This window comes from Bartonella sp. AA83SXKL (genome assembly GCF_042196965.1).
In the GTDB taxonomy this organism is placed as follows: Bacteria; Pseudomonadota; Alphaproteobacteria; order Rhizobiales; family Rhizobiaceae; genus Bartonella.
Window position 1 is genome coordinate 1 of record NZ_JBHIRG010000011.1, and the last position, 54177, is coordinate 54177.

Genomic DNA, 54177 nt, shown 5'->3' on the forward strand with positions numbered 1-54177 from the left:
AAGATGTTCCTGCCTTTTATCAGTCACTCTGCAAAACAACAACAATGACACAACTGGCTTTGCGTTTGCTTATTCTTGCATTAAGCATAAAGATGGTAATGTCCACTAATTTTTACATTATATTATTCATGGGTAGCACCATAAAATAAAATCAAGCACATTGAAAAATATTTCCTAAAAAATAACACTTAATATTCTGTTGAAAACATTATGATACACCAATAAACTGGAAGAGTTTTGCAAAAATTAAAAACATTTTATATGGTATTTGAAAAAATAGAGATACAAAAACAAGGAATAATAACTATTTCCATTTACTTTTTATTCAAAAGATAATGATATTTATTACCCACTCATAGATGTAAAAAAATCTTCAGAAGCAATCTTTATGTAGACCAATACCCTTTTTGATTGATGAATATACATTTCCTAAAAGCTTCTTTTACAAAAAGAGAAACATTAAAACTATTTCATACAAACTAGGTATTCAACATTTGCTTTTAAATGCGGTAAATGGCAAATTAGGCTTATGAAATAAGCTTAACAATTAGAATCGAGGAGATTTTTAAATGGCTTTTGAATTGCCCCCGTTGCCTTATGATTACGATGCCCTTTCGCCTTATATGTCACGCGAAACGCTTGAATATCATCATGATAAGCATCACCTTGCTTATCTTACCAACACCAATAATTTTGTGAAAGAGTTAGGCTTAGAAAATGAAAGCCTTGAAGATATTGTTAAAAAAAGTTTTGGAAAAAATATTGGTTTGTTTAATAATGCAGCGCAGTATTACAATCATAACCACTTTTGGCTTTGGATGAAAAAAAATGGTGGTGGCCAAAAACTTCCTGAAAAGTTAGCAAAAGCTATTGACGCTGATCTAGGTGGTTACGACAAATTCCGCGCTGATTTTATTGCTGCTGCTAGTGCCCAATTTGGTTCTGGATGGACATGGGTTGCTATTAAAGATGGCAAGCTTGAAATTATGAAAACGCCTAATGGTGAAAATCCCTTAGTGCACAATGCTCGCCCTATTTTGGGTGTCGATGTGTGGGAACATTCCTATTACATTGATTATCGCAATGCTCGACCGAAGTACCTCGAATCCTTTGTAGACCATTTAATTAATTGGGACTATGTTTTGGAACTTTATGAAGCATGTGAATTTTAAACTATCTAGATAATTTTTTAGTGTATGAAAGTCTCTATAATCCAATAAATTATCGGAGACTTTCATACAGAAGTATTATGGATTAGCAAAAGTCTTTTCCTGCTATCTTTAGAATATATGCATAGATATAGGCAACTTCTTCTAGCTTTGAAAAACGTCCAGCTGCACCAGCGTGCCCTGAATCCATATTAATACGTAATAAAACTGCATTATCGTCTGTTTTTAGGTCTCGTAATTTTGCCACCCATTTTGCAGGCTCCCAGTAAGTTACACGAGGATCTGTTAATCCTGCCATCACAAGTATAGGGGGATAGTTTTGAGCTTTGACATTATCGTAAGGGGAATAGGAAGCAATAAGCTTATAATCTTCTTCTGATTCAAGAGGATTCCCCCATTCGGCCCATTCTGGAGGTGTGAGTGGCAATGAAGCATCTAACATTGTCGCTAAGACATCAACAAAAGGCACATTCGCTACGATCCCAGCAAAATCCTGGGGAGCTATATTGGCAATGGCTCCCATCAACATCCCCCCTGCTGAACCACCATGAGCAATCAGCCGGTCGTGAGAAGTGAATTTATTGTTTACAAGGTAACGCCCACAAGCAATAAAATCTGTAAATGTATTGTGCTTAAAGAGATGCTTTCCTTTCTCATACCACTCTACTCCCTTTTCTTTTCCTCCACGAATATGAGCAATCGCGTAAATAAAACCTCTGTTTACTAAAGAAAGTACATTACTATTGAAACTGGCAGGAATAGAGATCCCATAAGCACCATAACCGTAAAGCAGACAAGGCGCACCACCATCAAGGAGAGTGTTTTTGTGGTAAAAAAGTGAAATAGGAATCTTCTCACCATCGTCTGCTATTGCTGTAATCCGTCGTGTTACATATGCATCTTTATTATGCCCAGAGGGAATTATTTGCGTTTTTAAAAGCATTCGTTTACAATTTTTCATCTCATAATCAAACACTTGATCAGGTGTTGTCATAGATGAATAGGAAAAACGAATAGTTGGACTGTTATATTCTGCAACTCCTTGCAAACTTAAAGAATAAGCCTCTTCAGTAAAAGCAATGGAATTCACTTGTTTAGTGGTACGTTCCATCATTTTTATACGTGGAAGCCCCTCAAAACGTTCGATCCAGACAAGAAAATCTTGATAAGCATCATGGGATAATATTAGGCACCCAAGCTGATGTGGGACAAACTCAGACCAATTTTCTGATTGTGGAGATGTATATGGCGCTACCATAATTTTGAAATCTTTTGCATTATCTAAATTGGTCAGAATATAAAAGACATCACCACCCTCTGTAAGTGAATATTCAATACCTTTTTGTCGTTTCCGTACACATTGGGGAACAGTAAAAGGCGCCTCAGCAGGAATTAACCAGATCTCGGATGTTTCATGATCATGAATATTAATATAAATAACATCATTAAGCTTAGAACCGCTTACATCTAAGAAAAAACCTGGATTGTCTTCACGAAAAATAAGCTTATCTTGTGATTGATCTGTGTTTAATTGGTGATAATAGAGCTCTGAAGGTCGGTGGTTTTTATCCATCTTAGTATAGAAAAAACCTTCAGACCTAGCATCCCATACAATTTGACCAGATGTATCAGTAATTGTGTCCGTACAGTCAGACAATGTCTCAAAATTACGAATTTTAGCTGTATAGAATTCTGATCCTTTGTCATCATAGGTCCATACCACATGTGTATGGTCAGGAGATTCTTGAACTGAACCAAATTTGAAATATTCTTTGCCTTCTGCCAAGACATCACCATTAAGGTACACGTTTTTTTCTCCGCCATTCCTTGGTGTCTGAAAATAATGTGGTTGTTGGCCTCCGGTAACATAAGAGAATCCGTAAGCAAAAGGACCATGTTTTATAGGAACAGAACTATCATTCTCTTGGATCCTGTTTTTCATTTCGGTAAAAAGCAAATCTCGTAATGGTTTTGTATCAGCCATTTGAGCTGATTGATAAGCATTTTCTTTTTCAAGATAATGTCGAATATTGGGATCAAGACAGTTAGGATCTTTAAAAACATCTTGCCAGTTAGACGCACGTAGCCAATGATAGGGATCATCACGAAAAATACCATGATATATTTCCTTATGAGTGATTCTAGATGCTTTGGGAGGAATTGCAAAAGTGCGAGTCATACACAATCCTATATTAAAATATGTTAATAGCTTCGTTTATATGTTAGAATCACAGTGATTGATGCAAGTGTAAAAGTCTATAAGTTCTATTCACTTGCAAAAATAGCACCATGATAATTTTTAAAACTAATACCTTTCTGTTCATTACATATCACAGCTATTGTTTTCTAGGGATATAACACCACTTTTATAATGAAAGTGACTGGTAAAACAATTAAACTATGAGAAAAAGAAGTGATTTTTTTTGAAACAGTATAATCGCATAATTTTACAGAAAGGAATAAATATATCTAAAATATTATTATTACTGTATAAAAATAAAAATGTCATATCTCCTTTTAATGAATAGTTTTATATTATAAATAAATATTATTATGTCATATTTATAATATATAATGTTTTTTATTATTAAATTTTATAAATATAAATAATAAAAATTAATTTAAAACTTATTAAACATAAACTTACTAAACTATAAGTATTCAAAACAAAATATAATAATTTATATATTATATTTTTATAATTAGTAATTTTATTTTTACGTTCTCAAAAAAAATAAATAAATTTTATCATATATTTTTTTATATTTGTGATGTATTATATATTATGTATGATATGTTATAGGGTAAAAATATATTTTAGCATGTAATAATTTCGTTTTTCTTATTGTATATTATGACAAAAAATGGGTATTTATTTGATTTTTTTGTGTTTTGGCAATTTTATAGAATAATTGAATTGACAAAAAAGATTTTTGTACAATATGAAGCTCATGTGCATGAGATCTTTATATCATGAGTATATGCACTATATCTCGATTTTGAATTACTCAATTTTAAATTAAAGGAAACAAGAATGGAACATCGTGCAGTCTTAGAGACTGAAAGCAATTTAGTTATTACATTGGTTGCTGATATTGTTGCTGCCTACGTGAGTAATAATTCTATTCGACCGACTGAAGTGCCAAGTTTAATTGCTGATGTCCATGCTGCTTTTCGTAAAGCAGGGAATCTAGAGTTAACAGAAGTCGAAGTTGAAAAACAAAGGCCTGCCGTTAATCCGAAGCGTTCAGTATTTCCTGATTATCTCATTTGCCTTGAAGATGGAAAGAAGTTTAAATCTCTAAAGCGTCATCTCATGACACATTATGGAATGTTGCCAGAGGAATATCGTGAAAAATGGCAGTTAGATAGTTCTTATCCTATGGTGGCGCCTAATTATGCAAAAACACGATCAGCTTTGGCCAAAGAAATGGGGCTTGGACGCAAAAGCAAACGGAAAAAAACTAAATAATCTTATTTTGCGAAAAAATGGTTTCATGTATAAAGTTGATTTTAGTATACATGTTTTGTGTGAAGCTTTTGTATATATAGCAATTTCTACCAAGGGGATTACATATAGCTTTCGTTACGAATCCGTTTAATCATTGATTTCAGACCATTTGATCGTTGTGGTGTAAGATTTTCATTTAAACCAAGTTTTTCAAAGAGCTCTTGAGCATCAGAATTGCGAATTTCAGAAGCTTTTTTGCCTGAATAAAAAGCAAGAAGTATGTAAATGAGTCCACGCACAATATGAGCATCGGAATCACCTTGAAACGTCAATATTGGATCTTTTGAGTTATTACGTGAAGATAAAAGCCACACTTGGCTAACACAACCAGGAACTTTGTGAGCATCGTTTCGAGCGCTTTCTGGAAAAGGTGGCAATTCATAGCCAAGCTCGATGACATAACGATAACGATCTTCCCAATTATCCAAAAGCGAAAAGTTTTCTATAATATTACCGATTGTTTCCGCCATTATTTTAGTCCTGTTTCGTTTGAATAATCATTCTTGAATACACTTATAAAAAATAAATATTTATTCTTCCTAACATAAATAACACGAAGAACGTTAAAAATCCTTATTTCAAGATAACATTGCATGGTTTTGTAAGAACTCTTGTATTTCGATTTTGTAAGAAACATTAGGGGAAGTCTCTGATATCATTTTTGTTTCCTAATATGTTCCCTAAATATTCATAAGCAGCTCTTGCACCGTAATATGCGCGCTCGCCAAGTGAACTTAAAAAGGATTTTCCTACTTTGCAGGTTTTTATATTACGGTCACAAAATGCGCCTAAGTCATTTAAGGCTTCCTTAAAAGCAATAATCACATCGCTCGTTGTTGTCTCATTATTTTGAGGGCTAGAAGAATGGTTACTGCTTGGATCTGCTACAAAAAATGAAATAATGACAAAAATAAAAAATAAAAAAAATGATAATTTGATTAAAAAACGTATCATGGATAATCAATGTACCGCAGTGGTAAATACAATAAAAGAAACATTTTATACACTGTTGCTTTATAAACAATTTATAAAATGTGCTTTTTATAAAATTGAGTATTCATGTATTGGATCTATATCATTGGCTTTTTTATAAATATGGCACAATTCCGCTGTATAAAATGGGATACATTGTCTATTCAGTAAAAAATTAACATCAAAATTATACACTTACAAGCTGGTCATGTTAATGAACATACTATGATAAAAAATGAGAGAGATAATCATGTTGTGTACATAATTATTTTAAATAATAGTCCACCATATTAGCTTAGTTGAAAAGGCTAAAAAGAGTAAAATTCTGTTATTCTGACTCTAGTGTCGATAAAATATTTATATTATCTATAAAATTTTTACTGGAATGTTATGAAAATGGTCAACATGTCGATAAAAACATCAAAAAAATAACTGCATCTCTTATGATTACATCTCAAGCCAGTTTTTTTTCTATAACATTGTAAACATCAATTTAATTGATAATTATGAAAATTATTTAATAGAAGGAATTTATACCAAAATATAATAATATTAAGAGATAATTATTCTTACCAAACCGTTTATGGATCAGTAACCATCTATATGTAAATTATAAAGAATAGATAACGATTGTCATCTTTTTAGCGTTATAGGCAAATATTTTCAATTTTATTTTAAATAATAGGCAAACATATGCCACAAAATGAAGAATAACGTGGCATTATTGTTTAGATAATTATATGTGATAATGCAGTTTGCAAACACCAAAATGATCTTGAATGCTAATCATTTGGTACTCTCTTTATACACATTAAAGATTTGTAAAAAAATGAAATGAATAAAAGTTGGTAAGAACTCTTGTTGATTTATCAACTTATAAATTGATATAATGAAGCTGCTCATTCTAGGAGTTTGAAAGGAAAAATCAATAATGTCAATGCACTTCTCTCTGGCTGGAAGTAAGAACTGATTCATATTCGTTTCCTAATTTATATTTGTTTCTTTGTAAAAAATAAACGCAACTGAAAATAAAAGTAATGGCAACAAAACGAAAGACATACCGAAAAAAAACTGTAAAACACCGTAAATACTACAGTAGTATTGTTATAACACTTCTTCTTATAACTTTTCATTTTATTTTTTGGAGTGCAAAAACTCTTTATTTCTATACACGAAAAAATACTTTATTTTTTGTTGGATTTCTTCTTTTTAGCATTAGTTTTTTATTTATTTCATTTAATGCTTTATTTTCGCAAATGACAACGCATCAAAATATTTTAACTCAAATGAAATTTTCCTCTGTTCAAAGTATAGGTAAGAGCTCTACTTTATCGGAAAAAGAAGAAAAATCACAAGAACTCTTCCGTGTAGCTTCTGTACATTCTCAAAGTCATAACCACACAAATTCACCTTTACCCTCTCAATCAGCAAGCATGCTGGAAAAGCAAAAAGAACTAGCAAAATTAGGATTTTATGATGGTCCATTAGATGGACTGGAAGGACCTAAAACACGCCGAGCCATCACTTTATGGAAACAGCAAACTGCTCAGAGAATGCAAAAGAATGTTCTATCTAATCCCGCAGCAGATGAAATCGCGATATTAATTAAGCAAAGCGAAATAGAAACAAACAATACAAAAAATATGACACACTTAAAAGAAGCTATTTTAGAGCCTTCTGTTGAAGATATTATACAAGTGCAAAAAGCTTTACATATTTTTGGGAATGAGGAGGTTATTGTCACAGGAATAGAAGATCAAAAGACGATAGAAGCCTTAAAACAGTTTCAAAAAATATTTGATCTTCCTGTAACAGGTAAAATTAATCACACAATTTTAATGAAAATGCGTGAAATTGGTTTATTAAATTGAAGCTAATCATAATAATCTCTTAATTTATAATGATAATTCATCTTTCGTTTGTTTAATGCTCCCCTCAAACATTCCTTCATCTCAAGCCCTCTTATATTCAATCAATCAGAATGGTTTTCTTACACATTACATATTGAGCCGTATAATTTGCTTCAAAAAAACCACAACCGATTGCAGAAAAAAGAATATTGCAAAATAGCAAACGCGCTTGTTCTAGCATTTTTATTGCCTCTGATGATAAAAGGACACGAAATTTTTGTAGTATCACGTAAACCTTTCATATTATCGAACCACGAATTGTCCATATATTATCGTCAATTTGATCTTTATAAATATGATGCAAAGAATTTGTGCAAACACCTGTAAGGATAAGTAGACATAAAGCTAGTTGTGTTATGGTTGTTGTTTTGCAAAGTGTCTGATAAAAAACCGGCACTTCTCTCTAATCTACTGCTGGAAAGTTATGTGTTTTATGACATTGTCTTCTTAAGAGAGCGTGTGCGTTTAGTATTGCCTATAAATCAACATCCAAACCTAACGCAGCAGTATGTTTGAAACAAATGTTAAGACAGTTTAGTACTTCTCTCAGCTGTTATAGCTTTTGTATGCCAAATGGAAGCAAGAATATTGCGCATCTCTGTTTGTATAATCTCTTAAAACAGGAAAACAGCCTAATTTGGGAAGAATATGAAAATTTAAGGTAAAAACCAGTTTTCATCTTTGCCATTTCCTTTTAATTCAGCTTTACGCCTTTCAAAGACATCTAAAGCAATATCTTTAAAATAACGGAGATTACCTATTGCCTCATGCTCTTATTTATCACATGTCTTTTTAGTCTCACTCCCCCTCACCTAAAACAAAATGTCCCAAACGGAATATACTTGGATTGCCATTCACGGGCTTTCTTAAAAAACATCTCTAAAGCACCCAAAACCACTTCGCAACAACGCCCGTGAATAATAATAGCAGCCCCCCCACAACAACTGCGCGACAGCGCACATCATCTTTACGCTTGTGAAGAAGCAAGCCGGCACCATTACACACTGTACCTACCTTCAATTTGTGATAGCTCTCACTTGAGATGATTCATAAGAGGCATATCCTTGCTTTATTTTTTTATCCACAGACGCTCATCCCGCCTGTAACATACAAAAAACATGGTTTTGATTGATTCATTATAAAAGAAGTCGAAATAAGAAGATCTTATGATATTTACAGCTTTCATTCAATATGAGAAATAAAAAATTATCTTTATAAATCAATAGATTGTGTAACTTTGATATTCCTTTATAAATGTAAAGATGGGAGTGCATAATGGAGTTTATAAATTTTGGGAAGATTTTTATAAACTTACGGGGAGTTTTACATAATCCCCATTCCACGAATATCAATGTGAAATGGAGCATCCACTGAGAAATGTCTATCTCAAACAGCATGATGTGCAAAAAAAAATGCATTTGTTTGGAGCATTCTATTTTGCGTGAGGAGCTCATTCCCCTATAAAAAAGCAAACGCATAAATTGACTGCACAATAACACGTTTCTCTCTATCAAGAGGTTCGCCAATAGAAAGTAGTATTAATAATACATCTTTGTCTATCCTGCTTTATATTTTCTCTCATAAACCTCTAAAAAAAAACACTTTCTCGCGTAACACAACTTATCGTACATTTTAGAAGCATTTTTATTCCCTTTATTAAAGAAAATAAAAGAATATATAAAAATTTATTTCAGTAATAACGATACAACAAAAAATATTAACCCATTACATCCTTTTTGCTATTGCGGCCTGAGCTGCTGCTAAACGAGCAATTGGCACTCGAAAAGGAGAACACGAAACATAATCTAGGTTATTTTCTTCGCATAAAGCAATAGAGGCAGGATCGCCTCCATGTTCACCGCAAATTCCCAATTTTATTTTTGCACGCTTTGAGCGTCCACGCTGTGCAGCAATGGTAATAAGTTCCCCTACTCCATCACGGTCAATAGACACAAAAGGATCTTGCTCTAAAAGACCTTTTTGAAAATAGGTTGCCAAAAAAGGAGCAGCATCATCACGGGAAATCCCAAAAGTAGTTTGTGTCAAATCGTTTGTTCCAAATGAAAAAAATTCAGCAGTTTCAGCAATTTCATCTGCTCGAAGTGCCGCTCTTGGAAGTTCAATCATCGTCCCAACCATATATTGAATAGTGCTTCCCTTTTCTTTCATCACTTCCTCAGCAACCTGATCAATACGCGCTTTCACAAAATCGAGTTCAGATTTAAGCGCAACCAGTGGCACCATAATTTCAAGCATAACAGGAGATCCAGATTTTTGGGCAGCTTCTTCTGCTGCTTCAAAAATCGCCCGCGCTTGCATTTCTGCAATTTCAGGATAAGTAATAGCTAAACGGCATCCTCGTAATCCAAGCATAGGATTAAATTCGTGCAACTGCTGAGTGCGTTCAGCAAGCACTTCAGCAGAAACCCCCATAGCTGTTGCAACATCAAGAATTTCTGCTTTCGTTTTAGGCAAAAATTCATGTAATGGTGGATCTAGCAAGCGGATAGTAACAGGTAAACCACACATAATTTCAAATAATTCACTAAAATCTGAACGCTGCATTGGCAAAAGCTTATCTAGTGCTTTACGACGACCACTTTCATCATGACTTAAAATCATTTCACGCATGGCAACGATACGTTCATCAGAAAAAAACATATGCTCCGTACGGCAAAGACCTATACCTTCAGCCCCAAAAGATCGCCCCATACGGGCATCAGATGGTGTATCAGCATTAGCGCGAACTCTTATACGTCGCATCCCATCAGCCCATTCCATTAATTTTGCAAAGTCTCCGCAAAGCTGAGGCTGCAACATTGCAACTTTCCCTTTGAAAATTTCTCCACTTCCACCATCAATTGTGATAACATCACCTTTTTTTAGGCTTTCTCCTGAGGCAAACAACGTATTTGTGTTATAATCAATCCGCACACTGCCAGCACCAGAAATACATGGTTTTCCCATCCCCCGCGCAACAACAGCAGCGTGACTTGTCATACCGCCACGCGTTGTTAAAATTCCTTCTGCAGCATGCATACCATGAATATCTTCTGGGCTTGTTTCTACCCGGACCAAAATAACTTTGCGACCTTCCGCCGACACAGTTTCTGCCTCTTCTGAAGTAAAAACAATTTCACCAGTTGCGGCTCCAGGAGAAGCAGGTAAACCACGTCCTATAACAAAACGTTCTGCTTTGGGATCAAGTGTTGGATGCAAAAGTTGGTCAAGCGACTTTGCATCAATACGCATCACAGCCTCTTCACGGTTTATTAACCCCTCCTCAACCATTTCAATTGCCATCTTGAGAGCCGCACGAGCCGTGCGTTTTCCTGAACGAGTCTGAAGCATCCATAATTTACCTTTTTCAATGGTAAATTCGAGATCTTGCATATCCCGATAATGCTGCTCAAGATTCTGCGCAATCTGACATAATTTCAAAAAAGCCTCAGGCATAATTTTTTCTAACGACGGTCTATTTGAACCAGAAACAATACGCGCATTTTCTGTAATATTTTGAGGCGTTCGAATGCCCGCCACAACATCTTCCCCTTGCGCATTAACTAAAAACTCACCATAAAGTTCTTTTTTCCCTGTCGATGGATTGCGTGTAAAAGCAACGCCCGTTGCCGAATCTTCTCCCATGTTACCAAAAACCATAGCTTGCACATTAACTGCCGTTCCCCAACTTTCAGGAATGCTATGTAAACGGCGATAAGTAACTGCACGTGCTGTCATCCAACTTGAAAAAACGGCTCCAATCGCCCCCCATAACTGTTGTTCAGGATCTTGTGGAAAAGGGGTTCCTAATTTTTCTTCAACATAGGCTTTATAAGAAATAATAACATTCTTCCAATCATCTGCTGTCATTTCTGTATCAATAGTGTAACCATTGCATGCTTTTACTTCATCAAGAATCTCTTCAAAATACGAATGGTCTAGCCCCAAAACAACGTTAGAATACATTTGGATAAAACGCCGATAACTATCATAAGCAAAACGTTCATTATTGGCTTGTAAAGCAATTGCTTTTACAGTTTTATCATTCATGCCAAGGTTCAGCACTGTATCCATCATCCCTGGCATAGAAGCCCTAGCCCCTGAACGAACAGACAGCAAAAGTGGTCTTTGTTCATTCCCAAATTCACGTCCTGTTTGTTCAGCAACGTATCTTAGTGCTTGCTTAACAGATTCCTGTAGCTCTTCTGGATATGATTTGTCATGGGCATAATAAAAATTACAAACTTCTGTTGTCAGCGTAAATCCGGGTGGTACGGGCAAACCAAGATTACTCATTTCTGCCAAATTAGCCCCTTTACCTCCGAGAAGGTTACGCTCACTTGCACTTCCTTCTGCCTTTCCATCTCCAAAACTATAAACCCATTTTTTCACTGTACAAATCCTCCCATATCAGCTTCAAAACATCATTCAACCCAGGCTCACTTAAAAGCAATGATTTGATTCAAAATTGGCTCAACGATATCGCTTCATAAATGCATAATATTAATCCTTCCAAAAGAGATAATGACCAAAAGTATCACTATCCATCTTCTGGAAGATTAAGATTCAGTTTTTTAGAAAACTATCAATCACCGAAAAAAACTCTTCTACTTTCATGGCACCTTCATATTTACTACCATTAATAAAGAAAGTAGGTGTTGCTGTGACACCAAGCTCTTTACCGCGTTCAAAAGATGCATTTACTTCATCTAAAATGGACTGATTTTTCAAACACGCAGTAAAACTTTCATCTGTAAAACCAGCCATTAAGCCAATTTTCTTCAATGGTGTTAGAGCATTTTTTCCGAAAGCCCATTCATTTTGTTTTTGAAATAAAACTTCTATCAAAGGAAAATAGCGATCTTCCGGTGCACACCGTGCCAACATAAAACCTGCTGTTGCCCGAGGATCAAAAGCATATTCTCGGAAAATAAGTTTTACTTTTCCTGTTTTGATATATTTTTTACGAATTTGGGGAAGTATATCATTATAAAAATGCGCACAATGGGTACATGTCAACGAAGCATACTCAACAATGACGACTGGTGCATCCGCCTCTCCCTCAAAGCGATCCTTTACTTTACCCGATTGGAGAAGCTCTGCCATATCAACAGTTGCCACTGATTTGGGATCACGCGCTAAAGCAACTGTTACACTGTTTTGTACAATCGTTATGAAGAGAAAAATTATCCCGAAAGATAAAAAAGAACGATATTTTACCATAAATAATACTTTTCTGTTGTTATTAACGAATAGGAATCCAATGCTTTCTCATATATTAAAGAAAAATATATAAAATATCTTTCTATTTATTATTTTTTTCCAAAAAAATGCAACAGCCAAGTTGATAAAGTGCTTGGTGCAAACTTTTATCTTCAATTCCTTCAAGCATTTTTTCCACGCATTTTTTGTCTTGTTCACTCAAAGGCGGTTTTAGAGGCAAGTGATTCATAAAAACCGACATACTCCTTTGCTCAATCTTGATGCGATCAATAGCAATATAGCCAAAAAATCCGTTAATTCTATGAAGTAATTCCTCTGTTTCATGCATCAATTTTAACGCAGCAAATCCTTCACATGCGACAACAAGTGTTGCTGGCTGAAAAACTTCATCTTGATCTGCACGACGTTTCCAAATAATTTTAAGCGGCATTGTATGTTCACTGATATCATAGCCCGCAATTTGTGGCCAATGTTCTATAAGCGCTACATTAAGCCCTGTCCGTTTGCGTAAAACTGGATCAAGTATTTTGTATACCGTCTCAGAAAGAGAATAAAAGATACGTTTTTTAAGTTGTTTTCTCATTTTTAGATCATTGTTCAACCGCTTACTAAATTAAAATCATTTGTTTCATCTAAAAATTGTTGCCTCCTCAATTTATGAAATATCAACAAAATAAATAATTTTTTCTTTTGCATTTTATATCTCCCTATGCTTGAAAGCAATCATGTATGAAATTTCTTCGCACCTCCTTGCTTGGTACGATCAAAATCACAGACATCTTCCGTGGCGGATTACCCCAGAAAAGCAAAAACAAGGTATCCGTCCTGATCCTTATCAAGTTTGGCTTTCTGAAATCATGCTTCAACAAACAACCGTTGAAACAGTTAAGCCTTATTTTAAAAAGTTTCTAAAACTATGGCCTGATCTTTCCTCTTTAGCAAAAGCCTCACAAGATGATATCATGAAAGCATGGGCTGGACTTGGTTATTATTCACGCGCACGTAATCTTAAAAAATGTGCGCGACAGCTTGTTGAAAACTACGCGGGACAATTTCCACAATCTGTAAAAGAATTGCGAACTCTAGCCGGTATTGGAGATTATACTGCCGCAGCCATTGCTGCGATTGCTTTTAACCACCCTGTAGCAGTGGTTGATGGTAATGTCGAACGTGTGGTAGCGCGACTTTTTGCTATCACTTCAATATTGCAAAAAGCAAAAGTTGAAATTAAAGAAAAAACACAAAAAATTACTGCTTTAAATCGTCCTGGTGACTTTGCTCAAGCAATGATGGATTTGGGAGCAACAATTTGTACTCCACGCAAACCATCTTGTTATACCTGCCCTCTTCAATGTTTATGCAAAGCAGAAAAGATGCAACAAACGGAGTCTTTTCCAGTTAAAGCCCCTAAAAAAGAACGCCCTTCAAAAACAGGTATTGCTTTTGTGGTCCTTAATAAAAAGAAACAAATTTATTTGGAAAAACGACAGACGCAAAAGCTCCTTGGTGGAATGACCCAAATTCCTAACAATATTGGCATAAACAACGAAAATGGGCTCCAAAATGCACCCTTTACTGCCAATTGGCAATTCAAAGGACAAATTACGCATGTTTTTACTCACTTTTCTCTAAAACTCGATGTTTACTATACTGAGAATGTTCATGAAATGAATTATGAAAATGGTTGGTGGTGTAACATTCAACATCTTGCCGAAGAAGCACTACCTACTGTTATGAAAAAAGCCATTTCCGTAGCACTGCCCAATTCTTTCAGATTTAAATAACCTTCCCTATTCATAAAAATGTTTTCTAATGGAGACTTTTGTATCTCTAGCGATCATTTATTAATCTGTAAAAGAAAAATTTTAAAAAATGAAATAACCAATTTTTTCTACAGACAAAAATTAAGGAGGGATAGAAACGCTTAGAAGCTTTAGATTTAAATTTCAGGATCTATCCTTTTTTGCTTATGAAGGAGCAAGTCAGCACCATCATTATATTTACCAGCCTCCTACAACAACCCTTGGCACTTGAAACGGTTCATAAAAGGTACTTTTTAATTCTTTCTTTAACAATTTTATTCACACGCCACCCCCGCTTATGACATGCAAGCAAGTAAATTTTATTGATTCAATATGAAACAGGTCTGAAATAAGAAAATTTGACGATATTCGGGGAGGACGTCAATATGAATAACGCTAAATTAGCTTGATAAACCAATACATCTTACGCACTTTACAGATGTACGTATTCAAAAACGCACTTAATTTTGAACTTCTGAATGAACCTTTTAATTCTGATATTTCATTTTTATAAGCTTATATTGAAATTTTACTGTTTTGGAACTAAAATCAGAACATAGAGTGAAAATTTCTCATTTTAATTTCTTCTAAAAGAAGCATAAAAATACTCGCTTGCCGCTTATAAGCGAGATTAGTGTTTTAATAAAAAACATCTAAGAAAGGCAAAAACACCCTCCCGTCCATCTCAATCAAGATCAGGTACATTGATGATCACTCTAGAATGAAGCGATCAGCTTAGTTCATAAAACACCCGTTTTTAACATTTGTGAACGTATGATCATTCTTAAATGATCTATGGACTTCAACCGTCCATTTTCCTCATAATACCAAAAGGTCCAACCATTACAACTCTGCGAATCTTGAGCCTTTCTTCCCATTGCGTGAATTGAGCCCGCTTCACCACCATGCATAATCGTACCATCAGCTCTTACAATAGCAGATACTTGCTTCTTACGATCATACAGAACTTCTCCAGGATAGAGTAAACCTGCTTCAAGCAAACTGTTGAATGCTACGCGTGGTTCTGCTTTTTTTCTATCCAAAATCGCTAGTTCTGGTTGCGCTAAAGGTTGAACCGCTGCAATTCTCTCACATGCTGCATCGATGTAATCTTGCTCGCGTTCAATCCCAACAAAATCACGCCCTAAAAGCTTGGCAACAGCACCTGTTGTTCCCGAACCAAAAAACGGATCGAGAATAACATCTCCAGGTTTACTAGAAGCCATAATAATACGCGCTAATAACGCTTGCGGTTTTTGTGTTGGATGTAATTTACGCCCTGAATCATCTTTTAAACGTTCAGCTCCAGTGCAGAGAGGGAAAAGCCAATCTGAACGCATTTGTAGATCTTCATTTGCCGCTTTTAAGGCATCATAATTAAATGTGTACTTTTTATCTTTTTGATCTCGCACAGCCCAAATAAGCGTCTCATGAGCATTTTGAAAACGGCGCCCTCGAAAATTAGGCATCGGATTATTCTTGCGCCAAATAATATCATTAAGCATCCAAAAACCTAAATCTTGTAATGCCGTCCCAACTCGAAAAATATTATGGTAAGATCCGATAACCCAAAGTGTTCCGTTGGGTTTTAATACACGACGACAAGCAAGCAACCATGCACGAGTAAAAGCATCATAAGCAGCAAAACTCTCAAACTGATCCCATGCATCATCAACCGCATCAACAAGCGAATAATCTGGACGATATAAAGCTCCGTCCAATTGCAAATTATAGGGTGGATCCGCAAAAATCATATCAACGGAATGTTTTGGAAGTTTTTCTAGAACGGAAACACAATCTCCTTTAAAAATTTTATTGCGCCATGGCATCTGTGAGGGAGTACGAAGAAAATCTTTTTGAAGCTGAATAACTGTCATGAAAAACCCAACAAAATTAACTGAATTTGCCCTATAATCAACCAAAATAGTTTATAGGCCCGCATTACCAATCCATATTTACAAAATAGCGTAAACGTATCGTTAAAGTTCTACAAAATTGATAATTGTTTTTGTTTTTTTAAGTAAAAAAACTTTCATATGAATGAAACCTTATTTTTCTTTTTTTCAATGTACTGTTCCCATATCTTTTATTTCGTAAAAGAATTAAGAATCATTTTCAAAGCGTATTTTTATGAAATAAGATCCTCTCAATATCGTTTTCATGAAAGTTGTCCATCTCGTAACATGTAAAGGAATATCTTATGCCTCAGATAGATCTTATTATTTTTGATTGTGACGGAGTTCTCGTCGACTCTGAATATCTTGCAGCAAAAATTGGATCTCAATTGCTCAAACAAACAGGATATGAAATATCACCCGAAGAATTGAGTGAGCGTTTTGCAGGGCTTATTTTTCGCGATATTCTTAAACACGTTGAACAGGAAACAGAAAAACCTATTTCCGCTCATCTCATAGATCAGATGACTAATATTTTTCGTACACAAATAAAAACTAAATTACGGGCTATTGATGATGTAAGAGAAGCCATAGAAATTATTCAAACACGCTATCCCTACTGTATCTGCTCTAATGCAAAAAGCGTAGATATAAAAGAGATGCTCACCACGGTTGATCTCTATGACCTTTTTGAAGGTAAAATATTTTCAGCACCTGAAGTTGGAACAAAAAGAACGAAACCGGCCCCTGATGTTTTCCTTTTTGCCGCACAACAATTACAGGCAGAGCCCCAAAACACTATCGTTATAGAAGATTCCCTTCATGGTGTACACGCAGCGACAGCAGCAGGCATGCGTGTCATCGGCTTTACGGGAGGATCACATAGCTATCTTGGCCACTCTAATGCACTTGCAGAAGCTGGTGCAGAAACAGTTATCGCAAAACATGCTCATTTAGGAGAAGTCTTAGAAGCAATGGCAGTATGGAGGGATCTATTATAAAAAATCTCTTGAATATATTAGTTTGTAAACTCTTATGTAAGAAGCATTTTTACTCAAATTCCCTTCTCTTCTCGTTGCTTCTTTTATAATAACTTCAATAAATGCGTAATTCACGATACGGGTGAATTGCATTTCAATGTGAAGGAAAAAATATAGCACCTCGTTGAGCAATCAATAAGTCAGTTAACCATTGCACGCGCTTTAAAAAAGCAAACAACAGGGAGGAAAACTCATAAAAATCAAACCCTGCTTATCTATCTCAAATCCGATATCTCACTCCCAACCTCAGCAGCCCATCCTGATAAGTTATTATATTTTTCAAAAAAGGAATATGACGATGCCCTGCTCGATAAGATGTGAAAATTGCTAGCCTCTTCCATCTGATCAAAAAAATCACACACTATGGTAAAATTTTAGAGTATGTGCGTATTGGTCATGGAAAGCATATTAAAATTCGCGGAATCTATGGAATACAAGAGTTTATTGAAAACAACAAAAGCGTCCTTGTTGAGTTAGAAGGACTTATATTTACTCAATCCAAATCTCATAAACTTGTTGAAGGCTTATTTACTTTGCTGCTTAAACAGTATTTTAACAGCTTCAATCGGTACAACCTTCCTAAGATTACAAAAAACAAAAAGAATACATTCTTATAAAGATTTGCGTTTTATAAAAAACATTTCATACCAAGTAATTTACAGACAATATATTGATTTATAATCATAATTTATCATTATTCAAATTAAGCAAAAAAACCGAATATTGTAAGATTCTCTCATTTCAAATCTGGATATGCTGAATTAAATAAATAAAGAAATAAAAATGCCTTTTAATGAATCATCTTAAAAGGCAAAAATTATAGCAACATTAGGAGCGAGAAAAGTGTATGGCAATGCCATCTTTCTTCTTTATAAACGTCAAAAATTCTGATGCCCTAAGAATTTTATATTATGAGGGCTTTATCATCATATCTATCATTGCAAAATAGGCTTGAGTACCTTGAGAACGGTTTCTTTAAAAAAGCACATAAATATGAAACATATAATCATGTTAAACAAGCTACAGAGATACCAATAGTTGCTTAAAATTTTCCGAAAGCACTTAATAGCCTTTTTAAATAAGCAATGAAATCAGATCTTTTCAAAAGTAATCCACTTTCTAAAAATAAAAGCGGCTTTTCAGTTTGGAAAAAAGAAAGTGTTGAAAATATTATCTAATGCTGATCTTTCGGCACTCATAAATATGTCTAAATTATATTCTTCTATACACCGCCTTCCATCATAGTAATATGCTGTTCACATTGGCGAGAAAAAGATAATATCATTTATCTCTATCCAATTCGAGCTCTACTTTATACTATGAGAAAATTGTACATTTTTTAGTATCTATAACATATTATTATCTATAAGATAAATGTATATATTTAATAGTAAATTAAGAATTATTATTCTTCTATCACGATGCAATTAAATAACAATTGAATAATAACTTAAATAATATCTATATAACACACATTATACAATAATGACTATCTATAATAAATACTATAAATAATAAAATTTTATCGTGTCTTTTCATATTTTAATTGTTAATAATATTTTTATAGCTACATCATAATTTTCATGTTTTCTATTATACTATCGATAATAAATAAATTTTTATATATTTAATATGTAAAAATTTTGATCAATTTTATTATCTATAAATGTATTTAAAAAATATATTAATATCGTTTTATAAAAATTATACGATAACCATATGTTGTTTTATATATAACACATAATAAAATATTGTATAAAGTTTTTAAAAATATAATTTTTAATTATTACTGTTACTTTTTTACAATAATGTTTATAAAAAAATTATAGGTATATTTTTATATGTATTTTTATTATTGACTAAAAATACATATTGAACTATATGGATTGTATATAGTGTGAGATACATAAACATTATGTATATTTCTTACATATATAAATTAAAAATATTTGAGGTAAAGTTATGGTAAAAGTATTTAAAAATTATATCTTAAGCATTTTTATAGCGAGCACTTTTTTTATTTCACAAACTGTAAATGTTAATGCAAACTATTTGAAAAACGATACTCCAAAAGAGGAACTTTCTGTTTTCCCAATGGAACAAGTAAAATATGCGAAATCCGATGTAGTTTCTACGACTGCTTTCTATGCTCCGTCTGTAAATTATCAAACAGAACATGGAACAATAGGTGAAGGAAAATTTGAAAAGGTCGTTGGGCCTATGACTATAGGAATGGGACTATTGTACGCTGGATATGCAATAAGTTTTATAGGATCGATAATAAGTTGGATAAAGGACATAGTATTGATGTTCAAGTAATTCAACATATTGTAGAAATATAGAATATATAGCTTCATTATTTTATTATTAATTATTATAAATTTATTACATAATGAAGATTCTATTTCTCTTATTATAACTATAAGTTATGTAAATTACATACAAAAATCTAAAATATAATTTTACACATATATATATATATATATATACTGAATACTATAAAGTATTTGAGGTAAATGATGATTAAATTTTTTAACAATCATATGTTAATTATTTCTATGATATCTGTTTTTTACATTTCACAGACTGTAAGTGTACATGCCAACTACTTGCAAAACAATATTCATCGTGAGAATAGTTTTATTTCTTTAACAGAACAGAACAGAAAGGATGCAATCAGTACGGTTTCTCTCTATACACAAAATCTAAATCGTGGTATGAAAAATGAAATTACCATCGAAGGAAAATTTGAAAAAATCGTTGAACCTCTTACACTCGGGACTTTCGGTATTGGGATGGTTCTTGGTTATGCATCAAGTACGGTAGGTATGTTTTTAGGATGGATAATAAGTAAAATAATATTGTATTTTAAATCTCGTTAAAATTGAAATTTCATCAGAATAAGACCTTCTCATATGAAATATAAACTATGAACATATTCTGTGTTTATCCATTGTTGATGACAAAAACTAATGAATTACCACACTAAGAGTGAAAAAAGCTTTAAATGCTTCTGTTTCTCTCAATGTGCACTAATTCTGCCGATGCATCTATTCAATTCAGATTAAAATAAAAGTATTGGTGGTAAACTATGATTAAAGTATTGAAAACTTACGTATTAAATATTTTTATAGCAGTTGCTTTTTTGCTTTCACAAGTTATAAATGTTCATGCCAATCATTTGAAAAATGATACTCAATGGGAAACTGTCTCTCTAATAGAACAAGGAAAGAAAAAAACTATCGATATAGCTGCTCTTTATGTCCCAAGTTTCACTCATAGAGCAAAAAGTGAATCTGCCTTTGAAGGAAAATTTGAGAAAGTATTTGAACCCATTACGCTAGGAGTTTTTTCTACAATGGGAGCTTTGGGTTTTGGATTTTTAACCGGATCTGTTATGGCCATATTTAGTGCGATAATCGGATGGGCAATAGGAAAAATTAAAGGCAAATAATTCAAAGATACTTAGTTATTTTTTTCTATTTAAAATGAAAATACTTTACAGCCTGCTTCCCATCATTTAGCAGGCTGTTGTATGTTTTCTATGGATAAACTTTAGGTTACCATACTGTATAGCACAAATATAATATCTATTATTATACAAAGTGATAAATTAAGCTAAAAAAGATTATTCAAAGTATAGATTTGCGCACGAAATGCCATAAATTTACCTTATAAATCTTCCAATGTGAGTTCTGAGGTGTATCATTTTAACATTCAGTTCAGCAGATTTAATTGTTACAAAGTATTAAGAGCATAAAATAACTATAAATGATTGAGTTTTATACAAAAGTTCTTCAGTAAATGCCATTCTATCTATTTAATTGTATTATTTAAGAAGGTGTACAAATGAAGATACGTTGTAAAATTTAAGTGAATGAATAATAGAGAGAAAATTTTCGACTGTAAAAGATTTTCTGTGAACATTTGGCGTTTATATCTCAAAAATAAAAATGCTTAAGGCTATTTCCTTTCATTATTGAGTTAAAAAGAAGAAAAGAAGCTCTATCCATTTAATAATTTAAATATTATGAAAAACGTGAAATAAATAACTTCACCAATTTGCCAGAAATAAAAAAAGGATAAGACTTATGGAATATATCAGCACGAGAGGTGAAGCTCCTGCTTTAAGCTTTACGGAAACAATCATGACAGGGTTGGCGAGTGATGGTGGACTTTATCTTCCAGATAAATTTCCGCAATTATCATTTGATGCGTTACGAGCACTTCGTGGTCAGTCCTATACAACAATTGCTAAAACTATTCTGTGGCCCTTTGTGAATAACGAAATCGAATATACAGCTTTTGAAAATATGATCGCTGAATCTTATGCAACCTTTCACCATCCAGCAATCTGTCCGTTACGACAAACTGGAGCAGATGAATTTATCCTTGAACTCTTTCATGGTCCTACTTTAGCTTTTAAAGATGTAGCAATGCAGTTTCTTTCTCGACTGATGGATTATGTTTTGACTAAAAAAAATAGATGTGCAACGATTATTGCTGCAACATCAGGTGATACAGGAGGAGCTGCCATACAAGCTTTTGCTGGAAAAGAACACTCAGATATTTTTATTTTATTTCCTAAAGGACGTGTATCACCTGTTCAACAACGGCAAATGACAACCAATCAATGTTCCAATGTTCATGCCATTGCCATTGAAGGAAATTTTGATGATTGCCAAGCTCTTGTCAAAGCAATGTTTAATGATCATAATTTTCGTAAAAAAACAGCGCTTTCAGGTGTTAATTCTATAAATTGGGCGCGTATCATGGCGCAAATTGTTTACTATTTTTCATCAGCTCTTTCCTTAGGAGCACCTGATAGAGCTGTTTCATTTACTGTTCCTACTGGAAATTTTGGTGATATTTTTGCAGGTTATGTCGCAGCCCGTATGGGATTACCCATTGCTCAACTGGTCATCGCAACGAATGATAACGACATCCTTGTACGTACATTGACCAGTGGTACTTACAAAACAAAACCAATAGTCCATACAACATCACCTTCTATGGATATTCAGGTCTCTTCTAATTTTGAACGTTTGCTCTTTGAAAGTGGCAATCGTGATCCAATGTGGATTCGCAATGCAATGGAAAACTTGAAAAAAACGGGTCTCTTTACTCTTGATGAAAAGCAACTCAAAAATATTCGTTCCCTATTTTCCGCTGGGAAAAGCAACATGGCTGCAACAGCTCAAAAAATTGATAGTGTCTATAAGGAAAGTGGCTATCTTGTTGATCCACATACAGCGGTCGCTCTTCAAGTAGCGCGTGAAAACAAAAAACCGCATATTCCAATGATCGTTCTTGCCACGGCTCATCCAGCTAAATTTCCTGATACTATTAAAAGCGCTTGTGGCCTTCATGCTCCATGGCCATCTCATCTCAATGATGTAATGAAACACGAAGAGCATTTTATAAATCTTGCTAATGATGAAAAAATAGTAAAAGATTATATTTCTTTAAAATCGCGTGCATCTTATTAAAGTTAGCTGCATTAATTTAAATCAAGAAGATTCTGATACCCTTACAATGAGGTATTTAGCTTATTTAATGGAGTTGTAAATACATGGATGTAGATATCTGTCGCCTAAATAATGGTTTGACTATCGCCACACATACAATGCAACAAATTGATAGTGTTGCCCTCGGAATATGGGTTAAAGTGGGCTCACGCAATGAAACCTCCACACAGCATGGTATTGCTCATCTTCTTGAGCATATGGCTTTTAAAGGAACCGAAAACCGTACTGCTTTTCAAATTGCAACCGATATTGAAGATGTTGGCGGTGAAATCAATGCTACAACCAGTATTGAAACAACAGCTTACTTTGCACGTGTACTTAAAAGCGATATCCCACTTGCTATAGACATTTTAGCCGATATTTTAATGCATTCAAAATTTGACGACGATGAACTAGAACGAGAAAAACAAGTAATCTTTCAGGAAATTGGTGCTGCCCATGACACTCCTGATGATATTGTTTTTGATCACTTTACAGAAACAGCCTTTCGTCATCAATCCCTTGGACGCTCTATTTTAGGAACAGCTAAAACTATTCAATCATTTACATCTACTGATCTCCATGATTTCATCAATAAACAATATAGTGCAGATCGTATGATTGTCGTTGCTGCAGGAGCTGTAAAGCACGAAAGTTTCTTGCGAGAAGTTGAAAGTCGTCTTGGTACTTTTCGCTCCCATTCAACCGCACCTCTTACTAATCTTGCAAATTATGTCGGTGGCGACTTTCGTGAATATCGCGATTTAATGGATACACAAGTTGTTCTAGGGTTTGAAGGGCGTGCTTATCACGCGCGTGATTTTTATGCGGCCCAAATTCTTTCAATCATTCTTGGTGGTGGTATGTCTTCACGTCTTTTTCAAGAGGTAAGAGAGAAACGTGGATTATGCTATTCTATTTATGCTTTTCATTGGGGATTTTCAGATACTGGGCTTTTTGGTGTTCACGCAGCTACCGGACAAGAAGGGCTCAAAGAACTTATTCCTGTGATTCTTGATGAACTTTCCAAGGTCAGCAAAAATATTCACGCTAACGAACTGCAACGAGCACAAACGCAATATCGTGCAAATCTAACAATGTCACAAGAAAATCCCTCTAGTCAAGCACATCTCATTGCTCGCCAAATACTCCTTTATGGTCGACCAATTCCAATATCGGAAACAATTGAACGCCTCAATCTCATCACTCCTAAAAGATTAACTGATTTAGCACATCGTCTTTTTACAAACTCCACTCCAACACTAACTGCTGTCGGACCTGTAGGCCCCCTCATAAATTTTGATGATTTAACGTCAACTCTTTCATACAAGCTAAAGTAAAAACTTCTTTTTAAAGCAGCATCACAATAACGTCACATATTTTATCATAAAATTTACCACAAAAGCTCTCCTCATTAAATAAGTTTTGGAAATATTGGGCAAAGAGGTGTACAAAACTACCCAATTCATACTTCATGTGATAAAGATTCTAATAAGTGAAGGTATATCCGTGAAATCTGAAAATTCATGGTTTAACTTTGCCCTTTTAAAATATAAAACTTCATTCGCTTCAGGTTCCATTGAAGCAAATGGGTGTGTGGTCTATTTGTATATAAAATCACATAACTTAAGAAAAAGTGATAACAATTTATTATGTAAATAAATTATAAAAGGTGGACGTTTTTTCTCAAAAGTCGAAATGAAAATTAAACATCCTAAAATATTGAGAGTGGGACATTGTGAAGAGTTTGCGTAAAATAATTGACATCATTTTCATTGTAGTCGTTAGTTCTCTTGTCCATCTTACATCAGCACAAGCAATTGAACCAGTTAAAATTTCTTCTCAAGATGCTGCTCTTGATCTCTCAAAAGCAATTGAAATTCACCATACAAACAACTCTATTTTTCAAACAAGTACAGCACCAGGACCAGATGGTATTGTATGGCGTATTGAAGTGCAGGCAAAAAATGAAAAATTTTCCGGAAATTGGGCAGTTTTTTCTCTTGCAAATCCAACAGATGAACAAGTTGATCGTCTCATCGTTGCCCCCCATTACCGCATGGCACGTTCTGGATTTTTTTGGCCAGACCTTGGATCATCAAGGATTCAATCCATAACGCCAAGCGAAGGTTTTTCCCTCGATCGTCAACTTAGTGCAAACTCTGATATCTTTCGTATTACCCTTAACCCTGGTGCTGTTATTACATTTGTTGCCGAACTTAACTCTGCAAATCTACCGCAAATCTATTTATGGCAACCTGAAGCTTATAAAGATGCAATTAATTCTTATACGCTTTATCATGGTATTCTTCTTGGGATATCAGGTCTCTTAGCGCTTTTGTTAACTGTTCTCTTCGTCGTCCGTGGAACAGGGCTGTTTCCTGCAACAGCGGCAGTTGCTTGGGCAGTGCTTTTTTATATTGGTATTGACTTCAACTTTTTAAATAAATTCTTTGCAGTTACACTCACAACCCAACCAATCTGGCGTGCTGGTACAGAAGTAGCACTTACTGCTACACTCTTCATTTTTCTTTTTACCTATCTCAGCCTTAACCGCTGGCATTATCATTTTAGTTACGGTGCTATCGCTTGGACCATTGCGTTTTGCAGTCTAGGAGCCTTTGCTATTTATGATCCCATCAGAGCAGCTGGAATTGCGCGTTTGTCTTTTGGCCTTACCGCTGTGCTTGGTATAATATTAATCATCTATTTCTCAATCAGAAGCTATGACCGCGCCATTATGCTTATTCCAACATGGTTGCTCGTTAGCTTTTGGTGCGTTGGAGCCTATGCCTGCATAGCTGGACATTTAAACAATGATATTATCCAGCCAGCATTAGCGGGGGGATTAGTGCTCATTGTTCTTCTCATAAGCTTTACTGTCCTGCAACAAACTTTTTCTAATGATGCTTTCCATGAAGGAATATTTTCCGACCTTGAACAACAAGTACTCGCAGCAAAGGGAGCTGGAAATATTATTTGGGATTGGAATATTGAGCGTGACCGTATTGTTGTACATCCAAACATGGCAACCCTTTTTGGTACTGAAATTCATAACCTCAATGGACCTATGCGCAACTGGATTTCAGCCTTGCACCATGATGATCGTGAACGCTTTCAAGCCGTATTGGATATCATTCTTAAAAATAAAAAAGGGCGCATTGATCAAATTTTTCGGCTTTCTTCCGGTGGTGGTTATTATCATTGGTTTTCTCTTCGTGCACGTCCGGCTATGCAAAAAGATGGAAAAATCACACGTGTTATTGGAACCATTGTCAATATTACTAACCATAAAAAATCCGAAGAACGCTTATTGCATGATGCAATCCACGACAGCTTAACTGGACTTCCTAACCAACAAATTTTCTTTGATAGACTACAAAATTATACCTCTTTAGCGAAAGCAAATATCAAAATTAGACCGACTGTCTTTATGATTGATTTTGACAATTTTCGCCAAATTAATCGTAAATTAGGCATAGCAGTTGGGGATACTGTACTGCTTATAATCGCACGTCGTTTAAATCGTCTCATTAACTTTCAAGACACCTTATCGCGTCTTTCAGCAGACCGCTTTGCAATTATTTTACTCAGTGAAACCGAACCACAAAAAATTGCAGCATTTGCAGATCATTTGCACAAAACAATTTCAGCACCTATTTCACTTTCAGAAAATAAAATAATCCTTTCAACCTCTATCGGATTGGTTACATGGAGTGAAAGCCGATCGACGGCTAAAGATATTTTTAATGATAGTGAGTTAGCGATGATTCGCGCAAAACAAATGGGTGGGAACCATATTGAACCTTTTCGTCCTAATTTTCGCACTTTGGGTCTCGAACATAATACTCTGGAGAAAGATGTTCATTATGCCATAAAACGTAATGAGATGAAAATCCTCTACCATCCTATTCTTAATTTATCAGACGGACATATTATTGGTTTTGAAACAATTGTAGAATGGCATCATCCCACTTATGGAAATTTAAATGTCTCTGATTTCATAAAAATCGTAGAAAATGAACAAATTGTTATGGATTTGTCACAATTTATCATCGATAATGCCATTATTGATCTTATAAATGTACAAGAAAAGTTTTCCCAACAATCTTTCTTTATTTCAATTAATTTACCAAGCGCAGAAATGATTCATCCTCGTTTTATCAGTCAATTGCGTGCCGCTTTGCTTCGCCATCCGCTCCACAAAGGGCGTCTGATGATTGAAATATCTGAATTTGTCTTAAGAAATAATCCTGAACAATCAGCGCACTTTCTTGAACAAATTAAAACACTTGGAATGAATCTCGCACTCGATAATTTTGGAACAGGTTATTCGTCTCTGACCTATCTCGTACGTTATCCATTTGATATGGTTAAACTTGATCGTTCACTTATCTCAATCGACTCTCTTAAGAAGAAAATTGTTCTAAAGTCTATCATTAATATGGCAACAGATCTTAATTTGCAAATTATCGCAGAAGGTGTTGAAAATGAAAAAGAAGCAATCTTCCTCCGTCAAGAAGGCTGTAAATATGTTCAAAGTACACTTGTGACAAAACCGATTGCCATAGAAGAATTAATTACGCTCGTTCAGAGCCATTTCCCTTATAAAATAAAAACATAAGGGATAAAATAAAGTTAAAAAGCTTAGAAAAAACTCTACGCGTGTCCCATTTCAGAAGCAAGATAAGTTGGATCGATACCCATGCGTGTTAAACTTTTATCATATTTGCAGCTTAAATCGCTTTCAAAAAGAAAACTAGGTGATGTAGAACTGATTAGCCACCCATTTGTAGAAATTTCTGCCTCAAGTTGCCCCGCTTTCCATCCAGCATAGCCTAATGCGACCAGTGCATGTTGCGGACCTTGTTCGCAACTGATCGCTTTTAATATATCAATTGTCGCAGTAAAACAGATCTTATCTGCAATAAAAACAGTTTCTTCACAAGCATAATCATCTGAATGAAGAACAAAACCACGCGAAGGATCAACAGGACCACCATAGCGAACTGGAAACTGTTTTATTGGTTCAGAAAGACTTTTTTTTTGGCCACTGTCTATGATTCCTAAGTGAAGCAAAAGCTCCGGAAAATCAATATGATGCAATTGATTGAGAATGATGCCCATCGCACCGGCATCAGAATGCGCACAAATATAAATAACAGAACGAATAAAGCGTTTGTCATTCATCCCAGGCATTGCTATGAGTAATTGTCCACCTAAAAAGCCATTACACCGCTTCATTAATCTGTTATTCTCCATAATTTACATGATAAAAGTTTGTTCATTTAGCACACTAGGAAAATAAAACTCCAATGAAAAAAAGTTATATATTTACAAATTTACAAAATATCACAACTTTCTTTTATAAAAAGCTTTTAGTTACTTTAAGCTTAACATTCATAGTTTTAGAATTACTTAACATTCCTGTAAATGCTCAAACAGAACAAAAACTCCAGCTTTTCGCAACATCTTGGTATGAATCAGATGGTGGTCGTATCCGATTAGCGATCACTGAACCTTCTCTTTCTGGAATAAGAGAAGGCATTATTGAAATTGAGCTTAAACCAGGATGGAAAACTTACTGGCGTAATCCAGGTAATTCTGGCATGGCACCATTTTTTAATTTCAACCAACAGATTTCTTATGAAATCTTTTATCCTACTCCACAGCTTTTTGAAACAGAAAATGATTGGTCATTAGGTTATAAAGATAAAGTAATATTGCCCTTCAATCTTTCTAGTTCAAGCAAAAATTTAAGTGGTGCTTTCACTCTTGGATTATGTCACAAAATCTGTCTTCCATTTACTGTTAACTTTGATTTTTCGCCATCTGCTCTTAAAAATAAACAGCTTCCTGCTTCCTTCTTAAAAAAGGCGCAAGATTCTTTGCCACGCATGGCGCAGAATGCACTAAAAATAAGTGCCGAAAAAAATAACAGTACCCTTCTTATAAAAATACAAAATAATAACAAAACCACTCCTTCCTCTCTCTTTTTAGATGGAGGAGAAATGCAAATTGGAGCAGCAAGAAAAGTCAGTGATAACGCAGAATATACACTCTTTAATGCTCCACTCTATTTCGCACCAGAAGAAATAAACCAAAAAATTTTTTATACAGTTTCTTTTAAAGATCACGCCTTAAGTGGAACATTCATATTCCATACGCAGCCAACCCCTCTTGCGTCTCCGTGATAAAAGAAAAATCTCTCAAACAGCAATTATGCTGGAAAACGTCCATTTTCACGATATTGAGTAATTGCTTTGCGAGCAAGGGCATCTGCGCGTTCATTTTCTGGATGTCCCGCATGCCCTTTTACCCAGTGCCATCTAACTGTATGACAAGAACTAGCATCCTCAAGAGCTTGCCATAGCTCCATATTTTTAACAGGATTTTTTGATGCGGTGCGCCAATTATTCTTTTTCCAATCTTCAATCCACTTAGATATACCGTTACGTACATAAACTGAGTCTGTATAAAGATCGACCAAACAGGGCTCTTTAAGCACCTTTAATGCACAAATTGCCGCCATGAGTTCCATTTGATTGTTTGTCGTATGGACCTTACCGCCATAAAGCTCCCGTTCATGACCATTCCAGCGTAAAATTGCCCCCCACCCTCCAATTCCAGGATTCCCTGAGCAAGCACCATCTGTATAAATTTCAACGACTTTTTGTTGAGTTGCCATAAAATTTAAAAACCTAATTCACTTAGCGAATTTACATTACTGAAAAAACAAAGCTTGTGCCAATACTCCCATGGATCTTTCTTAATAACAAAGCTATTAGGCGGTGTATTAAACCAATCATATAGACGTGTGAGTAAGAAACGTAGAGACGCACCACGAGCTAATAAAACCATCTTGTCCAATTCTAAAGGGATCAATGGTCTTATTTTTTGATAATTTTCCAATAACTTACGTGCTTTGGTAAGATTATAGGAATGATCAGGCTCAAAGCACCAAGCATTTAAACAGATCGCTAAATCATAAGCAAAAAAGTCATTACAAGCAAAATAGAAATCTATCATCCCAGAAAGACGATGATTCACAAAAAAAACGTTATCATTAAATAAATCTGCATGAATAATGCCTATTGGTAAATTGAACGGCCAATTTTCCTGTAAAAAAGCCAATTCCAACTCAATTTTTTGTCCAAATTCTTTTAACAATGCATCTTCTTTGGTTTGACAACGTTGCCACAATACCTTCCAATCCATAACAGAAAGAGTATTTTTACGACTGAGTGTAAAATCCTGTCCTGCTAAATGTAATTGTGCTAACCCCGTCCCCACTTCGCCACAATGATCTATATTGGGCTGGCGGATCCACTCTCCTTCCAGAAAAGTAATAATAGCAGCAGGACGTCCTGCTAGTTCACAGATCATCATTCCATCATTTTGAATAACAGGTTGAGGACAAGGAATTCCACGCTGTCTTAAATGCTGCATCAAGCGACAAAAAAAAGGTAAATCATCTTTTGAAATACGCTTTTCATAAAGTGTTAAAATAAATCGCCCTTGTGTTGTCTCTAACATAAAATTAGAATTTTCAATCCCCTCTTCTATACCTTGATAAGACAAAAGTGATCCTATTGCATAACGTGTTAAAAACACTTTTAAATCATTTGGGTGAATATCTGTATAAACGGCCATTATTCTGCTTTCGTTGTAGACATGTCTGTATTCTGATTTTCATTTTTTGCATTATTTGCTTGACCATTGACGAAAGCCATATCTTGAGACGTTAAAATGACGTCACGTAATTCGCGACTCACTAAAAATTTTTCCGTTTCTACCGCTGTTTCAGCTAATTCTATTGTGACATCATAACGCTCACGAAACGCTGAAATAATTTCATCAATAATAATTTCAGGAGCCGAAGCCCCTGCTGAAAGACTGACAATAGAAAGAGATTTTAGGTTTTCAAAATTAATTTCATCAGCGCGCTGAACTAAAATAGCTTGTCGCGCACCAGACTTTTCGGCAACCTCTACTAAACGTCGTGAATTAGAAGAGTTTGGTGCTCCAACAATCAAAAACAAATCACTCCCCTTTGCCGCTGCTTTAACCGCATCTTGTCGATTCGTTGTAGCATAGCAAATTGATTCAGCCGCTGGGGCTGCTAATGTAGGAAAACGTTGTTGTAATATATCGATAATTCCTGCAGTATCTTCAACAGAAAGCGTTGTTTGTGTAACAAATCCTAATTTATCTGGATCATTGGGTTGATAATGCAAAGCATCTTCTATCGTTTCAATAAGCGTCACAACCCCTTCTTCAAGCTGTCCCATTGTCCCTATCACTTCAGGATGACCAGCATGACCAATCAATATAACATGACGACCATGACGTTGATGTCGTATCGCTTGTTTATGAACTTTCGAGACCAACGGACATGTTGCGTCGAGATAAAACAAATTATAGCATCGTGCTTCTTCTGAAACAGATTTTGGTACACCATGAGCAGAAAAAACAACTGGTTGATTGCGATGTTCTTCTGGAATCTCATTAAGTTCTTCGACAAAAACAGCACCCCGTTGCTGTAATCCCTCAACCACGTAGCGGTTGTGTACAATTTCATGACGGACATATACTGGAACACCATATTTTTTTAATGCAAGCAGAACAATCTGGATAGCACGATCAACCCCTGCACAAAATCCACGTGGACCACAAAGACGTATCGTTAAAGGGGGAAGTCCAGACATAAATCATCCTTAATCTCTATAGTTTTAGCTATATATTCAAACAACCTATTATTATACATGAATAAGCAATGTAAAAAAACGTGCAATATCATCTTTTGCATAAGAACACACTCTATCGTGTTTTCTTACAGCATTTTCTTGAAGAAAAGCTCTTTTAAAATTTGCTCTTTCATTTTACGCAACTAAAGAGCGATAAAATACCAAACAAGAGATTCAATCAAAAGAATTCCAAAGATAGCTGCCAAATAAAGTAACGAAAAGAAAAACGTTTTTTTGGCCATCAAAATAGTTTCATTATGTGTATCAGCTTTCCATAAACGATAGGCAAAATAAATAAAGATAATGCTTAAAATTGTTGAAAAAATACCATAAAAAATTCCGCCAAGACCAGTAAAGCAAGGAGCAGCAGCACACAATGTCATCAAAATAGTATAAAATAAAATCTGTTTTTTTGTTGAATTTTCACCTCGTACATTAGGCATCATAGGGATACCTGCTGCCTCATAATCAAGAGATGAAAATAAAGAAAGAGCCCAAAAGTGAGGGGGGGTCCACATAAAAATGATTAAAAATAATAAAAAGCTATCAATACTCACTGTCCCTGTTGTCACGGCCCATCCAATCATTGGCGGAAAAGCCCCAGAAGCACCACCAATAACAATATTTTGTGGTGTGATACGCTTTAACCAAATTGTATAGATAACGACATAAAAGAAAATCGTAAACGCAAGAAAAAATGCCGCAAACCAATTAATGAAGCTCCCCATAACCAATACCGAGAGCATAGAAAGAACCATGCCAAAAATAAAAGCCTTTTGGGAGCTGATTTTACCCATGGGAATAGGACGCTTTTTAGTCCGTTCCATCACAGCATCAATGTCAGCATCATACCACATGTTCAGTGCTCCCGCACCACCGCCACCAGCAGCAATACATAAAATTGCTAAAAAACCATACCACGGATTGATAGGAACAGGCGATACAAGCAAACCAACCAGAGCCGTAAAGACCACAAGAGACATAACACGTGGCTTTAATAATGTAATATAATCACCAATACCGGATTTTGGTGGCGTTGATTTACCATTCACAACCAATAACTCTTCTGAAACTGACATTCCACTCAAAGCCCTTTTCCATTTTTGTCATTCACAAACCCAATATTACCTGACAAATATTATCTAGCGTATGGAAATGACCAATTAAGACCAATCGTATTTTTGAGAAAATATGAAATATCTCTTTCGCACGTCTCCCCTAAAAGTAAATGGAAATATTGGCAATAAAAATACATTTTTTCAATCAACGTTCTATCCACATTACAAATGTATCATAAAAACATATCATATGAATTAATATATTTGGGTAAATACTGATTTTGTGTTATAGTTTTTTATGGGGAATTCATTTTCTTATGTAAATCTATGCATGGTTGTGGGTATTGAGTCGGATAGGATTTTCTGTGATACTTTATAAATTACTCAAAAAAACTTTTTTTATTGGTGCTGTTCTTTACACACTTTATAGTAGTTTTATCAGTCATGCATTTGCACAAACACCCTATGCACAAGATGTCCCTGCTCCGCAAACCTATGGTGCATGGACAAAAGTGTGTTCTCTACCACCAGGTACACCTAACATGCAGTGTGAAGTTGTACAAAACGTTCACACACAAGGGCGTCAAGATATTACCTTGCGCGTTACATTTTATAAACTTCCTCAAAAGCAAGGTGCTTTGATGCGTGTTTTTGTTCCGATTCGCGTTGAATTACGTCCTGGCGTTGGAATTAAAATTGACGATAAAAATATGGGCAGAATGGAATATCGTCGTTGTCTTGGTGATAATTGTGTTGCTGAAGCCTTTCTTAAAGAAGACATATTGCAGCTCTTTTTAAAAGGAAAAATGGCAACCTATTTTATCTTTACAACTCCTGAACAAGGGATTGGAGGTTTTGTTGACCTTCATGGTCTTGGTGACGCCTATGCAACCTTACCGACATGAATGAAATCAATACATTTTAAACAATCAAAATCTCATCGTATATTTTGAAAGATTCTTAAAATTAGATTGATAAAAATCTTCGAAGCACCCATAAAAATAGGATAATTCTTATGAAATCGCTGATTGATCATTTTGATATTGCTTCCTCTAAAGTGCAATCACTTATACAGGAAACACTTCATCATGCTGATGATGGTGAGCTTTACCTTGAGTATATAGAAAGCGAAGCTCTTTTATTTGATAATGGACAGCTTAAAAACGGCTCATTTCATCAAGATATGGGATTTGGACTACGCGTTGTTGCTGGAGAGGCTACTGGATATGCTCACTCTAGTGAGTTATCAGCTGCTGCACTCAAACGTGCCAGTGAAGCTGCTAAAGCTGTTACCTATAATAATCATGCAGGGACTTATAGCATAGCACCTCAACAAACAAACAAAAGGCTTTATCAACCGCATAATCCCCTTGATGCTCCATCATTTGAAGAAAAAAGTGCTCTTTTGCAAAAAATTGATGCCTATTTACGTGCTAAAAATGATAAATTGCATCAGGTGACTGTTTCTCTTTCCGGCTCGCTACAACATGTTGAAATTTTACGTGCAGATGGTTATTTTGTTCGTGATATTCGTCCCCTTGTGCGACTTTCTATATCTGTGGTCGCAGCTGAAGGCAATCGTCGTGAAAATGGTTTTTATGGATGTGGAGGGAGACAAGCATTTAACCAATTTATTCATGAAGACAATTGGAAAAAAGCCGCGGATGAAGCCTTACGTATGGCTTTAACAAATTTAGAAGCAGAAGCAGCACCTGCTGGATCTTTTGATGTTGTCTTAGCGAACGGATGGCCTGGTGTTATGCTCCATGAAGCCGTAGGTCATGGTTTAGAAGGTGACTTTAACCGTAAAAAAACATCCGCTTTTGCTGGACTTTTAGGACAACAAGTTGCAGCAAAAGGTGTTACAGTTGTTGATGATGGAACAATTCCACAATGCCGTGGCTCTCTCACTGTCGATGATGAGGGGACCCCTTCAGGATATAACGTTCTCATTGAAGATGGAAAACTCGTTGGTTTTATGCAAGACAGGCTTAATGCACGGCTTATGGGAGGTAAATCAACTGGAAATGGACGGCGTGAATCTTATGCTTATGCACCAATGCCACGAATGACCAATACAATCATGCTAGGAGGAGATAAAACACCTGAAGAAATCCTTTCTTCACTTAAAAGTGGTATCTATGCTGTTTCATTTGGTGGAGGACAAGTTGATATTACTTCCGGAAAATTCGTCTTTGAATGTACTGAAGCATACCGAGTAGAAAATGGTAAAATTTGTGCACCAATCAAAGGTGCAACTCTTATTGGAAATGGACCGGATGCTATGAAACGTATCACAATGATTGGTAATGATAGTAAACTAGATAATGGTATTGGTATGTGCGGAAAAGCAGGGCAAAATGTCCCTGTTGGTGTTGGTCAACCTCATCTTCGAATCAATAATATGACAATCGGTGGAACTGCGCTTATAGAGGAATAAGCTTGCTCATTCCTTCCCAGTATTGCCTCCTTCTCGTCTATTACGACCACTTTGTGAGGGGGAGGATACAATGAATTGATTTATAAAGATAATCTAGCGTTATTCATATTGTATTAGAACCTTGAGTCCCGTAAGATTTTCTCATTTTAATCTGTGTCTGTTAGATCAATCAAAATCATTCGTTTATACGTTACAGGCGGGGAGAGTTATATGGATAAAAACTGTACAAGAAAGGACTAAAGATTCCTCTTATGGTCCGTCTCAAGTACCAAGAGTTTTAAGAAACATTAGGGGATGGCAAATATAACGACGGCACAGGCTTATTCAGACACATCTTCTTCGTAATACATTAGTCTTTTGTGTGGGGTCACTTGTCTTTTATATTTCATAATAAAAAAGCTTAAAAGAAAAAACACTTTCTACATTCAGTGCTCTTAATTCAACGAGAAAAAGGTTATTATTATAGATAAATTTTGGAGAGATTTTATAATAATACTCAAATGAATTATGTCAAAAAAACTTTCAGGCTAAAGTTTCCAACCTTTCTTTTTTTTCTTTTTGCTCAAAACAGCAACAATTTCGACATGTGGTGACCATAAAAATTGATCAATCGGTATGATTTTTTCTACTGTATACCCCCCTGAAAAAAGAAGAGATAAATCACGAGCAAATGTAGTAGGATTACAAGAAATTGCCACAATACGTGATACTGTTGTCTTCGCTAATTCACGTACTTGTTGCTCTGCACCAGCACGGGGAGGATCAAAAACAACACTCTCAAAACATTCAAGTTCCTTTACAGAAAGGGGATGTCGGAAAAGATCACGTTTTTCACAAGTGACCGTTTTTAAACCAGTCGCAAAACGTGCTGCTGTATTTAGATTTCTTAATGCATCTTCATTATTTTCTACTGCATGAACATTCATCTTTTTTGCCATACGCAAGGTAAATGTTCCTACCCCTGAAAACAAATCAACAGCATTCTTTGCTTTTTTTAAATGAGTCAAAATAATATTGCCCATTATATTTTCAGCTTCACAAGTTGCTTGCAGAAAACCACCAGAAGGAAATTCAACACGGATATCTCCAAAGTAAATCTCTGGTTTTTCTCGTTCAACCAAAACTTCACCGTCAACAGATAAACGTATAATCCCATATGAAAGAGCAGCACTGATCATTTTCTGACGAACACGCTCATCGCGTATAACACAACCGCTTAAAGCGATATCTAAACCGTTTTCAACAGATGTTATCGTTATATGAAACCGTTTGGCATGATTGCTTACAAGAGCACAAAGTGACCTGATATCATCTAGTTTAGACATAATCTCTAAACGCGTCACTGGACATTCCTCAAGAGCTACAATCTCATGAGAGAGATAACGGTTAAAACCAACTTTTTGCCCCTGTGGGGTCATGGAAGCTGTTAGAGTAATCCGCCGTCGGCTATAAGGTTTACATTCTATTAAAGGCGCAACAACATTATTAAGTCCATACTTTTTAAGCGCCTCAACAACCAATTGTTGTTTCCATACGCGATAAGCATCCATATGCCAATGCTGAAGAGCACACCCTCCACATTCTCCAAAATGCTGACAAAGAGTATCAATGCGTTCTGATGATTTTTCTTTTAATGTTATATATGTTGCATATTTTCCATGAACAGTAATTTCAGCACACTCTCCTGGTAAAGTAAAAGGAACATAAATAAAACCGTGCGACGTCTTGAAAGTACCATAACCATTTGCTCCGATATGATCGATTATGACATTGTCATTCACTCTTGTTTTTCTCCAAATAGTAAATATTCCACGTTGCCATCACCACCTGTAATAGGGGAAGAAATTAAACTTTTTGCACTCCACCCTGTTTGTGTATTTAACCAAACAAAAAGCGCCTCAGCAATTTTTTTAGCACTTGATGGACTTAATATTCCTCCCTTACTAAAGTGTTTACGACCAACCTCAAACTGAGGCTTTACCAGTAAAACAGCTTGGGCACCCTTCTTGGCTAAAGACAACACGGGAGGCAATGCAAGTTTGAGCGAAATAAAGCTAACATCTGAAACGATAAGATCAATTTCTCGCCCACCTAAATGTTCCTGTTTAAAATCTCTGACATTCAAGCCTTCTAATAACGTTATAGCACTGTTGCCCAATAAACGTTTATCAAATTGATGATGCCCAACATCAACGGCAATGACATGATCTGCTCCACGCTCTAAGAGAACTTGCGTAAAACCACCTGTTGATGCACCAACATCAATGGCTGTCACTTTATCTGTTATAATTGGAAATGCATCAAGTGCAGCAATCAATTTTAACGCTGCCCGAGAAACATAATTCTGTGCTGGATCACAAACGGTAATCTCTGCATCATCAAAAACGATTTGCCCAGCTTTAAAAACGATTTCTCCGTTAACTTTAACAGTTTGGCGCATAATTGCATCACGTGCGCGTGAACGTGTCGTAAAAAAGTTTTTTTCAACTAAAAAAATATCGAGTCTTTTTCTGGAAGCCATCTCATACTCGAATTTTCTATTCTGTTCGAATCTCGCGTCCCAAAACAGCAAAAACCGTGCTTAAAATACCCATAGCGTCAAGTCCGACACGTGAAAGAACTTTTTCTGGTGAACCATGATTCAAATATTCATCAGGAAATTTTAGTGTACGAACTTTCAAACCATGCTCTAAGAGCCCTTCTTGCGCTAAAAATTGTAATATGTGCGCTCCAAATCCACCGATTGCCCCTTCTTCAATTGTCACCAATACCTCATGCTCACGTGCCAAACGACGCATCAAATCCTTATCTAAAGGTTTTGCAAACCGTGCATCTGCAACCGTTGTAGACAATCCTTCAGCCTCCAACGCATCAGCAGCTTGCAACACTTCTGACATCCGCGTTCCAAAACAAACCAAAGCGATTCTATTTCCTTCACGCAGAACGCGCCCTTTTCCAATTTCTAATAACTCACCACGTTGCGGTAAATCTATACCAATCCCCTCACCACGCGGATAACGAAAAGAAATTGGTCCCTGATCATAAGCTGCAGCTGTACGCACCATATGCATCAGTTCAAGCTCATCAGAAGGTGCCATAACAACAAAGTCAGGAAGAGTGGCCAAAAAAACAATATCAAAACTTCCAGCATGTGTTGCACCATCTGCCCCCACAAAACCTGCTCGGTCAATAGCAAAACGTACCGGTAATTTTTGAATTGATACATCATGAACAATTTGATCATAAGCACGCTGTAAAAAAGTAGAATAAATTGCAACAAAAGGCTTATACCCTTCACAAGCAAGTCCTGCCGCAAAAGTTACGGCATGTTGCTCAGCGATACCAACATCAAACATTTTTTCAGAAAATTTTTTCGCAAAAGAATCAAGACCTGTCCCTGTTGGCATCGCTGCTGTTATGCCAACAATCTTATCATCATGGCGAGCTTCTTCTATTAAAGCTTTAGAAAATACCTTGGTATAGGGTAGAATATTACTTGATGCTTTTACCTGTTTTCCTGTCGTGACATCAAAACGATTAACACCATGATATTTATCAGACGAGGCCTCTGCAGGTGGATATCCCTTTCCCTTATGGGTTACAACATGCACCAAAACAGGACCATTAGGATATTCACGAACATTTTTAAAAACAGGCAATAAATGCCCCAAATTGTGCCCATCTATGGGGCCAACATAATAAAAGCCAAGCTCATCAAATAAAGTTCCCCCAACCAAAAGGCCACGCGCAAATTCCTCTGAACGACGGGCTTTATCCAAAAAAAACTTTGGCAATTTTTCGCTCAACATCTTTACGCGTTCACGCAAATGACGATAAGAAGGACGAGACACTAATCGTGCAAGATGTGCACTCATAGCACCTGTAGGTGGTGCTATAGACATATCGTTATCATTAAGAACAACAATCAAGCGTGCATTCAAAGCACCAGCGTTGTTCATTGCTTCATAAGCCATGCCCGCTGACATTGCACCATCACCAATGACAGTTATGATATTGCGTCTTGTCTCTGCTTTCAAAGCACTTGCCACCGCCATACCAAGCCCCGCTGAAATAGAAGTAGACGAATGCCCCGCTCCAAATGGATCATACACACTTTCTGAACGTTTTGTAAAACCCGATAATCCGCCCTCTTGACGTAATGTGCGAATTTTTTCTCTACGCCCCGTTAAAATCTTGTGTGGATAGGTTTGATGACCAACATCCCAAATAATCCTATCCTCTGGTGTATTAAAAATATAATGTAATGCAACAGTGAGCTCAACAACACCAAGTCCCGCCCCAAGATGACCACCTGTTACAGAAACCGCATCAATTGTTGCGGTCCGCAACTCATCAGCCAACTGTACCAAATCAGACTCAGGCAATGCCCGCAAATCTTGCGGGAAACAAACACGGTCAAGCAATGGTGTTAAGATATGAGACAAAAAAACTCCCTCCTATTACCTTAACTCAAGAAAACACAATGATAAAAATATATCTTCTCTACTCTTTTATTGACAGTTTTGCATCTTTTTTACTGAAAAATCTCTATTTGAGATGATTTATGATTTTTCTCATTTTTAACTTATTTTATAAAAAAGAAACCAATAAAATTTGCTTTCTATAAATAAGGTTATTGCACTGCTTAATCCCGCAATAAATATCCAAAAATAGTTTAATATTATTGAGCATCAAGTGGTTCTACTCCTTCTGGAGAACCTCCCTCTGAAAGTTGAATTTTTTCAACTTTAGCTTCAGCAACTTTCAAGAGTTTTTCACAATGTTTTTTAAGCGCTTCACCACGTTCATAAATATCTATGGATTGTTCCAAAGGCACATCGCCACGTTCCAAATTTTCAACAATAACTTCAAGTTGCTTAAGCGCTTGCTCAAAGCTTAAGGTCGTAATATCCCCCTCTTGTATCTCTTTTTTCATATGAACCTCAAAAAATATCTGTTCTGGATATACGAACTCCAAAACCTTCCAAACCTACATAATGATGCTCTTTAGAAGCATAAACAATAACAGAGCCTATTCCTAAATATTTTAAAATTTGTGATCCTAAACCAATTTTGCGCCATTCTTCTTCGCGTTCAATCGCCTGCACATGGTTTTCTGAACTGTTTCTTGTCATGTTTTGAATACCAACAGTTGATTGTATAACAGATCCTTCACGCAAATAAATAAATACGCCACGTTTTTCTTTTTCCATCATACGCCGCATCATCACCATAATATCTGAAGTTTGACAAAAAACGTCACTTATAATGTTTTCATGATGTAAATGCACAGGAATATTCTCACCCTCACGGACATCACCAAAAACAATTGCAATATGCTGAACGACTTCCCAAGGGAGTTGATAACTTTGAACAATAGCGGGACCTACAGATGTTTCAATAAGCATTTCTCCAACATGCTTGATCAATATTTCCTTACGTTGGCGGTAAGAAATTAAATCTGCAACCGTTATAATATGCAACCGATGTTCTTGCGCAAATTTCATAATCTGATCGCCATGTTTAACGCTTCCATTATCATTGACTAATTCACCGATAACACCAACCGGCGGCAAATTAGATAATTTACATAAATCAACAGCGGCCTCCGTGTGACCTGAACGCATGAGCACCCCCCCTTCATGCGCAATTAAAGGAAAAACATGCCCTGGACGAACAAAATCATCCGCACTTGCATTTGAATTCGCAAGATTACGTACAGCTAATGTACGGTCATGCGCTGAAATTCCTGTTGTTATGCCGTGTTTAAAATCAACAGTAACCGTAAATTGCGTCCCATGTGCAGAGTTATTATCTGGTACCATAGGAGAAAGATTAAACCGTTTTGCTTCTTTTTTTGGCATAGGTGTGCACACAATACCTGTTGTGTGACGAAGAATAAACGCCATCTTTTCTTCTGTACAATGCGCTGCAGCAACAGTTAAATCACCCTCATTTTCACGGTCATCATCATCTGTCACCACAACAATTTCACCGCGTTCAAAAGCTTTAAGTGCAGAAACAATTTTTTTTTCATCATACGCCATTGTTCACCTTTTCAATCACCCAACTTGACCGCGATGTCTTAGATAATGGTCAGCAATAGCACAAGCAACCATCGCCTCACCAACAGGAACGGCACGAATCCCAACACATGGATCATGACGTCCCTTTGTTATAACGTCTATATCATGACCATCAACATCAATGGAACGACGAGGTGTTAAAATTGATGAAGTAGGCTTTACAGCAAAACGTGCAACAATTGGCTGTCCACTCGATATTCCCCCTAAAATACCACCAGCATGATTGGATAAAAAAAGCGGTTTTCCATCATTTCCCATTCGCATTTCATCGGCATTTTCTTCTCCCCTCAAGCGGGCTGCCGCAAAACCATCACCAATTTCCACACCTTTTACCGCATTAATCGACATAAGTAACGAGGCAATATCTTGATCAAGCTTTGCGTAAATAGGGGCTCCTAAACCTGCCGGAACATTTTCTGCAACGATCTCAACAACCGCACCAACAGATGTCCCCTCTTTACGGAGTTTACTGATATAGTCACTAAAAATGTGAACCATCTCTGCATCAGCTGTAAAAAAAGGATTATTATCAACCTCTGACCAATCCCAACGATCACGATTAATATTATGAGGACCAATTGCTATCACTGCTCCTCGTACAATCAAACCAGGAACGATTTTACGAGCAAATGCACCTGCTGCAACACGTGCTGCCGTCTCCCGTGCCGAAGCACGTCCCCCGCCTCGAAAATCACGAATGCCATATTTAATATCATAAGTATAATCCGCATGTCCTGGACGATACTGATGAGCAATTGCTCCATAATCTTGAGAGCGTTGATCTGTATTTCGAATCAACAGAGAAATTGGTGTACCTGTTGTCACCAATGTCGTTCCATCGTCTTGAACAACAACTCCTGAAAGGACCTCTACTTCATCTGGTTCTCGGCGCTGCGTTGTATATTTTGATTGTCCTGGCTTGCGTTTATCAAGATAAGCTTGAACTTCTGCAAGAGTAAAAATAATTCCAGGTGGACAACCATCAATGACACAACCAAGAGCAGCACCATGACTTTCACCCCATGTTGTTACACGAAACAAATGACCAAATGTATTATGCGACATGAAAAAAGATCCATTTCTCTGTCAAATATATACAACGATAACGTATGTTGTGTGCTATACACAAGACAACTCTTTTCTCCCAAATACTCTTGGACACCTTAAATTTGGTCAAATTACTGCTGTCTAATAAAATCTTATAAACCAAACTTTATTCTTTAACGACAGAAATGTCTGGTGCATCAACTGCCTTCATACCTATGATATTATAACCCGAATCGACATGATGGACTTCACCGGTAACAGAACGAGACAAATCTGAAAGAAAATAAAGTGCAGAATCACCAACCTCTTCAATTGTTACCGTACGACGTAATGGAGCATTATATTCATTCCATTTTAAAATATAACGAAAATCACCAATACCAGAAGCCGCTAACGTTTTAATTGGTCCAGCAGATATAGCATTAACACGAATATTTTGGGGACCTAAATCTACCGCTAAATATTTCACGCTCGCTTCAAGAGCGGCTTTGGCAACCCCCATTACATTATAATTGGGAACAACCTTTTCTGCACCATAATAGGTTAGTGTCAAGATTGAACCACCATCTGGCATCAATTTTTCTGCACGCTTCGTTAGAGCTGTTAGGGAATAAACGGAAATATTCATCGTCATCATAAAATTTGATTCGCTGATATCAATATAACGACCACTTAATTCATCTTTATCAGAAAAACCAATAGCATGAACTAAAAAATCAAGTTTTCCCCATTTCTTCTCTATTTCTCTAAAGACCGTATCAATAGAGACACTGTCAGAAACATCACAATGTCCACAAACAAATCCCTTTAATTCTTCAGCCAAAGGCTCGACACGCTTTTTCATTGCTTCACCCTGATAGGTAAAAGCAAGCTCTGCCCCTGCGCTACTTGCCGCTTTAGCGATTCCCCAAGCGATGGAGCGATTATTGGCCAACCCCAAAATTAAACCACGCTTACCGTACAATAAACCATTACCCTTAGCCATCAGCACTGCCCCATTGTTACTTAAAATTAGTATTATTCACCTGCCTATGACACAGGTCAACTTTTTCTTCAAGCAATTGGTTTAAAATCAAACAAAAACTACGCTTTTATATATAAAATTTTTAAAATTAATCTTGTTGCATTTGCAAAAACTGTTCTAGTGCGGCGGCATTTTCATCTCCCGGCAACATAATGCGAACATGCACATAAAGATCATCTCTTGTACCATTTTTTAAACGAAGCCCTTTCCCTTTCAACCGTAAAACGCGATCAGAACTTGACCACGCAGGAATCGTTAAAACCACACGCCCCTCCAACGTCTCAACTTCTTCTTTTGCTCCCAAAACAGCATGTTTAAGAGAAACTGGTAAATCAAGATGGAGTGCTTTTCCTTCAACCCGAAAACGAGGATGTTTTTGAATCTGAATGGTTATCAACGCATCTCCTGCTTGCCCGTGAGGTACCTCTTCTCCCTGACCTTTTAAACGAATAGTCTGTCCGTCTTCAATATAATCTGGAAGTTTAATTTTTAACTTTTTTCCATTTGGAAAAACAGCCTCCACCTTTTCTGCGCCAACCATCTGCTCTAATGTTATGGCAAGATTAGCACGAACATGTGCTCCTTGTTGGGGACGGTTATAGTGTGTGGAATTCGAAAAGCTACCTCCTCCTCCAAACAGATCCCGAAAAATATCACTCGCATCAAAACTTGCACCACCTGAAGAGGAAAAATCAAATCCCTTTGCTCTTCCTGAAAAGGGATTTTGTTTATTGCTAAAATTTTCACCAGCACCATAGGCTTGATAAAGCGGTTTTCCTTCCATATCAATTTCACCGCGGTCAAATTGTGCCTTTTTATCTTTATCACCTATAATTTCATAGGCTTGATTAATTTCAGCAAATTTCTCTTTAGCCTTTGTATCATCTTTATTATGGTCTGGATGATATTTCTTCGCTAATCTTCTAAATGCCGATTTAATCTCTTGCGATTTTGCGGTACGTGCCACACCCAGAATCGTGTAGGGATCACGCATATTGCCCTCTTTTCAATTTCTTCGTTTTCAAAATATCAACTGATACGTTGTTCAATATCCCTTATAGCTTCATTAGTCTATTCTAGAGAATAATTTCTTCTTTTCTCTTTATATGTCTATCAATAAACTAAAATACCAGATAAAATGAGACATTTATTTAATATAGCTCCTTGTAGTCTATGCTAAAGTAAAAAATAATTAAACTACCATAGAAATACACGATAGCATTGGCTTTTTGAAAATAAGAAAAAATAGTACTGTAACTTCTTGATGATCAAGTAAATGAGAAAATGCCTCACCCATGCTCACTGATATTTGGAGAAACTATGAGCACAAAAATACCAACAGATGATCATTTTATGAAAATGCAAAAACCTTTTGAACTTTTCGCAAAGTGGCTTGAAGAGGCAACGATAAGTGAAATAAATGATCCGAATGCTATGGCATTAGCAACAGTTGACGAAACAGGACTCCCTAATGTTCGTATGGTTCTCCTCAAAGACTACAGTCCCCAAGGATTCGTCTTCTATACCAATTATGAAAGCTGTAAAGGACAAGAAATTTTAAAATCAATGAAAGCATCCTTAGGTTTTCATTGGAAATCACTCCGTCGTCAAGTCAGAATTAGAGGAATCGTTGAAAAAGTAAGTCAACAGGAAGCCGATGCCTATTTCCAATCGCGACCACGTGGTAGTCGAATTGGTGCATGGGCCTCTAAACAATCTCAACCTTTAGACAATCGTTTTGTGCTCGAAAAAGCAATTGCTCAATATACTGCGCGTTATGCTCTAGGCAATATTCCACGACCACCTTATTGGTCTGGGTTTCGTGTTAAACCCCTTTCTATAGAGTTCTGGTGCGATCGCCCATTTCGTTTACATGATCGTTTGCTTTTTACACGGGATTGTGTTGAACACAGCGATTGGAAAAGACAAAAACTTTATCCCTAATCCTTCAAACTTCATCGTTATGAAGATTTTTTCTTCGCAACAATTAAACAAATATTTTTTATTCGAAAAATTCTAAAAGAAGATGATTTATTCTATTTAAATAGAAGAATTTTATTTTCACTGTAAAGGTTAATTGGTGATATTTTCTACTGTATTGCTTAAAAATAGATTAGCAACAAGCTTATTAAAAAAAACATACTGTATTCAGTAGAAACTATGATTTTAGCTAACTTATTTTTAGACCGCAGGATAAAATATCATCCATATACCCCCACATACTAAACCAGAAAAAATCACAAAACCAATAAGCGAATTAGATTTGAAAAGCCTGAGGCATTGTGAACTATCATCTATATCAATGACTTTAATTTGAATAAACATATGGATACTTGCCACAAAAATCCCCAAAAAACTAAGAAAAGGGACTCCAGCTAAATAAAATGCTAGACTAACGAACATCACAAAACCACCATACAAAAATACTAAAGCACGCTTGGTTGCTTTACCAAAAAGAAGAGCCGTAGAACGGACACCAACAGTAACGTCATCTTCTTTATCTTGATGTGCGTAGATTGTGTCGTATCCTATGGTCCACAAAATTGATCCCACATAAAGCAAGATTGGTGCCCAGCTTAAACTTCCAAAGACAACAGCCCACCCCATTAATGCCCCCCAATTAAATGCAACGCCTAAAAAAAACTGCGGCCAATATGTTACGCGTTTCATAAAAGGATAAAATGCAACAGCTATCAATGACGAAATACCTAGAAAAAAACTAAACCTATTAAATTGTGATAAAACGACTAAACCAACAAAACATTGCACAAGGATAAAAACTCTCGCTTGAAACCGACTCACATGACCTGTTGGCAATGGGCGAGAACGTGTCCTTTCTACCTGAGCATCAATTTTATGGTCAATAAGATCATTCCAAGTACATCCTGCCCCTCGCATAGCAATAGATCCCAGAAAAAAAAGAAAAAGATACCAAACCCAATGAAGAAACATTGATAAAAGAGTATCGTAATGCATGTTATAAGAGAAAAAAGCCATTGTTGTTGACCAAAAACAAGGCCACATCAACAATTGCCAACCGATAGGTCGATCCCAACGCGCCAATTGCGCATAAAACCATAAAGAACGGGGAAGGAAGCTGTAGACCCATTGTTTGGAAGATGCATCCATAACCCGTCCTTGGCTATCATAGGACTGAACATGCGCGATATTTTTATTTTTTTTCATCAAATGATTTACCTTTGGTCTTGCGATAGAGACATTTCATTCTTATGAGAAGAGGATGAGATTAATTATCTTTTATGAGAGGAGCAAGCAATGAATATTCTTCTTATTGGCTCAGGTGGACGAGAACATGCTTTAGCATGGAAAATAGCAGCATCACCACTGCTAACAAAGTTATATTGTGCTCCTGGAAATCCTGCAACAACAGAATTTGGTGAAAATATTAATTTGAACATTGATGACCATCCCCTTGTTATTGATTTTTGTAAGGCACATTCTATTGATCTTGTAATTGTAGGACCAGAAGCACCCTTGGTGGCGGGTATAACAGACTCTCTTAATAGCGCTAACATCTGTGTATTTGGTCCTACTCAAAAAGCTGCTCAACTAGAAGGTTCAAAAGCCTTTACAAAAGATTTATGTCGGAAGAATAACATTCCTACAGGAAGTTACCAATGCTTTAATGATGCCTCTAAAGCTAAAGCTTACATTCAGCAACAAGGTGTTCCCATTGTTATTAAAGCTGATGGCTTAGCAGCTGGCAAAGGTGTCGTGGTTGCAACAACTATGGAAGAAGCGTTTAACGCAGTTGATGCCTGCTTCAAAAGTACATTTGGAGATGCAGAAAACAAAATTGTTGTAGAATCTTTTCTTGAAGGTGAAGAAGCAAGCTTCTTCTGCCTTTGTGATGGTAAAGTTGCTCTTCCTTTTGGATCTGCTCAAGATCATAAACGTGTAGGTGATGGGGATACTGGAGCAAACACCGGTGGTATGGGTGCTTATTCACCAGCGCCCATCATGACCCAAGAAATAGTGAATCGTACTCTCAAAGAAATTGTTGAACCAGCTTTAAAAAGCATGAAAGAAATGGGTGCCCCCTTTAAAGGTATTCTCTTCGTCGGATTAATGATAACGCAAAAAGGACCCGAATTAATTGAATTTAACGTACGATTCGGTGATCCTGAATGTCAAGTTTTAATGATGCGCCTCAAAGATGATATTTTGCCAATTTTTCTTGCTGCAGCTCAAGGAAAACTTGAAAATCAGCCTCTTCGGTGGTCTGAAAAAACAGCTCTCACCGTTGTTATGGCTGCTAATGGTTATCCAGACTCTCCCCAAAAAGGTACTGTTATCCGTAACGTTGATCAAGTAAACACTCTTCCCGATGTGAAAGTTTTTCAAGCTGGTACAGTGTTGCGTGATGGAGAACTCATTGCAAATGGTGGACGTGTACTCAATATAACAGCAACAGGAAAAACGATTACCCATGCACAAAAACGTGCTTATGAAGCTGTTGATTGTATTGATTGGCCAGAAGGTTTTGTTCGTCGAGATATCGGATGGAGAGCCGTTGCGCGAGAAAATTAAATCCTTTGAATATTCTTTTTTACGATTTTCTTATTTTATATAAGAGCATGATACAAAAATTTTCTCACTGTTTTACGTTGACCATAATTTTGAAAAAATGAGTGTGCTTTCCTTTGAACAATCAAATATTGTAAATAGGATATCTACTCATGATAAAATAGGAAAATTTTCTGAATCTGAAGATGTAATATAAAATAAATCATTTTACTGTTGTCTTTACTTTAAACGCATTTTCTCATCATTTTTATAAACACTTTCTTTCTTATAAAATCCTGAGGAAAAACGTATATACTATCATTTCTTTTATTTATCGCGTTTTTAGTGAAATTCCGCTTTTACGAAAAATGAAATGCCCAAAAAAGATAGTTATGTTATTCACATACAAACTCTTAAACAATATCTCTCATGCTTATCATTCCCATTTTACGACACTACCTGCAAATAGTATAAATCCATTCTGCCAGCTTTCTGGAATAAAAATAAAAACCTATACCATCATTGTATTTTCCAATTCTCAATATTACGATAACCCTTTCTATCTAAATGATTTTGATTATAAAAGAGAGATGAAATAAGAATATTCTGCAATATTCAAAGCTTTCATTCAACATGAAGAAATGATTTATAAAAAAATTCAAAAACACTTCCAGTAATCTTCTGGTGTTTTTAATAATGTGGCAAAAACCCAAAATTATACCGCAAAAAAACAGTTTCTATTGTTATGAAAACCGTTTTTACCTCTCTGAAAAAAGCGTTTTACATCATCGATTCCTGCTGCCAATGTATGGTGTCAAAAAAATCTCATTTACAATCATTGACTTTCTCTTTGTTTTAAAGAACCAAAAGTCACACCAAATCCCGTCTGTAAAGGTCTGAATTCTCATTAATATGCTGCACTTACACAAAGACCTACAAGCAAACTTAAGAATATTCGCCATATCTTCTAAAAACACTTCATGTGTGAAGTTTACATGCCTTATGTTACCTCCCCAAACAACGATGTTTTACAGCACAACAAGATAAATGCTGACGGTAGTACAAAAATGAATGCATGTTAATTTACTGGAGTGCAATTCGATTCGCAATCACCAAACGCAAGCCTAACGGATTGCTATAACGAAGTAAAAAATGCTTTTGTTTAGAATGTGCTGTTGTACCAAAAAATCGATGTAAATCAGAACGATCTTTTACAACCAGAATGCGATTATCTTCATTGATCATAAGCATGGGAAGGCCATAAGTATCCGCCCATAACCGCCAATCCAGAAGAACATTATTCAAATCTCTGGAAACCAAAAGCGGTATACAAGCTTCCTCATCGGCATGAAGTAATTCTAATGCAACAGCTCTTTCTCCTGAACGCGTTTTTACGGTACGTGCTGCAATTCCTTGAAAATGATAAGGGGGTATTAAATGCGATAAGCTTGAAGGCATATCCGTTTTAAAAGAAACACCACGCTCATTTAACGAACAAATAACCTGATTACCCGTTTTGGATGAAAAATATGTCGTCGTTTGTGGCAAATGGCACGGATCTAACCGAAATTCAAGCACCGCTTTTGCCTGATTAAAGCATTGATTAGCCATATACATTATCCCAATTTATCTTAAATAACATACACCCTTTAGCAGCTTTTTCTCATTGGATTATTAAAAGTTTGAATAAAAAACAACTGGTTTCTTTTTTGGTTATTAAAATCTAAACAAAAATGCATGATCACCATTCTTGAATTATAATACTTTTCCAGGATTCATTATCCCTAAAGGATCGAACGTTTTTTTAATCTCTTGCATAATATCCAATGCGACAGGCGATTTAAAAGAACGAAGTTCTTCGCGCTTAAGCTGACCAATTCCATGCTCAGCAGAAAATGCACCTCTATAGTCCACCACTAAACTATGAATGCGATGATTCATTGTTGACCATAACTGCAAGAACACTGTCGTATCAGCTCCTACAGGTTGTGTAATATTATAATGTAAATTTCCATCGCCCATGTGTCCAAAACAAATCACCCGTGCTCCTGGAGCAATATCCTCAACAATAAGCGCTGCCTCAGCAATAAAATCAGGAATAGAAGCAAGTGGGATTGCAATATCATGCTTAATGGACCCTCCTGCTAACTTTTGTGCTAATGATATACTTTCTCGTAATTGCCAAAAAAAATCTTGCTGTTTTAAAGATTGCGCAACAACTGCATCTTCTATCACCGCATTCTTTAAAGCTTCTTCTAAAATAGTACTCAATACCGATAACGCCTCATCATTGCCTTGCAACGATGAAATGTTCATTAATACATACCATTCATGTTTCCGCTGAAGAGGAGGCTTCTCACACATCTTATAATCTAAAGCCATTTGCAAACTGAGATTTCCCATGAGCTCAAAACCTGTCAACATCCCTCCTCCATATTCTTGAGCCAGAGATAAAAACTCTAAAGCCTTCGCCGGACTATATAATCCCACCAAAGCAACAGCTTTTCCTTTTATTTTTGGAAACATCTTCAAAACGGCTGCGGTTATAACACCCAATGTACCTTCTGCACCAATAAAAAGATCTTTTAAATCGTAACCGCTATTGTCTTTTTTAACAAAACGCAAATCATCTAAAATACGCCCATCCGGTAAAACAACTTCTAAACCAAGACAAAGATCACGCATATTGCCATAGGCTAAAACAGCTGTCCCTCCAGCATTCGACGAAAGATTTCCTCCTACTTGGCAAGAACCTTCAGATGCCAAAGAAAGAGGGAAAAAACGACCTGATTCATCCACTTTTTTCTGTAAATCCTGTAAAATAACACCAGCCTCTACAACAACAAAATTTCCTTCAATATTTATAGCTCTAATCTTATTTAATCGCTCCATGGATAAAAGAACGCCCTCTCCTCTTTCATCTGGTTGTTGTCCCCCCACAAGCCCTGTATTTCCACCCTGTGGCACAATCGGTGTGCGCGTTTTGCTCGCTAACTGCATAATCGATGAGACCTCTGCGCAAGAAGATGGACGTAAAAGTAAAGGTGTTTTTCCATGAAAAAGCCCACGCTCTTCAAGCAAATACGGTGCAATCAACGCTTGATCTGTTATAGCATGCTTAGCACCAACAATTTCCCTAAACCCTTCAATTAATTCCTGCTCCATGTTCATTTCTCCTTTGGAGCCGCAGCCCGTATAAGACGATCATTGATAGCCTCCCCTAATCCGTATAATGGAATAGGTTCTACTGCGATACATCTCACTTTAAATGAATCTAATTCCTTCATATATTGAAATAAATGAGAGGCTGCCTCTTCTAACTTTCCATCTTCGCTAAGGTTTAAAATAGAAACGGCATTTTCAGCCCCCATAACACGCTTTGAACCAAATGCTAAAAGCGCTTCACCATTTTCCACCTTTTCTACATTCAAACGAACCGTGGCATTGGGAGCATAATGCGACTTTAACATCCCAGGAGCTTCAATCGCCGCCCTTTGATCTATCCGTTTTAAAGGCTTCCCCACAACTTCTTCAATTTCATCAGCCGCAAGCCCCCCTGGACGCAAAAGATAAATATTTTCACCACAAATTTTAATAATCGTTGATTCCAGCCCTATTTTAGCAGGTCCTCCGTCCAATATCAAAGGAACAGATTCCCCCAAAGATGCAAAAACAGCCTCAGCTGAAGTAGGGCTAAGACGCCCCGATTGATTCGCACTAGGAGCAGCAAGTGGGCGGCCAAAATGTTGTACCACTTCCGCAAAACGACTGTCTGGAAAACGAACAGCCAAGGTATTCAAACCAGAGGTTGTTAAAGGATGGATATTATGCTGTTCCTTTAAAGGCAAAACCAATGTCAAAGGACCTGGCCAAAATTCCTCCATTAATTGGCGTGAAAGAAAGTCAATTTTAACATAACGTTCCGCCATTTCGATGCCGCTGACATGCGCAATAAGAGGATTAATTTGCGGACGACCCTTTGTAGAATAAATAGAAGAAATTGCTCTCCCATTGGTTGCATCGCCCGCTAATCCATAAACAGTTTCCGTTGGTAATGCTACTAACTTCCCTTGTTCAAGAAGCGCTATTGCCTCTCTTATCGAAGCACTATCGAGTGGTAGAATCGTCATGACACATCATTTCTATAACACTCTTTTAGTGATATTATGCTCTTTTTTATTCATATATCACATTGATTTATATGTTTTTTTAAGTATGGGGTTCATAAATAAAGGTTAGGGAATAGGATTTTCCAATATTCTTCTACAAAACATATCTTATTCTGCTAACTTTCTCTAATAATTTTTTGAATTTTGCTAAGTTCTCTTGTGAAAAGCTATTGTTGAAACTCTTGACATAGACTTAACGTACAGTACATTGTGCTACAATTGAATAGGGGATTTAGCAATGGGAAAAATTCAAGCCCGCATACCTGATCAAGTTCAAGAAATTGCAAGTGCAGTTATTAAGTCTACGGGTTTAACTGTATCGGATGCAGTACGCATGTTTATGACCCGCATTGCTAGAGATCGTACATTACCGCTTGGATCTTTCAACCAAATCCGGAAACATTACGAGCTATCGAGGATGTCGAAATGGGATGCGTCGAACGTACATTATTAGACAGCTTAAGGACCATGATACGCGAAGATAGAACCGAAATGCGTAAATCTGAAAAGAAAACCTAAGCTTGCTATATTGTCTATACGCGTTCATTCCGGTCTGACCTTAAACGTGAAAGCAAAGGTAGGTATGCTAATACACTAGAGAAGGATTTGCTGCTTGTGGTCAAAGCGTTAGCGGAGAATGAACCGCTAAAAGCGCATTGGAGAGATCATGCGCTAACAGGTCAATGGCGCAATTGTCGTGATTGTCATATCAAGCCAGATTTAGTTTTGATCTATCGAAAGCCGAATACCAAAACACTCGAGCTCTTACGACTTGGTTTGCATTCTGAACTACGCTTATGATTGGATCTCCAATTCATAGTAAAAAGAATTTTTCGAAGTTTTTGCTTGTATGACAGTTTTTCTAATTCTTTGAGAACCACTGCTTCAAATGAGCGAAGATGTTGTCTATCGCATCCATGAGGCATGCAAAATCAAGGATAAGCAAAAAAAGAAAAAATGCTATCCACTTCATCAAGCGAGACATCATTTTCACGCTTTGATAGGTGATGATCATTTCTTGAAGCATTTCTTTTTCTGCTTCTGTAAGCTCTGTGTATTTTTTGGATTTTTTTCTAACCATGTTTCCACCCACACAAGCGTTGACCCTGCTTGTTATGCTTTAAGATCTCTCTTGCTAAGTTTGAGCTAATGGTGTTCAGATCTTGCCGGCTTAAATAAATAGGTAACCAACCAACACAAGAAGAAACATATTTATTTGTCGCGCAACCAGTGTGTAATGCATTGATTTATAATGATAATCTAGCTCTGTTCATATTGAATGAGAACCCTGAATAACGTAAGATTCTCTCATCTTAAATCTGTGTATCTTGAATCAATCAAAATCACTTGCTTGCACGTCACAAGCGGGGTTGATGTGTGGGTAAAAATTGTACAAGAAAGGAGTAAAAATGGTTCTTATGAATCGTCTTAATGCAAGGGCTGTAGCAACATTGGGAGCTGGTAAATATAATGATGGTGCCGGCTTGCTTCTTCACAAACGTAAAGATGGTGGTGCTCAATGGCTTTATCGTTATACCATTCATGGTCGGCGCCGCGAAATGGGCTTGGGAGCGTTGCGAGATGTTTCTTTAAAACAAGCCCGTGAATTGGCAACTGGGTGGCGGGCTGTTTTACGTGAGGGGCGTGACCCTATTAAAGAACGCAACAAACAAAAGCGTGAGGCAATGCGCAATCTCCATTATTTAAAAGATATTGCTCTAGATGCTTTTGAAAGCCGTAAAGCTGAATTAAAAAATGATGGTGAGTCTTGTAATTGGTTTTTACATTTACGCCTCCATATTCTCCCTAAATTAGGCTGTCTGCCCGTTTCAGAGATTACGCAAACAGAGATACGCGATACCCTTGCCCCTATTTGGCATACAAAAGCTGGAACTGCTCGAACAGCACTAATGCGTCTTAATCTTTGTCTCAAACATGCGGCTGCATTAGGGTTAGATGTTGATTTACAAGCTGTAGAAAAAGCACGCGCTCTCTTAGGCAAACAACGTCATAAAAAACAAAGCTTACCAGCCATGGATTGGAGAGATGT

At 36.3% G+C, this 54177-nt stretch carries 43 protein-coding genes and 2 pseudogenes; 19 read left to right on the top strand and 26 right to left on the bottom strand.

Annotation, left to right across the window (positions count from 1 at the left end; genetic code table 11):
- Positions 1-569 precede the first annotated feature (569 nt).
- Positions 570-1172 (top strand): superoxide dismutase, encoded by a 603-nt coding sequence (locus tag ACFINO_RS06455; RefSeq protein ID WP_375655268.1) that lies wholly within the window; start codon positions 570-572, stop codon positions 1170-1172.
- Between the two features lie 82 nt (positions 1173-1254).
- Here the strand turns inward: ACFINO_RS06455 and ACFINO_RS06460 are convergent, their stop codons facing one another.
- Entirely contained in the window at positions 1255-3348 is a 2094-nt protein-coding gene (locus ACFINO_RS06460) for a S9 family peptidase (RefSeq protein ID WP_375655269.1), read from the bottom strand.
- Positions 3349-4203: 855 nt separating this feature from the next.
- Between ACFINO_RS06460 and ACFINO_RS06465 the strand changes: the two genes are divergently transcribed.
- Complete coding sequence (locus ACFINO_RS06465; protein WP_012754848.1) at positions 4204-4641, top strand: MucR family transcriptional regulator; 438 nt, start codon at positions 4204-4206, stop codon at positions 4639-4641.
- A 98-nt stretch (positions 4642-4739) separates the two neighbouring features.
- Here ACFINO_RS06465 and ACFINO_RS06470 read toward each other — a convergent pair whose 3' ends face one another.
- Both ACFINO_RS06470 and ACFINO_RS06475 read right to left on the bottom strand, forming a co-directional pair.
- Positions 4740-5150: a SufE family protein gene (locus ACFINO_RS06470; RefSeq protein WP_375611146.1), complete on the bottom strand. Its 411-nt coding sequence runs from the start codon at positions 5148-5150 to the stop codon at positions 4740-4742.
- Between the two features lie 108 nt (positions 5151-5258).
- Positions 5259-5634, bottom strand: a pseudogene (locus ACFINO_RS06475) (DUF5330 domain-containing protein).
- Positions 5635-6689: 1055 nt separating this feature from the next.
- On the opposite strand from ACFINO_RS06475, the gene ACFINO_RS06480 reads away from it, so the two are divergent.
- Positions 6690-7523 (top strand): peptidoglycan-binding protein, encoded by an 834-nt coding sequence (locus ACFINO_RS06480; RefSeq protein WP_375655270.1) that lies wholly within the window; start codon positions 6690-6692, stop codon positions 7521-7523.
- 918 nt (positions 7524-8441) lie between these two features.
- Here the strand turns inward: ACFINO_RS06480 and ACFINO_RS06485 are convergent.
- The 4 genes from ACFINO_RS06485 to ACFINO_RS06500 form a co-directional block, all read right to left on the bottom strand.
- A complete protein-coding gene (locus tag ACFINO_RS06485) occupies positions 8442-8567 on the bottom strand; it encodes a hypothetical protein (protein ID WP_375655271.1) in 126 nt (41 codons plus the stop codon).
- Positions 8568-9287: 720 nt separating this feature from the next.
- Positions 9288-11954: a pyruvate, phosphate dikinase gene (gene ppdK, locus ACFINO_RS06490; RefSeq protein WP_375655272.1), complete on the bottom strand. Its 2667-nt coding sequence runs from the start codon at positions 11952-11954 to the stop codon at positions 9288-9290.
- Positions 11955-12128: 174 nt separating this feature from the next.
- Positions 12129-12785: a DsbA family protein gene (locus ACFINO_RS06495; RefSeq protein ID WP_375611143.1), complete on the bottom strand. Its 657-nt coding sequence runs from the start codon at positions 12783-12785 to the stop codon at positions 12129-12131.
- Between the two features lie 82 nt (positions 12786-12867).
- On the bottom strand, positions 12868-13368 hold the full coding sequence (locus ACFINO_RS06500) for a DUF721 domain-containing protein (protein ID WP_375631604.1): 501 nt from the start codon (positions 13366-13368) through the stop codon (positions 12868-12870).
- Positions 13369-13510: 142 nt separating this feature from the next.
- On the opposite strand from ACFINO_RS06500, the gene mutY reads away from it, so the two are divergent.
- Entirely contained in the window at positions 13511-14569 is a 1059-nt protein-coding gene (mutY, locus tag ACFINO_RS06505) for an A/G-specific adenine glycosylase (RefSeq protein WP_375634248.1), read from the top strand.
- 758 nt (positions 14570-15327) lie between these two features.
- Here the strand turns inward: mutY and ACFINO_RS06510 are convergent.
- Complete coding sequence (locus ACFINO_RS06510) at positions 15328-16416, bottom strand: site-specific DNA-methyltransferase (RefSeq protein WP_375655284.1); 1089 nt, start codon at positions 16414-16416, stop codon at positions 15328-15330.
- A 371-nt stretch (positions 16417-16787) separates the two neighbouring features.
- Here ACFINO_RS06510 and ACFINO_RS06515 point away from each other — a divergent pair, with 371 nt between their 5' ends.
- The 7 genes from ACFINO_RS06515 to ACFINO_RS06545 all read left to right on the top strand — a co-directional run bounded on the left by ACFINO_RS06515 (position 16788) and on the right by ACFINO_RS06545 (position 27653).
- The gene (locus ACFINO_RS06515; protein WP_375634246.1) at positions 16788-17483 is read left to right on the top strand and encodes an HAD family hydrolase; all 696 of its coding nucleotides are present in this window, start codon (positions 16788-16790) and stop codon (positions 17481-17483) included.
- 2001 nt (positions 17484-19484) lie between these two features.
- Positions 19485-19841 carry a hypothetical protein gene (locus ACFINO_RS06520; protein ID WP_375640641.1) on the top strand — a complete coding sequence of 119 codons (357 nt, stop codon included), beginning with the start codon at positions 19485-19487 and terminating at the stop codon, positions 19839-19841.
- 197 nt (positions 19842-20038) lie between these two features.
- On the top strand, positions 20039-20404 hold the full coding sequence (locus ACFINO_RS06525; RefSeq protein WP_375655273.1) for a hypothetical protein: 366 nt from the start codon (positions 20039-20041) through the stop codon (positions 20402-20404).
- A 209-nt stretch (positions 20405-20613) separates the two neighbouring features.
- Positions 20614-20976 carry a hypothetical protein gene (locus ACFINO_RS06530; protein WP_375634240.1) on the top strand — a complete coding sequence of 121 codons (363 nt, stop codon included), beginning with the start codon at positions 20614-20616 and terminating at the stop codon, positions 20974-20976.
- A gap of 637 nt (positions 20977-21613) precedes the next feature.
- Positions 21614-23011 carry a threonine synthase gene (gene thrC / locus ACFINO_RS06535; protein ID WP_375618401.1) on the top strand — a complete coding sequence of 466 codons (1398 nt, stop codon included), beginning with the start codon at positions 21614-21616 and terminating at the stop codon, positions 23009-23011.
- A gap of 83 nt (positions 23012-23094) precedes the next feature.
- Entirely contained in the window at positions 23095-24369 is a 1275-nt protein-coding gene (locus tag ACFINO_RS06540) for a M16 family metallopeptidase (RefSeq protein WP_375618402.1), read from the top strand.
- Between the two features lie 398 nt (positions 24370-24767).
- Positions 24768-27653, top strand: coding sequence for an EAL domain-containing protein (locus ACFINO_RS06545; protein ID WP_375618403.1), 2886 nt, complete (start codon positions 24768-24770; stop codon positions 27651-27653).
- A gap of 35 nt (positions 27654-27688) precedes the next feature.
- Here the strand turns inward: ACFINO_RS06545 and ACFINO_RS06550 are convergent, their stop codons facing one another.
- The gene (locus tag ACFINO_RS06550; protein WP_375613019.1) at positions 27689-28273 is read right to left on the bottom strand and encodes a YqgE/AlgH family protein; all 585 of its coding nucleotides are present in this window, start codon (positions 28271-28273) and stop codon (positions 27689-27691) included.
- Between the two features lie 71 nt (positions 28274-28344).
- Here ACFINO_RS06550 and ACFINO_RS06555 point away from each other — a divergent pair, with 71 nt between their 5' ends.
- On the top strand, positions 28345-29223 hold the full coding sequence (locus ACFINO_RS06555) for a protein-disulfide reductase DsbD domain-containing protein (protein WP_375655274.1): 879 nt from the start codon (positions 28345-28347) through the stop codon (positions 29221-29223).
- Between the two features lie 26 nt (positions 29224-29249).
- On the opposite strand, the gene rnhA is transcribed toward ACFINO_RS06555, so the two are convergent.
- The 4 genes from rnhA to cyoE all read right to left on the bottom strand — a co-directional run bounded on the left by rnhA (position 29250) and on the right by cyoE (position 32855).
- A complete protein-coding gene (gene rnhA / locus ACFINO_RS06560) occupies positions 29250-29717 on the bottom strand; it encodes a ribonuclease HI (RefSeq protein ID WP_375634233.1) in 468 nt (155 codons plus the stop codon).
- A 5-nt stretch (positions 29718-29722) separates the two neighbouring features.
- A complete protein-coding gene (locus ACFINO_RS06565; RefSeq protein ID WP_375655275.1) occupies positions 29723-30682 on the bottom strand; it encodes a homoserine kinase in 960 nt (319 codons plus the stop codon).
- Positions 30682-31737 (bottom strand): 4-hydroxy-3-methylbut-2-enyl diphosphate reductase, encoded by a 1056-nt coding sequence (gene ispH / locus ACFINO_RS06570; RefSeq protein ID WP_375636191.1) that lies wholly within the window; start codon positions 31735-31737, stop codon positions 30682-30684. Before ispH ends, ACFINO_RS06565 begins: the two co-directional genes overlap by 1 nt.
- Before the next feature lie 182 nt (positions 31738-31919).
- Positions 31920-32855 carry a heme o synthase gene (cyoE, locus tag ACFINO_RS06575; RefSeq protein WP_375655276.1) on the bottom strand — a complete coding sequence of 312 codons (936 nt, stop codon included), beginning with the start codon at positions 32853-32855 and terminating at the stop codon, positions 31920-31922.
- A gap of 344 nt (positions 32856-33199) precedes the next feature.
- Here cyoE and ACFINO_RS06580 point away from each other — a divergent pair, with 344 nt between their 5' ends.
- Both ACFINO_RS06580 and tldD read left to right on the top strand, forming a co-directional pair.
- The gene (locus ACFINO_RS06580) at positions 33200-33739 is read left to right on the top strand and encodes an invasion associated locus B family protein (protein WP_375611128.1); all 540 of its coding nucleotides are present in this window, start codon (positions 33200-33202) and stop codon (positions 33737-33739) included.
- 110 nt (positions 33740-33849) lie between these two features.
- Positions 33850-35274 (top strand): metalloprotease TldD, encoded by a 1425-nt coding sequence (tldD, locus tag ACFINO_RS06585; protein ID WP_375618410.1) that lies wholly within the window; start codon positions 33850-33852, stop codon positions 35272-35274.
- Between the two features lie 527 nt (positions 35275-35801).
- Here tldD and ACFINO_RS06590 read toward each other — a convergent pair.
- From ACFINO_RS06590 to ACFINO_RS06625, 8 genes are all read right to left on the bottom strand, one after another.
- Entirely contained in the window at positions 35802-37055 is a 1254-nt protein-coding gene (locus ACFINO_RS06590; protein ID WP_375655277.1) for a class I SAM-dependent RNA methyltransferase, read from the bottom strand.
- Positions 37052-37795, bottom strand: coding sequence for a TlyA family RNA methyltransferase (locus ACFINO_RS06595; protein ID WP_375655278.1), 744 nt, complete (start codon positions 37793-37795; stop codon positions 37052-37054). The genes ACFINO_RS06590 and ACFINO_RS06595 overlap by 4 nt, the downstream gene beginning before the upstream one ends.
- Positions 37796-37811: 16 nt before the next feature.
- Entirely contained in the window at positions 37812-39719 is a 1908-nt protein-coding gene (dxs, locus tag ACFINO_RS06600) for a 1-deoxy-D-xylulose-5-phosphate synthase (RefSeq protein ID WP_375655279.1), read from the bottom strand.
- 236 nt (positions 39720-39955) lie between these two features.
- Positions 39956-40210, bottom strand: coding sequence for an exodeoxyribonuclease VII small subunit (locus tag ACFINO_RS06605; protein ID WP_375606413.1), 255 nt, complete (start codon positions 40208-40210; stop codon positions 39956-39958).
- Positions 40211-40217: 7 nt separating this feature from the next.
- A complete protein-coding gene (gene ribB, locus ACFINO_RS06610; RefSeq protein ID WP_375634217.1) occupies positions 40218-41321 on the bottom strand; it encodes a 3,4-dihydroxy-2-butanone-4-phosphate synthase in 1104 nt (367 codons plus the stop codon).
- 15 nt (positions 41322-41336) lie between these two features.
- Positions 41337-42425, bottom strand: coding sequence for a chorismate synthase (aroC, locus tag ACFINO_RS06615; protein WP_375634294.1), 1089 nt, complete (start codon positions 42423-42425; stop codon positions 41337-41339).
- Positions 42426-42573: 148 nt separating this feature from the next.
- On the bottom strand, positions 42574-43392 hold the full coding sequence (gene fabI / locus ACFINO_RS06620) for an enoyl-ACP reductase FabI (RefSeq protein ID WP_273787904.1): 819 nt from the start codon (positions 43390-43392) through the stop codon (positions 42574-42576).
- A gap of 127 nt (positions 43393-43519) precedes the next feature.
- Complete coding sequence (locus tag ACFINO_RS06625) at positions 43520-44425, bottom strand: DnaJ C-terminal domain-containing protein (RefSeq protein ID WP_375634213.1); 906 nt, start codon at positions 44423-44425, stop codon at positions 43520-43522.
- Between the two features lie 326 nt (positions 44426-44751).
- On the opposite strand from ACFINO_RS06625, the gene pdxH reads away from it, so the two are divergent.
- Entirely contained in the window at positions 44752-45375 is a 624-nt protein-coding gene (gene pdxH / locus ACFINO_RS06630) for a pyridoxamine 5'-phosphate oxidase (RefSeq protein WP_375611119.1), read from the top strand.
- A 237-nt stretch (positions 45376-45612) separates the two neighbouring features.
- Here pdxH and ubiA read toward each other — a convergent pair whose 3' ends face one another.
- Positions 45613-46617 carry a 4-hydroxybenzoate octaprenyltransferase gene (ubiA, locus tag ACFINO_RS06635; RefSeq protein WP_375655280.1) on the bottom strand — a complete coding sequence of 335 codons (1005 nt, stop codon included), beginning with the start codon at positions 46615-46617 and terminating at the stop codon, positions 45613-45615.
- A gap of 90 nt (positions 46618-46707) precedes the next feature.
- Between ubiA and purD the strand changes: the two genes are divergently transcribed.
- Entirely contained in the window at positions 46708-47982 is a 1275-nt protein-coding gene (purD, locus tag ACFINO_RS06640; protein WP_375655281.1) for a phosphoribosylamine--glycine ligase, read from the top strand.
- Between the two features lie 1059 nt (positions 47983-49041).
- On the opposite strand, the gene ACFINO_RS06645 is transcribed toward purD, so the two are convergent.
- The 3 genes from ACFINO_RS06645 to ACFINO_RS06655 form a co-directional block, all read right to left on the bottom strand.
- Positions 49042-49569 carry a DUF6101 family protein gene (locus ACFINO_RS06645; RefSeq protein WP_375628324.1) on the bottom strand — a complete coding sequence of 176 codons (528 nt, stop codon included), beginning with the start codon at positions 49567-49569 and terminating at the stop codon, positions 49042-49044.
- A gap of 144 nt (positions 49570-49713) precedes the next feature.
- On the bottom strand, positions 49714-51123 hold the full coding sequence (locus ACFINO_RS06650; RefSeq protein WP_375655282.1) for an FAD-binding oxidoreductase: 1410 nt from the start codon (positions 51121-51123) through the stop codon (positions 49714-49716).
- Positions 51124-51125: 2 nt separating this feature from the next.
- The gene (locus ACFINO_RS06655) at positions 51126-52088 is read right to left on the bottom strand and encodes an L-threonylcarbamoyladenylate synthase (RefSeq protein ID WP_375620641.1); all 963 of its coding nucleotides are present in this window, start codon (positions 52086-52088) and stop codon (positions 51126-51128) included.
- A 277-nt stretch (positions 52089-52365) separates the two neighbouring features.
- Here ACFINO_RS06655 and ACFINO_RS06660 point away from each other — a divergent pair.
- Both ACFINO_RS06660 and ACFINO_RS06665 read left to right on the top strand, forming a co-directional pair.
- Positions 52366-52646, top strand: a pseudogene (locus tag ACFINO_RS06660) (type II toxin-antitoxin system RelB/DinJ family antitoxin).
- Between the two features lie 9 nt (positions 52647-52655).
- Positions 52656-52928, top strand: coding sequence for a type II toxin-antitoxin system YafQ family toxin (locus ACFINO_RS06665; protein ID WP_375640660.1), 273 nt, complete (start codon positions 52656-52658; stop codon positions 52926-52928).
- 61 nt (positions 52929-52989) lie between these two features.
- Here the strand turns inward: ACFINO_RS06665 and ACFINO_RS06670 are convergent, their stop codons facing one another.
- Positions 52990-53208, bottom strand: coding sequence for a hypothetical protein (locus ACFINO_RS06670; RefSeq protein WP_375634205.1), 219 nt, complete (start codon positions 53206-53208; stop codon positions 52990-52992).
- A gap of 328 nt (positions 53209-53536) precedes the next feature.
- On the opposite strand from ACFINO_RS06670, the gene ACFINO_RS06675 reads away from it, so the two are divergent.
- A partial coding sequence (locus ACFINO_RS06675) for a tyrosine-type recombinase/integrase (RefSeq protein ID WP_375655283.1) occupies positions 53537-54177 on the top strand: 641 nt, incomplete at its 3' end.

What these genes read in the sequence shown, in the direction of transcription:
- ACFINO_RS06455 (WP_375655268.1), top strand. Translation starts at nt 570, where the DNA reads ATGGCTTTTGAATTGCCCCCGTTGCCTTATGATTACGATGCCCTTTCG.
- ACFINO_RS06460 (WP_375655269.1), bottom strand. Translation starts at nt 3,348, where the DNA reads ATGACTCGCACTTTTGCAATTCCTCCCAAAGCATCTAGAATCACTCAT.
- ACFINO_RS06465 (WP_012754848.1), top strand. Translation starts at nt 4,204, where the DNA reads ATGGAACATCGTGCAGTCTTAGAGACTGAAAGCAATTTAGTTATTACA.
- ACFINO_RS06470 (WP_375611146.1), bottom strand. Translation starts at nt 5,150, where the DNA reads ATGGCGGAAACAATCGGTAATATTATAGAAAACTTTTCGCTTTTGGAT.
- ACFINO_RS06480 (WP_375655270.1), top strand. Translation starts at nt 6,690, where the DNA reads ATGGCAACAAAACGAAAGACATACCGAAAAAAAACTGTAAAACACCGT.
- ACFINO_RS06495 (WP_375611143.1), bottom strand. Translation starts at nt 12,785, where the DNA reads ATGGTAAAATATCGTTCTTTTTTATCTTTCGGGATAATTTTTCTCTTC.
- ACFINO_RS06500 (WP_375631604.1), bottom strand. Translation starts at nt 13,368, where the DNA reads ATGAGAAAACAACTTAAAAAACGTATCTTTTATTCTCTTTCTGAGACG.
- mutY (WP_375634248.1), top strand. Translation starts at nt 13,511, where the DNA reads ATGTATGAAATTTCTTCGCACCTCCTTGCTTGGTACGATCAAAATCAC.
- ACFINO_RS06510 (WP_375655284.1), bottom strand. Translation starts at nt 16,416, where the DNA reads ATGCCATGGCGCAATAAAATTTTTAAAGGAGATTGTGTTTCCGTTCTA.
- ACFINO_RS06515 (WP_375634246.1), top strand. Translation starts at nt 16,788, where the DNA reads ATGCCTCAGATAGATCTTATTATTTTTGATTGTGACGGAGTTCTCGTC.
- ACFINO_RS06520 (WP_375640641.1), top strand. Translation starts at nt 19,485, where the DNA reads ATGGTAAAAGTATTTAAAAATTATATCTTAAGCATTTTTATAGCGAGC.
- ACFINO_RS06525 (WP_375655273.1), top strand. Translation starts at nt 20,039, where the DNA reads ATGATGATTAAATTTTTTAACAATCATATGTTAATTATTTCTATGATA.
- ACFINO_RS06530 (WP_375634240.1), top strand. Translation starts at nt 20,614, where the DNA reads ATGATTAAAGTATTGAAAACTTACGTATTAAATATTTTTATAGCAGTT.
- thrC (WP_375618401.1), top strand. Translation starts at nt 21,614, where the DNA reads ATGGAATATATCAGCACGAGAGGTGAAGCTCCTGCTTTAAGCTTTACG.
- ACFINO_RS06540 (WP_375618402.1), top strand. Translation starts at nt 23,095, where the DNA reads ATGGATGTAGATATCTGTCGCCTAAATAATGGTTTGACTATCGCCACA.
- ACFINO_RS06550 (WP_375613019.1), bottom strand. Translation starts at nt 28,273, where the DNA reads ATGAAGCGGTGTAATGGCTTTTTAGGTGGACAATTACTCATAGCAATG.
- ACFINO_RS06555 (WP_375655274.1), top strand. Translation starts at nt 28,345, where the DNA reads ATGAAAAAAAGTTATATATTTACAAATTTACAAAATATCACAACTTTC.
- rnhA (WP_375634233.1), bottom strand. Translation starts at nt 29,717, where the DNA reads ATGGCAACTCAACAAAAAGTCGTTGAAATTTATACAGATGGTGCTTGC.
- ACFINO_RS06565 (WP_375655275.1), bottom strand. Translation starts at nt 30,682, where the DNA reads ATGGCCGTTTATACAGATATTCACCCAAATGATTTAAAAGTGTTTTTA.
- ispH (WP_375636191.1), bottom strand. Translation starts at nt 31,737, where the DNA reads ATGTCTGGACTTCCCCCTTTAACGATACGTCTTTGTGGTCCACGTGGA.
- cyoE (WP_375655276.1), bottom strand. Translation starts at nt 32,855, where the DNA reads ATGTCAGTTTCAGAAGAGTTATTGGTTGTGAATGGTAAATCAACGCCA.
- tldD (WP_375618410.1), top strand. Translation starts at nt 33,850, where the DNA reads ATGAAATCGCTGATTGATCATTTTGATATTGCTTCCTCTAAAGTGCAA.
- ACFINO_RS06595 (WP_375655278.1), bottom strand. Translation starts at nt 37,795, where the DNA reads ATGGCTTCCAGAAAAAGACTCGATATTTTTTTAGTTGAAAAAAACTTT.
- ACFINO_RS06605 (WP_375606413.1), bottom strand. Translation starts at nt 40,210, where the DNA reads ATGAAAAAAGAGATACAAGAGGGGGATATTACGACCTTAAGCTTTGAG.
- ribB (WP_375634217.1), bottom strand. Translation starts at nt 41,321, where the DNA reads ATGGCGTATGATGAAAAAAAAATTGTTTCTGCACTTAAAGCTTTTGAA.
- aroC (WP_375634294.1), bottom strand. Translation starts at nt 42,425, where the DNA reads ATGTCGCATAATACATTTGGTCATTTGTTTCGTGTAACAACATGGGGT.
- fabI (WP_273787904.1), bottom strand. Translation starts at nt 43,392, where the DNA reads ATGGCTAAGGGTAATGGTTTATTGTACGGTAAGCGTGGTTTAATTTTG.
- ACFINO_RS06625 (WP_375634213.1), bottom strand. Translation starts at nt 44,425, where the DNA reads ATGCGTGATCCCTACACGATTCTGGGTGTGGCACGTACCGCAAAATCG.
- pdxH (WP_375611119.1), top strand. Translation starts at nt 44,752, where the DNA reads ATGAGCACAAAAATACCAACAGATGATCATTTTATGAAAATGCAAAAA.
- ubiA (WP_375655280.1), bottom strand. Translation starts at nt 46,617, where the DNA reads ATGAAAAAAAATAAAAATATCGCGCATGTTCAGTCCTATGATAGCCAA.
- purD (WP_375655281.1), top strand. Translation starts at nt 46,708, where the DNA reads ATGAATATTCTTCTTATTGGCTCAGGTGGACGAGAACATGCTTTAGCA.
- ACFINO_RS06645 (WP_375628324.1), bottom strand. Translation starts at nt 49,569, where the DNA reads ATGGCTAATCAATGCTTTAATCAGGCAAAAGCGGTGCTTGAATTTCGG.
- ACFINO_RS06650 (WP_375655282.1), bottom strand. Translation starts at nt 51,123, where the DNA reads ATGGAGCAGGAATTAATTGAAGGGTTTAGGGAAATTGTTGGTGCTAAG.
- ACFINO_RS06655 (WP_375620641.1), bottom strand. Translation starts at nt 52,088, where the DNA reads ATGACGATTCTACCACTCGATAGTGCTTCGATAAGAGAGGCAATAGCG.
- ACFINO_RS06670 (WP_375634205.1), bottom strand. Translation starts at nt 53,208, where the DNA reads ATGGTTAGAAAAAAATCCAAAAAATACACAGAGCTTACAGAAGCAGAA.